This is a genomic window from Sphingomonas sanguinis NBRC 13937, assembly GCF_001591005.1.
Taxonomy (GTDB): domain Bacteria; phylum Pseudomonadota; class Alphaproteobacteria; order Sphingomonadales; family Sphingomonadaceae; genus Sphingomonas; species Sphingomonas sanguinis.
Genome location: NZ_BCTY01000021.1, coordinates 1 through 55,932, shown reverse-complemented (window position 1 = coordinate 55,932; position 55,932 = coordinate 1). Strand labels below are relative to the sequence as shown.

57 protein-coding genes and 4 pseudogenes (1 of these 61 only partly in view) are annotated in these 55,932 nt (G+C 63.8%); 31 read left to right on the top strand and 30 right to left on the bottom strand.

Annotated elements, in window-relative coordinates:
• From tnpC to tnpA, 3 genes and pseudogenes are all read right to left on the bottom strand, one after another.
• A pseudogene (gene tnpC / locus SSA01S_RS10540) lies at positions 1-181 on the bottom strand (IS66 family transposase); it reaches 1,253 nt to the left of the window's first position.
• Positions 182-291: 110 nt separating this feature from the next.
• Positions 292-639, bottom strand: a complete 348-nt coding sequence (tnpB, locus tag SSA01S_RS10535; protein WP_076711207.1) for an IS66 family insertion sequence element accessory protein TnpB — start codon at positions 637-639, stop codon at positions 292-294.
• Complete coding sequence (gene tnpA / locus SSA01S_RS10530; protein ID WP_167348908.1) at positions 636-1,013, bottom strand: IS66-like element accessory protein TnpA; 378 nt, start codon at positions 1,011-1,013, stop codon at positions 636-638. Before tnpA ends, tnpB begins: the two co-directional genes overlap by 4 nt.
• Before the next feature lie 299 nt (positions 1,014-1,312).
• Here tnpA and SSA01S_RS10525 point away from each other — a divergent pair, with 299 nt between their 5' ends.
• The 9 genes and pseudogenes from SSA01S_RS10525 to SSA01S_RS10485 all read left to right on the top strand — a co-directional run bounded on the left by SSA01S_RS10525 (position 1,313) and on the right by SSA01S_RS10485 (position 10,968).
• On the top strand, positions 1,313-3,433 hold the full coding sequence (locus SSA01S_RS10525) for a ParB/RepB/Spo0J family partition protein (protein ID WP_043061550.1): 2,121 nt from the start codon (positions 1,313-1,315) through the stop codon (positions 3,431-3,433).
• Between the two features lie 139 nt (positions 3,434-3,572).
• Positions 3,573-3,968, top strand: a pseudogene (locus SSA01S_RS10520) (ArdC-like ssDNA-binding domain-containing protein); the annotation flags it as partial.
• A 616-nt stretch (positions 3,969-4,584) separates the two neighbouring features.
• On the top strand, positions 4,585-6,432 hold the full coding sequence (ltrA, locus tag SSA01S_RS10515) for a group II intron reverse transcriptase/maturase (protein WP_061780321.1): 1,848 nt from the start codon (positions 4,585-4,587) through the stop codon (positions 6,430-6,432).
• A 133-nt stretch (positions 6,433-6,565) separates the two neighbouring features.
• A complete protein-coding gene (locus SSA01S_RS10510; RefSeq protein WP_243403482.1) occupies positions 6,566-7,057 on the top strand; it encodes a zincin-like metallopeptidase domain-containing protein in 492 nt (163 codons plus the stop codon).
• Positions 7,054-8,022, top strand: a complete 969-nt coding sequence (locus SSA01S_RS10505) for a phosphoadenosine phosphosulfate reductase domain-containing protein (protein WP_043061329.1) — start codon at positions 7,054-7,056, stop codon at positions 8,020-8,022. Before SSA01S_RS10510 ends, SSA01S_RS10505 begins: the two co-directional genes overlap by 4 nt.
• A 96-nt stretch (positions 8,023-8,118) precedes the next feature.
• Entirely contained in the window at positions 8,119-8,559 is a 441-nt protein-coding gene (locus SSA01S_RS10500) for a hypothetical protein (RefSeq protein WP_043061328.1), read from the top strand.
• A 69-nt stretch (positions 8,560-8,628) separates the two neighbouring features.
• Positions 8,629-9,261 carry a hypothetical protein gene (locus tag SSA01S_RS10495; protein ID WP_061780320.1) on the top strand — a complete coding sequence of 211 codons (633 nt, stop codon included), beginning with the start codon at positions 8,629-8,631 and terminating at the stop codon, positions 9,259-9,261.
• 49 nt (positions 9,262-9,310) lie between these two features.
• A complete protein-coding gene (locus tag SSA01S_RS10490; protein ID WP_061780319.1) occupies positions 9,311-9,955 on the top strand; it encodes a DUF8835 domain-containing pootine in 645 nt (214 codons plus the stop codon).
• Between the two features lie 50 nt (positions 9,956-10,005).
• Positions 10,006-10,968 (top strand): hypothetical protein, encoded by a 963-nt coding sequence (locus SSA01S_RS10485; protein ID WP_244305054.1) that lies wholly within the window; start codon positions 10,006-10,008, stop codon positions 10,966-10,968.
• A gap of 46 nt (positions 10,969-11,014) precedes the next feature.
• Here SSA01S_RS10485 and SSA01S_RS10480 read toward each other — a convergent pair whose 3' ends face one another.
• The gene (locus SSA01S_RS10480; protein WP_061780318.1) at positions 11,015-11,446 is read right to left on the bottom strand and encodes a hypothetical protein; all 432 of its coding nucleotides are present in this window, start codon (positions 11,444-11,446) and stop codon (positions 11,015-11,017) included.
• Positions 11,447-12,590: 1,144 nt separating this feature from the next.
• Between SSA01S_RS10480 and SSA01S_RS10475 the strand changes: the two genes are divergently transcribed.
• From SSA01S_RS10475 to SSA01S_RS10450, 8 genes are all read left to right on the top strand, one after another.
• Positions 12,591-13,550 carry a DUF2493 domain-containing protein gene (locus SSA01S_RS10475; RefSeq protein WP_061780317.1) on the top strand — a complete coding sequence of 320 codons (960 nt, stop codon included), beginning with the start codon at positions 12,591-12,593 and terminating at the stop codon, positions 13,548-13,550.
• Between the two features lie 237 nt (positions 13,551-13,787).
• A complete protein-coding gene (locus SSA01S_RS10470) occupies positions 13,788-14,285 on the top strand; it encodes a Ros/MucR family transcriptional regulator (protein WP_043061324.1) in 498 nt (165 codons plus the stop codon).
• Positions 14,286-15,172: 887 nt separating this feature from the next.
• A complete protein-coding gene (locus tag SSA01S_RS10465) occupies positions 15,173-15,580 on the top strand; it encodes a single-stranded DNA-binding protein (protein ID WP_043061323.1) in 408 nt (135 codons plus the stop codon).
• Positions 15,581-15,800: 220 nt separating this feature from the next.
• Positions 15,801-15,977, top strand: coding sequence for a hypothetical protein (locus tag SSA01S_RS19515; RefSeq protein WP_156477747.1), 177 nt, complete (start codon positions 15,801-15,803; stop codon positions 15,975-15,977).
• 10 nt (positions 15,978-15,987) lie between these two features.
• Positions 15,988-16,920, top strand: coding sequence for a hypothetical protein (locus SSA01S_RS10460; RefSeq protein WP_061780316.1), 933 nt, complete (start codon positions 15,988-15,990; stop codon positions 16,918-16,920).
• Complete coding sequence (locus SSA01S_RS10455; RefSeq protein ID WP_061780315.1) at positions 16,920-17,384, top strand: hypothetical protein; 465 nt, start codon at positions 16,920-16,922, stop codon at positions 17,382-17,384. Before SSA01S_RS10460 ends, SSA01S_RS10455 begins: the two co-directional genes overlap by 1 nt.
• Positions 17,385-18,022: 638 nt before the next feature.
• On the top strand, positions 18,023-18,187 hold the full coding sequence (locus tag SSA01S_RS19810; protein WP_165800937.1) for a hypothetical protein: 165 nt from the start codon (positions 18,023-18,025) through the stop codon (positions 18,185-18,187).
• A 133-nt stretch (positions 18,188-18,320) separates the two neighbouring features.
• Positions 18,321-18,512 (top strand): hypothetical protein, encoded by a 192-nt coding sequence (locus tag SSA01S_RS10450; RefSeq protein WP_061780314.1) that lies wholly within the window; start codon positions 18,321-18,323, stop codon positions 18,510-18,512.
• 13 nt (positions 18,513-18,525) lie between these two features.
• Here SSA01S_RS10450 and SSA01S_RS10445 read toward each other — a convergent pair whose 3' ends face one another.
• Positions 18,526-19,179 carry an SOS response-associated peptidase gene (locus SSA01S_RS10445; protein ID WP_052814254.1) on the bottom strand — a complete coding sequence of 218 codons (654 nt, stop codon included), beginning with the start codon at positions 19,177-19,179 and terminating at the stop codon, positions 18,526-18,528.
• Positions 19,180-19,191: 12 nt separating this feature from the next.
• A complete protein-coding gene (locus SSA01S_RS10440; protein ID WP_043061319.1) occupies positions 19,192-19,518 on the bottom strand; it encodes a hypothetical protein in 327 nt (108 codons plus the stop codon).
• 265 nt (positions 19,519-19,783) lie between these two features.
• Between SSA01S_RS10440 and SSA01S_RS10435 the strand changes: the two genes are divergently transcribed.
• The 3 genes from SSA01S_RS10435 (at position 19,784) to SSA01S_RS10425 (ending at position 23,744) form a co-directional block, all read left to right on the top strand.
• Entirely contained in the window at positions 19,784-20,176 is a 393-nt protein-coding gene (locus SSA01S_RS10435; RefSeq protein WP_061780325.1) for a DUF3768 domain-containing protein, read from the top strand.
• A gap of 2,555 nt (positions 20,177-22,731) precedes the next feature.
• Positions 22,732-23,406, top strand: a complete 675-nt coding sequence (locus tag SSA01S_RS10430) for an AAA family ATPase (protein WP_244885654.1) — start codon at positions 22,732-22,734, stop codon at positions 23,404-23,406.
• A complete protein-coding gene (locus SSA01S_RS10425) occupies positions 23,403-23,744 on the top strand; it encodes a hypothetical protein (protein WP_043061317.1) in 342 nt (113 codons plus the stop codon). The genes SSA01S_RS10430 and SSA01S_RS10425 overlap by 4 nt, the downstream gene beginning before the upstream one ends.
• A gap of 725 nt (positions 23,745-24,469) precedes the next feature.
• Here the strand turns inward: SSA01S_RS10425 and SSA01S_RS10420 are convergent.
• The gene (locus SSA01S_RS10420; RefSeq protein WP_043061316.1) at positions 24,470-24,736 is read right to left on the bottom strand and encodes a hypothetical protein; all 267 of its coding nucleotides are present in this window, start codon (positions 24,734-24,736) and stop codon (positions 24,470-24,472) included.
• A 314-nt stretch (positions 24,737-25,050) separates the two neighbouring features.
• Between SSA01S_RS10420 and SSA01S_RS10415 the strand changes: the two genes are divergently transcribed.
• Complete coding sequence (locus SSA01S_RS10415) at positions 25,051-25,671, top strand: ribbon-helix-helix domain-containing protein (protein ID WP_217498064.1); 621 nt, start codon at positions 25,051-25,053, stop codon at positions 25,669-25,671.
• Positions 25,668-27,095, top strand: coding sequence for a relaxase/mobilization nuclease domain-containing protein (locus SSA01S_RS10410; RefSeq protein WP_241769347.1), 1,428 nt, complete (start codon positions 25,668-25,670; stop codon positions 27,093-27,095). Before SSA01S_RS10415 ends, SSA01S_RS10410 begins: the two co-directional genes overlap by 4 nt.
• A 243-nt stretch (positions 27,096-27,338) precedes the next feature.
• Here SSA01S_RS10410 and SSA01S_RS10405 read toward each other — a convergent pair whose 3' ends face one another.
• From SSA01S_RS10405 to SSA01S_RS10395, 3 genes are all read right to left on the bottom strand, one after another.
• Positions 27,339-27,593 carry a hypothetical protein gene (locus tag SSA01S_RS10405; protein WP_156477746.1) on the bottom strand — a complete coding sequence of 85 codons (255 nt, stop codon included), beginning with the start codon at positions 27,591-27,593 and terminating at the stop codon, positions 27,339-27,341.
• Positions 27,594-27,662: 69 nt separating this feature from the next.
• On the bottom strand, positions 27,663-27,899 hold the full coding sequence (locus tag SSA01S_RS10400) for a hypothetical protein (protein WP_061780311.1): 237 nt from the start codon (positions 27,897-27,899) through the stop codon (positions 27,663-27,665).
• Positions 27,899-28,591 (bottom strand): hypothetical protein, encoded by a 693-nt coding sequence (locus SSA01S_RS10395; protein WP_061780310.1) that lies wholly within the window; start codon positions 28,589-28,591, stop codon positions 27,899-27,901. Before SSA01S_RS10395 ends, SSA01S_RS10400 begins: the two co-directional genes overlap by 1 nt.
• Before the next feature lie 165 nt (positions 28,592-28,756).
• Between SSA01S_RS10395 and SSA01S_RS10390 the strand changes: the two genes are divergently transcribed.
• The 4 genes from SSA01S_RS10390 (at position 28,757) to SSA01S_RS10375 (ending at position 32,999) form a co-directional block, all read left to right on the top strand.
• Positions 28,757-29,353 (top strand): recombinase family protein, encoded by a 597-nt coding sequence (locus SSA01S_RS10390; protein WP_061780309.1) that lies wholly within the window; start codon positions 28,757-28,759, stop codon positions 29,351-29,353.
• Positions 29,346-30,998 (top strand): IS481 family transposase, encoded by a 1,653-nt coding sequence (locus SSA01S_RS10385; protein ID WP_061780308.1) that lies wholly within the window; start codon positions 29,346-29,348, stop codon positions 30,996-30,998. The genes SSA01S_RS10390 and SSA01S_RS10385 overlap by 8 nt, the downstream gene beginning before the upstream one ends.
• Positions 30,998-31,975, top strand: a complete 978-nt coding sequence (locus tag SSA01S_RS10380; protein WP_061780307.1) for an ExeA family protein — start codon at positions 30,998-31,000, stop codon at positions 31,973-31,975. The genes SSA01S_RS10385 and SSA01S_RS10380 overlap by 1 nt, the downstream gene beginning before the upstream one ends.
• A 214-nt stretch (positions 31,976-32,189) precedes the next feature.
• Positions 32,190-32,999: a hypothetical protein gene (locus SSA01S_RS10375; RefSeq protein ID WP_061780306.1), complete on the top strand. Its 810-nt coding sequence runs from the start codon at positions 32,190-32,192 to the stop codon at positions 32,997-32,999.
• Between the two features lie 64 nt (positions 33,000-33,063).
• Here SSA01S_RS10375 and SSA01S_RS10370 read toward each other — a convergent pair whose 3' ends face one another.
• Positions 33,064-34,482, bottom strand: coding sequence for an argonaute/piwi family protein (locus SSA01S_RS10370; RefSeq protein ID WP_043061314.1), 1,419 nt, complete (start codon positions 34,480-34,482; stop codon positions 33,064-33,066).
• Positions 34,479-36,080, bottom strand: coding sequence for an SIR2 family protein (locus SSA01S_RS10365; RefSeq protein ID WP_206362708.1), 1,602 nt, complete (start codon positions 36,078-36,080; stop codon positions 34,479-34,481). The genes SSA01S_RS10370 and SSA01S_RS10365 overlap by 4 nt, the downstream gene beginning before the upstream one ends.
• A gap of 303 nt (positions 36,081-36,383) precedes the next feature.
• Between SSA01S_RS10365 and SSA01S_RS10360 the strand changes: the two genes are divergently transcribed.
• The 4 genes from SSA01S_RS10360 to SSA01S_RS19510 all read left to right on the top strand — a co-directional run bounded on the left by SSA01S_RS10360 (position 36,384) and on the right by SSA01S_RS19510 (position 39,071).
• The gene (locus SSA01S_RS10360; RefSeq protein WP_043061313.1) at positions 36,384-37,010 is read left to right on the top strand and encodes a DUF2026 family protein; all 627 of its coding nucleotides are present in this window, start codon (positions 36,384-36,386) and stop codon (positions 37,008-37,010) included.
• Positions 37,011-37,063: 53 nt separating this feature from the next.
• Positions 37,064-37,711 (top strand): abortive infection system antitoxin AbiGi family protein, encoded by a 648-nt coding sequence (locus SSA01S_RS10355; protein ID WP_043061332.1) that lies wholly within the window; start codon positions 37,064-37,066, stop codon positions 37,709-37,711.
• Between the two features lie 119 nt (positions 37,712-37,830).
• Positions 37,831-38,310, top strand: coding sequence for a hypothetical protein (locus tag SSA01S_RS10350; RefSeq protein WP_043061312.1), 480 nt, complete (start codon positions 37,831-37,833; stop codon positions 38,308-38,310).
• Positions 38,295-39,071, top strand: coding sequence for a hypothetical protein (locus SSA01S_RS19510; protein ID WP_043061311.1), 777 nt, complete (start codon positions 38,295-38,297; stop codon positions 39,069-39,071). Before SSA01S_RS10350 ends, SSA01S_RS19510 begins: the two co-directional genes overlap by 16 nt.
• Here SSA01S_RS19510 and SSA01S_RS19120 read toward each other — a convergent pair.
• The 16 genes and pseudogenes from SSA01S_RS19120 to SSA01S_RS10270 form a co-directional block, all read right to left on the bottom strand.
• Positions 39,043-39,406 (bottom strand): annotated as a pseudogene (locus SSA01S_RS19120) (transposase); the annotation flags it as partial. The gene SSA01S_RS19510 and the pseudogene SSA01S_RS19120 sit on opposite strands and share 29 nt — an antisense overlap.
• A gap of 102 nt (positions 39,407-39,508) precedes the next feature.
• A complete protein-coding gene (locus tag SSA01S_RS10340) occupies positions 39,509-41,422 on the bottom strand; it encodes a type IV secretory system conjugative DNA transfer family protein (RefSeq protein ID WP_061780304.1) in 1,914 nt (637 codons plus the stop codon).
• A 12-nt stretch (positions 41,423-41,434) separates the two neighbouring features.
• The gene (virB11, locus tag SSA01S_RS10335) at positions 41,435-42,457 is read right to left on the bottom strand and encodes a P-type DNA transfer ATPase VirB11 (RefSeq protein WP_043061310.1); all 1,023 of its coding nucleotides are present in this window, start codon (positions 42,455-42,457) and stop codon (positions 41,435-41,437) included.
• A gap of 1 nt (position 42,458) precedes the next feature.
• A complete protein-coding gene (gene virB10, locus SSA01S_RS10330; protein WP_061780303.1) occupies positions 42,459-43,769 on the bottom strand; it encodes a type IV secretion system protein VirB10 in 1,311 nt (436 codons plus the stop codon).
• Position 43,770: 1 nt separating this feature from the next.
• Positions 43,771-44,778: a TrbG/VirB9 family P-type conjugative transfer protein gene (locus tag SSA01S_RS10325; RefSeq protein ID WP_052814292.1), complete on the bottom strand. Its 1,008-nt coding sequence runs from the start codon at positions 44,776-44,778 to the stop codon at positions 43,771-43,773.
• Position 44,779: 1 nt separating this feature from the next.
• Entirely contained in the window at positions 44,780-45,457 is a 678-nt protein-coding gene (locus SSA01S_RS10320; RefSeq protein ID WP_043061486.1) for a VirB8 family type IV secretion system protein, read from the bottom strand.
• A 440-nt stretch (positions 45,458-45,897) separates the two neighbouring features.
• Entirely contained in the window at positions 45,898-46,950 is a 1,053-nt protein-coding gene (locus tag SSA01S_RS10315; protein ID WP_241769379.1) for a TrbL/VirB6 family protein, read from the bottom strand.
• A gap of 42 nt (positions 46,951-46,992) precedes the next feature.
• The gene (locus tag SSA01S_RS10310; RefSeq protein WP_043061485.1) at positions 46,993-47,262 is read right to left on the bottom strand and encodes a hypothetical protein; all 270 of its coding nucleotides are present in this window, start codon (positions 47,260-47,262) and stop codon (positions 46,993-46,995) included.
• A 1-nt stretch (position 47,263) separates the two neighbouring features.
• Positions 47,264-47,989 (bottom strand): TrbJ/VirB5 family protein, encoded by a 726-nt coding sequence (locus tag SSA01S_RS10305; RefSeq protein WP_043061484.1) that lies wholly within the window; start codon positions 47,987-47,989, stop codon positions 47,264-47,266.
• 1 nt (position 47,990) lies between these two features.
• Positions 47,991-50,357: a VirB4 family type IV secretion/conjugal transfer ATPase gene (locus SSA01S_RS10300; protein WP_043061483.1), complete on the bottom strand. Its 2,367-nt coding sequence runs from the start codon at positions 50,355-50,357 to the stop codon at positions 47,991-47,993.
• Positions 50,350-50,691, bottom strand: coding sequence for a VirB3 family type IV secretion system protein (locus tag SSA01S_RS10295; protein WP_082049400.1), 342 nt, complete (start codon positions 50,689-50,691; stop codon positions 50,350-50,352). The genes SSA01S_RS10300 and SSA01S_RS10295 overlap by 8 nt, the downstream gene beginning before the upstream one ends.
• Complete coding sequence (locus SSA01S_RS10290) at positions 50,684-51,010, bottom strand: TrbC/VirB2 family protein (protein ID WP_052814291.1); 327 nt, start codon at positions 51,008-51,010, stop codon at positions 50,684-50,686. Before SSA01S_RS10290 ends, SSA01S_RS10295 begins: the two co-directional genes overlap by 8 nt.
• A gap of 20 nt (positions 51,011-51,030) precedes the next feature.
• Complete coding sequence (locus SSA01S_RS10285; protein WP_061780302.1) at positions 51,031-52,332, bottom strand: LPD7 domain-containing protein; 1,302 nt, start codon at positions 52,330-52,332, stop codon at positions 51,031-51,033.
• On the bottom strand, positions 52,329-52,934 hold the full coding sequence (locus tag SSA01S_RS10280) for a lytic transglycosylase domain-containing protein (RefSeq protein WP_043061480.1): 606 nt from the start codon (positions 52,932-52,934) through the stop codon (positions 52,329-52,331). Before SSA01S_RS10280 ends, SSA01S_RS10285 begins: the two co-directional genes overlap by 4 nt.
• A complete protein-coding gene (locus SSA01S_RS10275) occupies positions 52,931-53,284 on the bottom strand; it encodes a hypothetical protein (protein ID WP_043061496.1) in 354 nt (117 codons plus the stop codon). Before SSA01S_RS10275 ends, SSA01S_RS10280 begins: the two co-directional genes overlap by 4 nt.
• Positions 53,284-53,979 carry a muramidase gene (locus SSA01S_RS10270; RefSeq protein ID WP_052814290.1) on the bottom strand — a complete coding sequence of 232 codons (696 nt, stop codon included), beginning with the start codon at positions 53,977-53,979 and terminating at the stop codon, positions 53,284-53,286. The genes SSA01S_RS10275 and SSA01S_RS10270 overlap by 1 nt, the downstream gene beginning before the upstream one ends.
• A gap of 252 nt (positions 53,980-54,231) precedes the next feature.
• On the opposite strand from SSA01S_RS10270, the gene SSA01S_RS10265 reads away from it, so the two are divergent.
• Positions 54,232-54,906, top strand: coding sequence for a Hin recombinase (locus tag SSA01S_RS10265; RefSeq protein WP_240456340.1), 675 nt, complete (start codon positions 54,232-54,234; stop codon positions 54,904-54,906).
• A 304-nt stretch (positions 54,907-55,210) separates the two neighbouring features.
• Here the strand turns inward: SSA01S_RS10265 and SSA01S_RS10260 are convergent, their stop codons facing one another.
• Together SSA01S_RS10260 and SSA01S_RS19115 are read right to left on the bottom strand one after the other, a co-directional pair.
• On the bottom strand, positions 55,211-55,459 hold the full coding sequence (locus SSA01S_RS10260; RefSeq protein ID WP_043061479.1) for a helix-turn-helix domain-containing protein: 249 nt from the start codon (positions 55,457-55,459) through the stop codon (positions 55,211-55,213).
• A 183-nt stretch (positions 55,460-55,642) separates the two neighbouring features.
• A pseudogene (locus SSA01S_RS19115) lies at positions 55,643-55,780 on the bottom strand (recombinase family protein); the annotation flags it as partial.
• Positions 55,781-55,932: the final 152 nt, after the last annotated feature.

The window sequence follows — 55,932 nt, the reverse complement described above, 5'->3', positions numbered from 1 at the left end:
GTGTCCGGGTGACCACCGGCATCGCCGCAGTGGCGGCTTCCGCCTCGCGCTCTTCCAGCCCGAGCTCCAGCTGGTCAGCCTGGTGCGTCAGCTTCTCCGACGAACGGCCGAAGGCCATGCGCCGCAGCCGCGCGACCTGCATCCGCAACTACTCCAGCTCGGCGCCGGCAGCAATGAGCATGGCCTTCAGAAGGGCGATATCGTCGGGCAGCGAGGCGGCATCGGGCGACACGCCCGCTTATACCAGAACCCCCTTGCCGATACACGCGAAAGCCGCAGGAAACCTACTTTTTACCAGGCCAAGGTCGGCTGCGAGGACCGGATCGGATGCCGCCAGTCCACCCCTTCGAGCAGCATCGACAGCTGCGCCGGGGTCAGCACCGCGACGCCGTCCGCGGTCGCCGGCCAGGTGAACCGGCCCCGCTCCAGACGCTTGGCATGGAGCACGAGACCCTGACCATCCCACCACAGCAGCTTGACCAGATCGCCACGCTTGCCCCGGAAGGCGTACACCGCACCGCCAAACGGATCCTGGCGCAGCCGCTGCTGTACCAGCGCGGCCAGCCCGTCGAAGCCCTTGCGCATGTCCGTGACCCCGGCCGCCAGATACACCCGGACACCGCCCGGCGGCCCGATCAAGCAAACCCCGCCAGCACGGTCTTGAGCACCCGCGCGTCGATGGGAGGTGCCAGGCGGATGCGTTGCCCGGCCGGGCCGACCACTTCCACCGCACCCGGTCCGAGCGGCTCCGAATGCGGCACGATGGGCGCGCCCGCCACCTCGACCGGAATGAATGCCGGCCCCGGCAACGGCAATGCTTCGCTCGCCACCCCATCGCGCAGCAGCGTGCGTCGCCAGCGATACACCAGCGACGTGCACACCCGGTGTCGCCGCGCCACCTCCAACACGCTGGCACCCGGCATCATCGCCTCCGACACGATCCGTGCCTTGTCATCTTCGCTGAACCGCCGGCGCGGCTCAGTCCCGACCATCTCGATAATTCGCGTCGCCATGATGCCGCACCGGTGTCTGCCACAGTGCCGCACCTGTGGCTTGCGCATCACCTCGTCAGCAAGGTGGAGAAGACCGGACGCTTACGCCGTCCGCTGGCTGGCTGATTTCTGACAGGAACCTTCCCGGGCAGGTCTCGAACGCACGAGCGGGATGCCGTCACGTCGCATCTACTGTGTGCGTCATCTCGGTCGTCCTGTTCCATCGAAGTGGAGGAGAGGGAGCCTTCGGCTTGGTGGGCCTGAGGTTCAGGCTCGCGCGACGTCGTCGACGGCGCGCCAACTCCGGATGGAGACGACCGATGATCAAGTCCGTGAAGGTCAAAAACCTTTCGCTCTCGAACGACAATGTGCGCAAGCGTGGCCGGGAGGTCGGCCTGGAGGAGCTCGCCGCCAGCATCGCTGCCAACGGCCTCCTCCAAAATCTGGTGGTGACGCCGCTCAAGAAGGCCGGCACCTTCACCGTCAAGGCCGGCGGTCGACGGCTGCGCGCCATTCAGCTGCTCATCGGGCGCGGCGCACTTGCGGCTGATCACGAGGTTCCCGTGCTCGTCCTGTCGGTTGATGATGCCGCTTCGGTCGGCGCCAGCTTGGCGGAAAACCGGCAGCGCGTACCGATGAACCCGGCTGACGACTGTCTCGCGTTCAAGCATCTCATCGATCAGCTTGGCATGACCGTCGAACAGGTCGCGATCCAGCAGGCCGTCACCGTTCGTTTCGTCGAGCAGCGCATGCGGCTCGCCGACCTCGCGCCGGCCATCTTCGAGGCCCTTGGATCGGACGAAATCGATCTCGGCGTGGCGCAGGCGTACGCCGTGACCGCCGACGTCGATCGCCAGGCGCGGGTCTTCGAGCAGATGAAGCATTCCTATTACGGCAAGCAGCCCGACAACATTCGCCGCGCGATCCTCAACGGTACCGTGCGGCCAAACGATGCCAAGGCGCGCTTCGTTGGGCGGGAAGCCTATGTCGCCGCGGGCGGCCGTATCGACGGCGATCTATTCGCGCTCGACACCGACGACGAGAACTGGACCGACGTCGACCTCCTCGAGGACTTGGCGACCAAGAAGCTCGAGGCAGCCGCGGCGGAACTCGCAGCCGCGCAGGGTCTGGCGTTCGTGACCCCGATCGCTGCCACCCACGTCCCCTATGATGTCGAGCGGCAGCTCCACGAATTCCACCCGGTTGCTCGGCCCCTCACCGACGAAGAGCAAGCCCGGATCGAGGCGCTGGGCCTCGAGAACGATGCGCTGATCGAGGCGCTGGAAACCGATCTGGCCGAGGGCACTCCCGAGGCGAACGCGGCGAACGACCGCGTTGAGACGATCGAGCGCGAAATCGCGGAGATCGACACCGCCCGCAAGACGATCGATCCGGGCGTGAAAGCGAATTTGGGCACCTTCGTCTATATCGGCGGTGACGGCGAGGCCCGCGTTCACACGCGTCTGTTCAGCGAAAAGCCGCTGGCTGACCCCCGGGCGGGTGGCGCTGCGAGCGGCAATGGCGCTGGACCAGGCGAAACCGGCAGCGGTGACGACGCCGTGGCGGACCCGTCCCCGCGGCTCAGCGCCACGCTGATCGAGGAGCTAGCCACCCAGCGTCGCCAGATCCTCGTTGCGCACGTCGCGAGCGATCCGATGATCGCGCTCGATCTGACCATCTTCCTCATGGCCCAGAGCCTCGTCTTCACGACCAGCTATGTGCGCGATCACTCGACCCTGCGTGCCGATCCCGCGCAATTTCCGATCTTCGCCTTTCGTGACGAAGCATCGATGGCCTCACAGACGATCGAGGATCAGCGTCAGCATCTCGACACGACCTGGGTCGGGCACACCACGATGTCGGAGAGGTTCGATGCTTTTCGAACGCTGCCGGACGATGCTCGTGGCGCGTGGGTGGCGTTTGCCGTGGCGCAGACCCTCGAGGCGACGCTCAACGTTGCCGATGGCGCACGCGCGAACGGTTTCCACGATCATCTTGGCCGTCTGCTCGATATCCAGGTCGCGTGCTTGTGGCGTCCCACGGCCGAGAATTACTTCGGCCGGGTGAAGAAGGACGTCATGCTCGACGCGCTGGAGGAGATCGGCGGCCCGATCCTGCGCGGGCGCTACAAGGATGCCAAGAAGGGCGAATTGGCGGCCACCTGCGCGGCACTCTGCAACGGACAGGGGATCGTCGAGGCGGAGATCCGCGAGAAGGCGACGGTCTGGCTTCCGGAGGCGATGCGCTTCGACAACGTCGAACGGCCGGAACGCGTACCCGCGCGCTCGACCTTCGTTGACGACGGTGACGCCGTCGGATCGGACGGTGACGAGCTGGACGGTGACGATCTGGATGGAAGCGAGCTGGACAGCGGTGCGAACCCGCTTGGTGACGCGCCGACACAGGAACCGGTCGACGACGATTATCCCCAGGCCGCCTGACGCCTGACAGCATGTTCGAGGAGCCTCAGGGCGGTGCTCTCTCGGGAGTACCGCCCTCCTTTTCGTGCCTCTGCGTCGTGCCGGATGCGAACCCCCGCCGACGCTCGAGCGCCCCTTTTCCAAGCCAAGGAGCCCACCCGTGGCCAAGACCACCGATGCCCCCTCCCCCGCCGAGATCATCACGGCGGCCATCATCGATCGCCTGGACGCTGGCGTGAGACCTTGGGTGAAGCCCTGGCGCCCAGGCCTTGGCGGTCGTCCTCTCCGGGTCACCGGCGAGCCTTACCGCGGGATCAATTGCTTCTGGCTGTGGCTTGTCGCGGAAGGTGCCGGATACCATTCGCGCACGTGGATGACCTTCAAACAGGCCGATGCTCTCGGCGGTAAGGTTCGGCAGGGCGAGCGATCCGAAATCGCGATCTTCTACAAGTCCTACAGCAAAGCGGTGGCCTCGAGCGTGACGGGTGTCACGACGGACGAGTTGCGACGTGTCCTTCGCAGCTATGCTGTCTTCAACGCCGATCAGATCGAAGGTGCGCTGTGAAAGCGTGAGTAATGGAGTATCTCGAATGAGATTAGGATAGCTGGAAATGTCCTATGCCTACCAGTCTTACTCTGGCCTGCAAGGGCTTGATCCTCGAAAGGGGCAGGGAAACATAGCATGGCTGGAAAAGGCCGGAAGTCGCGAAACCATTGTAGCGGCGGACGGTCAAGGCAAGACTTGTATGGTCAAAGCTACACTGCCTGAACCCAAATCCCGAGCGGTATATCTGGTGCCAGCCACGCAGCAATGGTTGAGGCGTGGTTCCGAGTGCTTAAAGGCGCTGGTCTTTCCTTCGAGGACCGGCGCATCCAGCCTACTCGGCGCAGCCCTGTATGGGGACAAAGGGATGAACTGGGGGCCTAACCAAGTCGGAACTCCCTACACACGTCATCACAGGATGGCCTGTAGCAGGCGGACTTTGGTCCGTCCTGTATGGCCACGGAGCCGGAGTAGTACTCAAACGCCCGGGGTAACGCCCGGGACAGGCGCACCTTCGGGAGCGCACGACCGGCGGTATAAGGGTCGAGGTGACTCGCCCGAAAGCCCAACCGGCCGGGGGAAGTCCGGCAGCTTACGTCGCTCCACCAACGAAGGAAGGGACTAGCTGATGCTGTCACATACCGTCCTGAAGCGGATGGAGCAGTTGCCAAAGTTGTCTATCGCGGGGAAGCGGGTCAACGGGCTGTTCAACCTCATGAAGTGCGATCTCCTTTGGGAGCAAGCATATGAGCGGATCGCCCGTAATCAGGGTTCGCTGACGTCCGGCGTCGATGGTGAGACTTTCGACGGCTTTTCGCCTGAGAGACTTCACCGGCTGATGTCGCAAGTGTTTAGCGGCTCCTACCGCCCGTTACCCGTGCGCCGGGTCTATATTCCCAAGGTCAACGGTAAATTGCGTCCTCTTGGTATCCCAACGGTCAACGACCGGTTGGTGCAGGAGGTGGTCAGAAGCATCCTTGAAAGGATTTATGAGCCTGTGTTTTCCGAACACAGCCATGGATTTAGACCGGGGCGTTCCTGTCACACCGCACTGGACGCCGTTCGCGGCGTCTGGACCGGCGTCAAATGGTTGGTTGAGGTCGATGTGGTCGGGTTCTTCGACAATATCGACCATGACGTGCTGCTCAAGCTGCTCGCAAAACGGATCGATGATGAAAGATTCATCGGCCTCGTTCGTGGCATGCTAAAGGCGGGCTATCTCGAAGACTGGCAGGTGCGTGAATCTTTCAGTGGCACGCCACAGGGCGGTATCGTCTCTCCCTTGCTGGCCAATGTCTATCTTCACGAACTCGATGAGTTCATGGAGGAATATAGGCAACGGTTCGACAAGGGCGGTCAACGGTCCGTCCCGGCGGAATACTGGCGGCTCAGCGCGAACATGCAGTACCGTTGGAAGAAAATTCGTCGGCTGCGCGCTGAAGGCAAGGCTGATGATCCCGCTGTTGATCAAGCACTCCGCGAGATCGAGCAGATCGGGGAGAGGCGAGCATCGCTTCGTGCGCGTGATCCGTTCGACTTGAATTTTCGCAGGCTGCGTTTCGTCCGCTACGCTGATGATTTTCTTATTGGGGTCATCGGTTCAAAGGACGAAGCGCGTGAGGTCATGGCGACGGTCAGGGCTTTCCTGTCCAATAAACTGTGTCTCGAAGCCTCGGAGGAAAAGAGTCGGATTGCGAAAGCGTCGGATGGGGTGAGGTTTCTCGGCTACGACGTTCATACACATACCCAGCGTCGAACCGGGAAAGTTGTGAGGGATGGCCGTGTATTCAGGCCGCGTATGCCCTCCGATATCATGCAATTAAGCGTACCTTGGGACAAGGTCGCACAGTTTTGCGCCACGAAGGAGTATGGCAACTGGTCGGCTTTTGTCAGCCAGCACCGCCCACGGCTTCTTCATTGCAGTGACGTCGAAATCGTGATGGCCTATAATGCGGAGCTACGAGGATTTGCTAATTACTACGCACTAGCATGGGACGTCAAGAAGAAGCTCAACAAGCTGACCCACATATGGCGGGCTAGTTTGGGGCGGACGCTAGCCAACAAGCATAAGTGTTCGGTGATGCAGGTCTTCAATAGGCTTCGGTGTGGAACCGATTATCAGGTCAGCTACATGGTCAGGGGAGAGACCAAGACGGCCAAATTGTGGAAGTCGACCGAGTTGACGGTTGGAGAAATCCGCTACGGAACGATCGACATCGTTCCCGCCACAGCAATGTGGAGCCTCAACCGTACCGAGTTTGTCGAACGTCTCAACGCCAATCAGTGCGAGCTGTGCGGTGCCGAGGATAAGGCATGTGAGGTGCATCACGTCCACAAGATGGCTGATATGAAGGTCGCGCCTTTGGGTCGGAAAATGATCTCGGCACGGACGCGCAAGCGTATCGTGCTGTGCAAACCCTGCCACGTGGACCTCCATGCGGGCAGGCTACCAGATAGGCGACAATTGCAACTCTGACGTAGGTGGAGAGCCGGATGCGCTGAAAGGTGCAAGTCCGGTTCGGAGGGGGGCCGAGGGACGTTCTCAACGAGACGCCACCCGGCCTACCCTACGCCTTCCCGAGCGGTTTCACCCCACGCCGCTTTCTATCGTGCCGCCGGCCGATGCCTTGCCATCCCGCGCCCAGACCTTCGTCGAACGCCTGCCAGCCACGGTTCACATCCGCGGCGACCGCGCATTCTACGATCCGACGGCCGACAGCATCACCATGCCGCCGCCCGAGCAATTCTCCACCCGGGCTTATTGGGCATCGACCTTGGCCCATGAAGCCGGGCACTGGACCGGTCATCCCAGTCGCCTCGACCGTGCCTTCGGCAAGAAGTTCGGCGACGACGCCTACGCCTTTGAGGAACTGTGCGCCGAGATGACATCGGCGCTGCTGGGCGCCGATCTCGAGCTTCCGACCGCCCACCTCGACGATCACGCCAGCTATGTCGATGCATGGCTGCGCGTGCTGCGACGCGAGCCCCGGGCGATCATGACCGCGGCGGCGAAGGCCGAAGCCGCAGCAGGATTTCTGCTACGTGCAACCGGGCTCGGACGCCTCGACCATGCCGACGAGCCTTATCGTGAAGCGGCGTGATCGTGCCCGACAGTCCGGACCTCCGCGCCTACCGGCGCATCGTCGTGGCGTTCAGCGGTGGCAAGGACAGCCTTGCCGCCCTTCTCCATCTCCTTCACCTCGGCGTGCCGGCGGACGCGATCGAGCTCCATCATCATGACGTCGATGGTGGCGGCGCGAGCTTTATGGATTGGCCCTGCACCGCCGGATATGTCCGCGCGATCGCCGAGCATCTTGGGCTTCGCGTCTATTTCTCGTGGCGTGAGGGTGGCTTTGCACGCGAACTCGAGCGGTCGGGCGCACCCACCGCACCGGTCGTGTTCGAGACCCCGGACGGTATCGGCCGCGCCGGGGGCAATGGCCCGATCGGCACGCGCGGTCTGTTCCCGCAGACCAGCGCTGACCTTCGTGTTCGCTGGTGCAGCCCATCGCTGAAGATCGATGTCCTGGCGGCCGCCATCCGGAACCAGGACCGGTTCCTCGATGGAGCCACGCTGGTCGTGACGGGCGAGCGCGCCGCCGAAAGCCCCTGCCGCGCGCATTACCTGGCTTTTGAACCGCATCGCACGTCGAGCAGGCGACGCACAGTCGATCATTGGCGCCCCGTCCACGGCTGGACCGAGGCACGGGTCTGGGAGGCAATTGCGGATTCGTCGATCCGTCCGCACCCTGCGTACACGCTTGGCTGGGGACGTCTGTCGTGTCGAACGTGCATCTTCGGCTCGCCCGATCAATGGGCGACCGTGCGTCACGTCTTCCCTCGCGCGTTCCAGCGCGTGAAGGTGCGCGAGGCGGCCAGCGGCAAGACCATCCACCGCGCGGCTGACGTCGAAACACGTGCGGATCGTGGCTCCCCCTATTCTGCCGCGCTCGTTCATCCCGACGAGCTTTCCCAGGCCGAGGACGAGCACTGGCGCCTTCCGATCGTGATGAATCCCTGGCGGTTGCCCGCCGGTGCCTTCGGCGACCCGGCCGGCCCACCATAGCATGAATGCCTCGTATCGAACTCTGCGCCGGTCGACCGCCCCCTTTCCCAGGCCGGACGGCATGACGCCCATCTCTCCCACAAGAAAGGATGTCCCATGACTGACCGCGTTTCTGCCTCCATCACGATCGGCGGTGTCCTCGATCGCAGCACCCTGCCCGAACTCGAGTCCATCGTTCGGCACGAGGGCCTTTCGACCGATTGGGACGGCGCGCCCTTCCATCTCGCCGAGCTCGTCGACGGCAAGTCCCTCACCCTCAAGGCCCATGAAGTCGCCCGCGGCGCGTTCGAGGCGCTCGAGGCATTCTGCGTTCGGGAGACGCTGCCCTTCGTCCGGTGGTCAGGCGCCTGCCCCGGACAATGGGGTGCTGAGCGCCTCGTCTTCACCGGGAGCGGCGAGCCAACACGCTTTCCATGCGACGAGGACGATTATGTCGTCATCGGTGAAGACCATCTTCAGCGCCTCGCCACGTTCGAGGCCGCGCTGGCGTATTTCGAGGGTGCGAACTTCGTCGTGCCGCCCATCCGGCTGCGTTGAACCCGCCGGCACAAGAGGAGAGGACGCCTTCGGCCTTTGCGAGCGCATCCGCGCTCAGGAGGCTGAACCATGTTCTACGACACGACCTATCGTCATCATCAAGCCCTTCATCCTTCGGGCCTGGAAACCTTCCCCGCAGCGCTGCACGCCCTCATCACCGCCGCTGACGACTGTCGCCGCGCCGGCAAGCCGATCGCGCAGGACGCCGCAATCCTGCTTCTCAGCCGCAACCTGGCCAGCGTGATCCGGCCGATGGCGGGTCCTGATGAAGCGCTACGCCTGCGATGCGTCATCGATCGGGCGTCGATCGAGGCGTCGCCAGCGCTTCTCGAGATCGCGGGACACCATGTGGGCGGGGATCCCGCCGCCAAACGCGCCTTCCATGCGCAAGCGCGTCGCGCCGTGGCACAGCTTGCTGCCGAAATCGGGCTCGGCGCCGGCGAGGCCCGGGTCCAGACGATCGACGGCGACGATGACGACGACGGTGTCACCGAGTTGCGTCATCCCGACATCGGCATCCGCGTCGTTCCGCGCAGCTTCCTGCCCGACAGCGAGATCACCTTCCATCGCTGCCGTGGCGGCGAGCCGTCGAGCAGGGTTTTTCGCGCACCCATCGCCGAATTGCTCGACGCCCCCGCGTTTGCGCGCCGTCTCGCGCTGTCGATCGGGGCGCTTCCGCCATCGTTGGAGGCTGCCGCCTGACCCTCTTGCCGATGCAATCGCCGGTCGCATCCGGCGTCAGGAGAACGATATGCCTGAACTGGTCATCACCCGGGTCTTCCGACCGGCGGAACTTGAGCCGCCAGCCCGCGACACCGCGCGTGCCTGGGCGCGCCATCACCTGGTTCCCGACGATTGGCATGAGAGCGTCTTCGAAGACTTCGAGAACGTGTGCGCCATCGTCGGCGTCGAGATCGCGACCCGCCCGGTCCGGCTCTACGGAGGAGGAACCCGGGCGGCGCCGCGCATCCTTTTTTCCGGCTTCGCCAGTCAGGGCGACGGCGCGAGTTTCGAAGGCGAGTATCGGTACGCGCGCGGGTCGAGCGCCGCCATTCGCTCCTATGCGCCTGCCGACCCTGAACTTCACCGCATCGTCGACGCGCTCGCCGCCATCCAGCGCCGCAACCTGTATCAGTTGCAAGGCACCATCCGGCAGACGGGTCGCTACTGTCACGAATATTCGATGACGATCAGCGTCGAACGTGACGGCCCGAACGGACAAGATGGGACCCCGACTGCTGAGGACGATGTCACGGAGGCGCTTCTTGACCTTGCGCGCTGGCTTTATCGCCGGCTCGAAGCCGAATACGACTTCCAGACCGCCGATCATCAGGTCGACGCGGCGCTCGAGGCGAACGACGTCACCTTCACCGCAGCTGGAGCAAAGTTCCCATGACCCGGCCACCTGTCGTCGTGGCATGGGGTGCCGGTGTCGACTCGACCGCGATGATCATCGAACTCGCCGGGCGAGAGGAGCCGATCGACATGGTCCTGTTCGCCGATCCGGGCTCGGAGAAGCGCGGCACCTATGCCTTCATTCCGCTCTTTCGTGCCTGGATGGCCGAGCGTGGCATCGCATCGGAGATCGTTCGCTATCAGCCGCGCAACTTCAAGCATTGGCCGCCCTATGCAACGATCGCCGAGAACATGCTGACCAACGCAACGCTCCCGTCGGTGGTCTTCAATCGGGGATCCTGTTCACAGAAGTGGAAGGCAAGCGCCCAGGATGCTTGGACTGCGGACTGGGAGCCGGCACGGCGATGTTGGGACGCTGGCGAACGCGTGGTCAAGATGATCGGATACGACGCGTCGCCGCGTGACCCGCAGCGCTACGCACACGCCGTGGAGTGCGAGGATCCGCGCTATGCCTATCGCTATCCACTGCGCGAATGGGGATGGGATCGTTCGGCATGCGAGCGACGGATCGCTGCCGCCGGTTTGCCATTGCCACCGAAGTCGAGCTGCTTCTTCTGCGGCAGCATCAAGGCCGACGAGGTGATGGAACTCGCCATCCCGGAACTGCGGATCATCGTTCTCATGGAAGCGCGGGCGAAGCCCCGGCTGCGCAATGTCGACGGGCTCTGGCGGCGTCCCGTGCTCGGTCGTCGTGGAGCAACGCCGCGCCCCGGCAGCATCACCGAGTTCATTCGTGAGCGCGGCTTGCTGCCGCCCGACGAGATCGACCGGATCATTGGCGAAGCACCGACGGACCTCATCGCCTTTCAAGAAGCGCAGGCCGCCCTCCCCGTCGACGAGCGTGTCCCGATCGGCAATTGGCTTGAGGACTTCAATCGTGCCGCCGACGCGCTCCGCGAGCGCTCGCCTCAAGGCGGTTGTCCTGTCCCTAGGAGAGCAACTGGTGCGATCGGGGACGCATCGTGTCTCACTCATGCCGTCGGCCAAGGGTGAGCACTCCCATCAGCCAGGTCACTTGCGCCGCGCCCTGCGCTGACCGTTACGCATTCATCGGGCGCTCGACCTCGCCTGCGGCATGGCGGATCGTCGCGCTCCAGCCATCGATGATGGACCCCATTGCCGGGTCCTCTACCGCTGACACATCGCCGAACAGCGCGAGCAACCGGCCGAATTCGTCGAGCGCGACGATATCGTTGCGTGCCAATAGGGTGCCGACAATCGTCAAGGCACCGCCCATCGCACGGCGCAGCGCGGATTCACCCGGCATGATCGCTGCGGCAACGGCGATCTGCGTGGGGTCATCCGCTACGTCGACATCGATGCACGCCATCGCGCGCTCAAGATAGACGCTTGCGGATCTCGCTCCGGCTTCGATCAGAAGCGACTGTGCTTCTTGAAGCAGGTGCTGCACCCTGGCGCGCCGCAGCGCTGTATCGTCCTGTCCGGCCTCGTGACCGTTGGTGTCGTCCAACACACTCTCCGCGTCCCAGCGTTGAGCGCGAGATCGGCGTGTCCGTGAAGCGCGCCAATTCGGCCCAAATACCAGGGTCGGGGAAATATCGCGTGCCTGGCAGGCAGACGCACGGCGAGGTCGACGCTCACGCGCCGCCCTGCATGGTCAGCAGACCCTCACTCACGAGGTTTCCACGCCCCGACCTGCGTCTCCACAAGTTACATCAGGCTAAGGGAGATCGTCCGGTAATGCCAGCAGCCGCTACTTGAGCCGCGAGACGTCGGTCGCCGTGCCTCTATCGCACGATCTGCAGTGAGGCAGCATCGTTGCGCCCCTGCGACGTTCAGGTAAGCCTTGTGCCCGCCATCGGCTCCGTGGTTCACCGCCGTACCTGCGAGCCGACTTGCAGTGACGGCTCGATCGACGCGCCCAAGTCTTTTCGCTCATTCGCCTCCGCGTTCCAGCGTTCGAACAGACCTCCCTTGGTGCCGGCCGGTTCGAGGTTGCGCGCGGTCGCGTAGCGGCACGATTTGGGAGAGATCACGAGGTCCGCGTAAGCACGAACGGCGCGGGCAACAGGGCTGATCGTCGGCGCACTAGCGGGGCTGTGCCGCGCGCGCCGGCATGCGTCTGCTCTTTTGTCGCGGCTCGCCCTTACGGTCGAAGGGATCTCCCACCGTCGCCACTCGCTGTCGGGTCGGGAGCACGCCGACCGAGGATCTGGCGGGGCGGACCCCGCAGTGATGCGTAGTTCTATCCGCAGCCACTCTCGCTGACGCAGCAGGAGCAAGAGGGCCCAGGCGGCCAGTCACCTCGCTAGGTCGCGACGATGCCGGGGAGATGCTCCTACCGGACGCGACATGGCGCGGCATCGCTGGCCAGTCGTGGCGATGACGTCGAAGGGGATCGTGACGAGCATCCTTTCGCGGACCTTCCGCGTGCGCCCTTTTCGCCGGAGGGATGCGGCACATGGGCCCCCGCGATCCCCCCGCAACCCGCGAAAGCCGGGCCGTGTTGCCGCGTACCACGGCTGCCCGCGCCACCCCGACTTTCGCAGGTTCCCCGCCGCGAAGCGGCGGTGCGTGGGGCTCTAGTGCGGCGTCCCAGGAGGTGCGCATCCGGCGGAAAAGGCCGCCGGCCTCTGCAATGAAAGGCTGTCGCCATGACTACCTCCCTCGCCGCGGCGCTCGCCGCTCTCGAACTGGGCCACCTCGAGCCGCGCTCCGACGAACTGCCCGGGATGGCACCGCCCCCGAGCGAGGCCCTCGATCAGACCACGACAGCGATCTGGAGCGACCTCTTCGCGACCCTCTTCAACACGTCCCTGGAGCGCGACATCGAGGAATTGGGCTGGGGCCTGGTGAACCTGTTCCACCGCGCGGCCGCGAAGAAGCACGCCACCATCGATCGTCTTACCGACGAGATCAGACTGCTGATCGCCGAGCAGGACGGCTCCGAGATCAACAGCACGAACCTTGAGGAGAAGGTCGAGCTCGCGAAGAAGATCGAGGAGGCGGCCGGCTGCTACGAGCAGATGCGCGACACTGCCGCGGCGCATTACATGCGCGAGACCGGTCGATCCTGGGTGCCCGCCACCGGCAATCGCATCTCACTGGGGGTTACCTCGGCAATCGTCGATGGTCAGGCGTTCTTGCGCGCGCGGCGTGAGCGCGTCCGCGATGCCAACACCGCGGTCGGAACCCCCGTCGTCTTCGCCGGCGGCCGGCTGACGTTCACCTGCGACGGGGACATGAAGACGTTCGGCGACAATCTCCTGCGCACGCTCAACGCCGTCCGCGAGCGGGTCGGGGACATGTACCTCGTCCATGGCGGCGACATGAAGGGGATCGAGCGCATCGCGGCGTCCTGGGCCGAGCAGCACGGCGTCCAGCAGGTTCGATTCGGTCTCGACCGCAAGCTCGGCGATCGCGCCGGTTTTCGTCGCAACGAGCAGATGCTGTCGCTCCGCCCGCGCTATCTCATCGCCTTTCAGGGCAATGGCGTGACCGAGCGCCTCGTCATCGATGCCAAGAAAGCGGGCGTCCGCGTCGTCGGCCGCCGGGGACCGCTCGGGACGCCCCCGGCCGCGCTCGATCAGAAGCGCGAGGTCAGTCGCGCCTGATCGACGACGGGACCGCCGGTGCGCCGGCGGTCCTCGCTATGAGGGGGCTGGTCCCCATTTCCTGGCGGTGTCCGGCAGCCTTGGCGTTTCGCTTTTCCGCGATCGACATCGCATCGCACGCAACAGCGGTTATCAGCGGTTATCAGTGGCACGTCGCTGCACCAATGCTATTATCTCTTCCGAGCGCGCTGCGTGATCGTCGCATCCACCCTGTGGTGGACGACGGAAAGGGACAGGATGACCGAGACTGTGAACACGATCGAACTCGCCACCGAAGTGACCGCAGCCTGGCTATCGAACCCGAACACGCGCGCCGATCCGGAGGCCGTGCCCGCCTTTCTGACAGCGATTTACGCGTCGATCACGCAATTGGTCAGCGGCGAAGCCTCAGAGGACGCCGTCGAAGTCACTGCGGTCGATCACGCTCCTGCCGTCACCGTGCGCAAATCCCTGGCCTCACCCGATCGCATCATCTCGATGATCGACGGAAAGCCCTATCGGACCTTGCGCCGGCACCTCTCCACGCACGGCCTGACCCCGGATGAGTATCGCGCACGCTACAAGCTGAAGCCCGACTATCCGATGGTCGCGCCCGCCTACAGCGAGGCGCGGCGTGCCATGGCGAAGAAGATCGGCCTCGGTCGCAAGCCCAAGACACCGGCCGAGACGACCGCGGCGTCGGCCGTGCCGGCGCGCAAGCCCCGCCGCGCGAAGGGCGCCGTCACGCCGGCCTGATTGCGGACGGCGGGCGCGAGCGCGCCATCGGCCGGTTGGTTGTCGCCCCTCGACACGCGCCGACCGGTTCGGCCGCGCGATCGAGCCGTTCATCGGATCAGGGGATCGTCGAGCGGAGGTCGCCTGCCCGACCGCTCGGCGAACCCGGGTCCGGGTATTGAGGTCTGCTCGCAACTGATCGGCGGGGCTCATAGGAGAGACCGGGCTGCCGCCGACGTCGGAGAAGCCGGCGTCGCGTGGGGTCGGCACCAGGCTTCCCACCCCCTGTCGAGAGGAGGTATCAGACGTCCGCGTTCGTTGCTCGATCGCCCCAGGCTGCGCGGAGCGTCGTTGTATAGGGAACATTCTCGACTTCGGGCGCGGTTCGGCCAAGGCGCGTATGCCTGTGGCGTTGGGAGGGTCGGTGTCGCAGCCGCGCCCCCCTGCTCGCCCCTGACGTCCCCTGTCGGCAACGTGCCTCGACATGCATTGGTATGAAGGATGATGGTGCTGCTCCGGTTCGGCCCGCAACCGTTCGATCGCTCCAGCCCTCGATGCGATTGCAGCGCAGGTCAGTGGGGGAACGACGATCGAAGGTGCCGCCCGAATCCGGGGCGGGGGTGGCAGCGAGGTCGCAGGCCGGATGCGGTTTCACGAATATCGTGGTTCCGCTCGACTGCCTGAAGAGGGTCCATCCCCTCTCCTCACTGAACGACCTAAGCCGGCCGTCCATCGGCTCCAACCCGCATGGCTTCGGACCGAGTTGCCGCTTCGCGGCTGCCCGCACCACTCCTCGCCATGGGGTTTCCCTTCGCGTCTGCGCGCTCCGGTGGAGCCACCGGCCTGGCCGTCTTTGACGGTGTTCAGCCGAGGGAACGAACCCTCGAGCAGGACAAAGGAACCTCGACATGCAGAACCTCGTCATCCTCGCCGGCAACGTCGGCGCCGCCCCCGAGACCCGCACCACCCAGGGCGGCACCAAGATCACCAGCTTCAGCCTCGCGACCTCGCGGCCGAAGCGCGACAGTGAGGGCAAGGTCCTCAAGGAAAACGGCCGCCGACTCGAGGATACCGAATGGCACCGGATCACCTGCTTCAACGGTGTCGCCAAGACCGTCGCCGAATATGTCGAGAAGGGCCAGAAGGTGATGGTGCGCGGTCGGATCCACTACACCCGCTGGACCGACCAACAGGACATCGAGCGGTTCGGCGTCGAAATTATCGCCGACGAGGTCACCTTCCTCTCCTACGGCAAGTCCCGCCAGCAGCAGCAGGGCGCCGCGCAGGACAATGAGGACGACGACATCCCCTTCTGATCGGGGCGGGCGGCCCGGGAGCTTCGGCTCCCGGGCTCTTTCGTGCTGCCTCGCGCCAGGCATCCCTTCCTAACCTTTGTCGGTTGAGACACGATGCCCAAGTGGCAGGTCGAAGGACCGTGCTCGCGCCGATGACGTGATCCCGCACTCTACCTTTTTACCGTTTCGAGCGTTATGTTGACCACAAGCGGCCAAGACCCCTCGGCCGGGAGATGATGCAATGCTCGTCACGAACGTCAGGCAGCAGCGCGCGATCGGTCGCGCAGCCGCAGCTGCGGGTGGCTATTTCCAGCTCGCTCGGCGCCTGTCGCAGGCGCAGACCGAGCGCACCCGTCGCGAAGGCACCGCGGTCGACGCGCCCCAGGCGGTAACCAATAACGAGACCACGCGACGCTGAACGTCTCACATTGAGCCTCACTTTTTCCCTTCTTACCGCGCTGCTGTGGCTGCTCCCGGGCATCACCGGGCTTATCTTCTGGAACAATCTGGGCCGACGCCACGGCGTACGACGGCCCGATCAACCGCTTACCGCGCTCAACAGCCTCGCGCTGGCGGGTGGCATCAGCCTCGCGGCGCATCTGTTCGGTGCGATCGTGTGCGACGGGATCGTCGCAATTCTCAGCGGGCCCGAACGACCTGGGCTGGTCTCGCCTTATCGCGTCGTCGCCGGTTTGATGATCCGCCCGACCTCAGGTCCCAATGCCCGCGAACTCGGCCCGGGCGAGCCGCTCGGCCTGATCGAGTTTGCCTTCATCCTCATCTTCCTGTCCTATCTCGTCGCCGTCATGATCCGGCACAGGGGATTGGCGCTGGTGCTCGACGGGCTCGACAGCCACACCCAGGGCTGGGCATTCCAGCACATCATCGATCCGACGAACCATGGCTATTTCCAGCTCGCCTATGTCCTCACCGACGCGGTCGAAGACGGTCGCGGCCTCGGCTACGCGGGAGGGATCGCCGATATCCGTCTGTCGGACGACGGCGAGATCAAGGCGCTGACCCTGTCGGAGCCCAATCGCTTCATCTACATGATCGGCGGCAAACCCAAGGAGAAGGGTCATCTCAGCTTGCCGCGCAGCTGGGGCTCGATGATGCGGCGTGACGATGCGGGCGCGTCGGTCGCTGCCGGACTGGTGGTGGAGGAGGCAAAGCCGGTTGGCGGCGCCATCTACCTCCCCGCCGCGCGTATCCGAAACATGCTGGTGCTGAACTATTCAGAGCAGGCGCTAACCTCCGTCCTTCCTGACGCAGATCCCGCTCCCGCACCGCCCCCCCCTGTCGGCAAGCGCGAACGTGCCCGCGCTGCCGTGGCACAGGGCTTGTCCTGGCTGCTGCGCTGATGCGTTTCGATCCTGCCTTCCTTGCAGCGCTTCCCGACGATGCGCGGCTCATCGCCATCGGCATCGGCGTGTTGCTGCTGCCCCACCTCATCGCCGGACTATTCTGGTCGGCGATCCTGCGTCTCAAGCTGATGGTGCCGGCGGGGATTGTCGGCCTTCTCGCCGCGCAGGGCCTCGCGGTCACGATGACGAGCGGCCTGGGTTGGTTCGGAGGCGCAACCGGCATGGGCCGGACAGCACTCTGCAGCCTGCTCTGGCTGCTGCTGACGCTCATCATCCTGAACGTGCTCGCCGCTGTCGCCACCCGCTACGCGACGCCGCTTGAGTTCGATGGCCGCGTCATCGCGCCGGCCCGCTTCTGGCCTACCGGTCCGCTCGACTGGGTTTTGCGTCACGAGGAGACGGTCAAGAATGCCACCTACGTCCCGCCGAGCGCGCAGCCGCCGCGCGAGGGCTTCGACTGATCGATGCTTTGCAGGCGGGTGGGGCACCCATGCCGGCGGTACCCCCTCCCCTTGCCCGGTGCGAAGGATCAGTATCCGACCTCGACCGGCAACGCACCGCAGGTATGACGCTGCTGTTCCAGTCCCCGTAGCAGAACACATCGTCGACGTCTCCCGGCTGTCGCCGGGACCGCCGCTCTATTCCGCTTGACGCTCCACCGAGCCCCTGACGGGTCTCGGCCCATCCGGGTGACGATCAGCTGACGAAGGCAGTGGCGCACAACGGGGCCGATCGCAGGCAACCGGCGCGCTGTGCCTGTCGAGCGCAATAGGATCGCTGGCGCATAGCACTGGTCTTGCCATCGCGGCACGCGGAGTGGGCGCGCGAGGAAAGGGAGCGACCGGATCGCCGACGTGGTGGACGTCGAGGGCGGCCCAGTGCTTCAGCCACGACGCTCCCGGCCGACGAGGTTCACCCCGCTCTTGGAGGCGCAATCCTTGGGCCGGTGCGGGTCCTTGTACGATCAACCCGTGAAGGGTCCGGGCGCTTCGCTACGGCTTTTTGCCGTGCCGGCAAAAAGTGATCGCGGCCCCTCCCCGTCCTGTCGGGCGCCTGTCGAGCGGGGATGAACCCCGTCGGCTTCACAGGAGCCTCGGACATGTTCAACGACATCTGGATCGCCCGCAAATCCGCCCTCAGCCTCGCCCGCAGCCTCATGGTCGCCACCATGGTCATCGCCATCGGCACCCAATACGCCGTCATCACCGCCGAAGATCACGACAGCTCGCACATCATCGTCAACGAATACGACCCTTTTGCCTGACATCCCGGGGGCTGAAAGGCCCCCCTCCCCTCCCCGTCTCGACCAAGGGCCCGGGCGGGCATCGAACCCGCCCGGGCCCGGTGGAGCGGTTCACCGGCTCACCAGATCCGCTGATCCCGGCTATCGTCGCGCGATGGCGCACGAGCTCGATGACATCGCCGCGCAAACCGAATGCCCGGCGTGCGGTCGGACACTCAACATCGCGTTCAAGACGCTTCGCCTCGCGCGGACGATCGATTGTCCGGGATGCGACGAGACGATCCGACCGATCGACGATAACCCCATCGCCCGCGTGCAGAAGCTGATCGACGAGGCCGACGGCTGACTACCTGACGGCCTCAGAGCAGGCCGCCGGTGACCTCGTGAAACGGCCGGATGCTATAGAGATCGGCGGGCTCGGTCGTCAGCAGGTCATCGACCGGCGCCTCCAGATCGAGCCAACGCGCCCAATCCTCCTGCCGCAACACAACCGGCGCGCGGTCATGGAGATCACTCAGCGCGCCCGGCGGCTGCGTCACCATCGTGAAGCTCTCGATCTCGCCCGCGTCCTGCGTCCTCGCCCGATCCCACAGGCCGGCGAAGCAGATCGGTGCGCCGTCCCGCGGAGCGACGTAGAATTTGGGTTTCGGCTTGCCCTCCCCCTTCCACTCGACCCACCCTTCGGCAGCGATGAGGCAGCGGCGTCGCTTGAAGGCATCGCGAAACGACGGCGCCGTCTTCACGCCCTCGGCACGGGCATTGAACGTCGCAGCCTTCCAGCCGCTGACCGGCCCCTTATGGAAGAAGGGGATCAATCCCCAGCGCATCCAGGTCAGCGCAACCCCGTCCTCCTGCGCGCGCAAGACGACCGCGCGATTGGTGGGACGAACCTCGGGCTGCGGCTCCAGATTGGGTGCCTGATGACGCTCGGGAAAGCGTACGGGGATGCGCGTCTCGTAGAACTCCTCGCAGACTTGATCGAAGCCCTTGGTGCGGCGGTAGTTGGTGCACATCGCTGTGGGCCGTCAACCGAGCGCGGTACGGACCGGTGGCAACGTCGCGAAGCTCCCGAGCAACGCCGGATCGCGCAGCAGCGCCGTCCAGGCCTGCCCGTAGGTCCGCGATGCGAGATAGAAGGTCGAGCCCGCACAGCCGACCATTCGGCAGCGCTCCAGCTTGTCGACCAGCGAATAGCCCACGCCATGGCGGGCAACGATGTCGTCGAGGTCGACGCGCAGTATCGTCCCGCAGACCGCGCAGCGTACGCGAACGAGCGCGTTCATCCGACGCATCTCGCCGACGTTTTCCAGCCAGCGGGGCCACAGGGCGATGATGTCGGCGCCGGTCTCCATCGATGAAGGATAGCGGGTCGGCTCCGCTTTCGTCCAGCATGGTGGGGCGGCTTGGCAGGGCGGCCCCCTACTCTCTTCCGGCGATCATCCGGGACTTTCCTGGCGCGCACGTCCTCGCCGAGGCGCAGCCCGGCGCAAGCCCGCTGGCGCGGGCTTCTCCACTGCCGTTTCGACCCTTCGGGTGCGCCGGGCGGCTATGCCCCGGCGGTCCTGCCGCGTGTCGAAAGGCCCCGATCACCGGGGCTCGAGCGTCAAGGAGACCGTCATGTCCGATGCCACCCCCCGGCCTGCAAGTACCGCCGATGCCGCCAGCGCGATCGCGCGCCTCAACGACCGGCTGCGCGATCACATCACCCAGCCCGGCACCGACCGGGTCATGATGACCAGCGGGATCGCCGAACTGATCGGCGACGTTGGCATCTTCCGCAACTTCCGCAAGCGCGCCGAACTCCTCCGAGCGATCCGGGGCTATGACGCCTTCACGCGCGCGAACGACCCTTATGGCGAACACGACCTCGGCACGTTCGACTTTGAAGGCGCAGCCTGCATGTGGAAGATCGACTATTACAACGCCGACCTGTCCGCCGGCTCGGAAGACCCCTCAGACCCATCCGTGACGGTACGCGTCCTGACGATCATGCGCGCCGACGAGCGCTGATCGGTCGGGCTCCGGCGGTCCTGCCGCCGGGGTCCGGTGCTGGCAGCGCGCCCAGTGCGTCCGATCCGGCGAGAGGCGCCAGGCCGAGGATCGCGATGGTCAGGGGAGCTGTCGCCATCGATCATGGTGACCCACGCAGCGATGCCGTGACCGCGCTCGGTCAACCCGGCGAAGCTGCACCTGCACGGCCGCGTCATATCGGGGCCGTCTTGGGCTCGTTACCTCGTTGGGGCATGTCGCTTGCTCGCGGATCGCCGCGTCCAACGGGAAAAAAAGAAGAGGCTGTCGTCGACGTCTCCCCAGTGTGACGGCCGGCCGGGGTCGGCGTCAAGGATGCGCGGTTCCCCCAATTCTCCCGGCCCGTTCCGCTGGCGCTCCAGGGCCGAGACAATCGGCTCCCCCACGCCCCGCTCGCGCGGCTGCTGGCGCAGTCCTGGAACCCGGCCCCAACCGACCGTCCAGCGGCACCTCGTCTTCACTCGAACAGACGGAGGCTTTCCATGCATGACCAATCGGCTCGTATCCAGGCGTGGCGTTCGGACCTGGCGGCAATCAATCGGGAGCTCGATGCGGCATCCCCCCTCCCCCGGCCATCAAAGGCCAAGCGTCGCCGCAATCCCAAGCCGCTCTGGGAGGAGTGAGCCGTCAGACCTTGAGGGGGGATCCTCGCGATTTTCTCTCCCTGTCGTCGGTCTCTAGGCGATCGCGGCGGGCGCTGGCCCAAGGGAGAAGGCTTCTTCGAGAGATACCACAGAATAGCGGGACAATGGCGGGTTGCGCCGCGGTGCAGCCGTTCGGTAAGGATGAGGCGCCTGCGGAGACGCGGGCCGGGGCGTGGAAACCCCGAAGAGTGAGAGCCGGTTCGATTGACCGGGTGGCGGACGCGTATGTCCAGGCCGCCCGGCTAAAGGCGTTCGCGCCAAGCTCACTCTTGGTTTCCAACACCCGGTTCCGAAGCGACGGCGTGCCCCGCGGGGCACGCCGCCGGCTTCCTGGCCGCCGGCTGCACGGAGCAGAGGTGTAGTGGCAAAGCGGCCGCGCGACATCGAGGTCGAAATTGTGCGGCGGCACCTGCCGAGCGTTCGTCAGCTTCTTTCGGCGCATCTTTGGCTCGCAAAGTCGGCGCGCATGACGCGGCATCGCATTTGGGCGACCTCCCCTTGTCAACCCTGCCGAGCTTGGATGGCCTCTGGATCCGGCGCGGCCAAAGCTATCGGCCGTCGTTTCCGGCCGACGCAACGCTGCTGGTGGGCGACGCCATTCTGCGATCGGCGTCGTATGTCTGGCTGGTGTGCGGCTAGATGGTCAGGGCGACCGTTGGTTATTGCCTGGGCGCAGCGACCATTCCGGCCGGCGACGTGGCCGCCACCGAGGCAAGCCGGTGCACCATGCCTCCGACGACCATGTGCGCAAAGTGTACAATGTGCACCGAGTGAGCACATGGCTAACGTTCACGGTGTGAGCATTTTGAAGGTTGGGACGTGTGCACGGCGTGAACATGTCAGCGCGGTGAATGTATAAACCTCGCGACCAAGTAGCCGCGAGCCGGTAGGAATTCGGTCCAGCTTGCTCTCTGCCGCAGGGTCTTCTCGCGGGGCGGTGATACGCACAACGGCGCGCGCAAACGTTCACAGCGTGAACATGGGCGCATTGTCGACAGGTTCAAGGAGGATCGTCGCGGCTGAAGCGCGGTTGCGCCTCTCGCCAGTACAGGAGCCTATTCGTCCCAGGTAGCTGCACTCACCAGCAGAGCGCCGACGACCTGCTCCCCCTCCCCGCGGCAGCGCCGCGCGGTTCGGGTGCGGGCGGTGACAGGATGGCCAATGATGTGGCGAGGCCGTTCCACGGGTATCGAGGTGAACATATTCAGGCGGTGAGCATGTCGCCAAGGTGAACGTCCTAGCTATGTGAACGTGTGACCAGGGTGAATATCAGAGCGATGTGTACATGAGTGCGGTGTGAACATGTCGCCGCGGTGAGCTTACGACCACACCAAGGCTGCACTGGGATCGCTGACGTCGCCGGTCGCGAAAGGCGATCGGACAACGCCTCGGCGGTTTGGTTGCGCTGATTGCTCGGTCGGCGAAACTCGGTCAACTCCCATCGCTGGCTGAACGCGGTTGCGTGGAATAGACGCTGGTCGTCCTAAGCAGGCGTGAGGGCAGGGGAGGGCGAGTGCCTCTGCGAGTTTCCTCGTGAGCATGTGCTCAATGTGAGCATGCTCACACGTGGCGCTTGAACGTGCCGTCCGATCGCCGAGCGAAGGCGGTCCCCTGGCGCACGGGGCGATGCTGTCGGGAACGCGGCACTGTGGTCGCTTGTCGGACGCGAGTGCAAGCCGCGTCCGGTGCCTGACCCATTGCCAGCCATCCAACGCCCGCAATGCTCACGCGGTGCCCATGTTCACACGGCTTACATGTCAATAAAGTGCGCAAGCGACCATCGCGCACTTGTCACCAATGGGGGCTTGTGCAACTTTGGTCACACGTTCGCGGCGTGGTTGGTGCGTCACATGTGCACATCCGCCGATCAACCTGAGGAGACATCTGTTGCCGGTGATATCGATGCTGTCCCCGAAGGGCGGGGTGGGGAAGACCACTACCTCGCTCATTCTCGCGACGGTTCTCGCTTCGAAAGGGTCGAGCGTCGTGATGATCGACGCCGACCCGAATTTCCCGCTGTCACGCTGGGCGGCGAAGGACGGGAAGCCTGACAATATCGAGGTGGTACCCGAGATCGATGAGGACGAGATCATCAGTACGATCGACGCGGCGCGTAAACGCGCCGACTATGTTATCGTCGACCTGGAAGGGAAGGCCAGCGCGCGGGCGACCAACGCACTGATGATGTCGCATCTCGCCCTTGTCCCGATCCAGGGCTCCGAACTCGACGCCATGGAAGCTGCGCGCGCGTTCAAGGCGATTCGCAATGCCGGTACCGCGCGCCAGCGCCCCTTGCCCTTTGCCGCGGTTCTGACGCGGACGCCTGCTTCGACGAGGCTGTGGCCGCGTGACCTGAAAGCCGTCGTCGGCAATCTGGAAGATGCAGACGTCCCGATGATCTCGACCGCTATCGCCGAGCGCGGTGCATTCCGCGGCCTGTTCAGTATGGGCGGTACGCTGGACGACATGACTGCGGCGGATGTCGGTTCACTCGACAGCGCGAAGGCGAACGCTAACGCCTTCGCGTTCGACGTAGTGACGCTGCTCAAGGAAGGACTGGGCGCATGAGCGAGAAGCCTGCGGCATCGCGTCGATCGATCACCAGCTTCGCCGCTGATGATGACATTCCGGTCCCCACCGCTGAACAGCTGGCCGCAGCCAAATCAGCAGGGGAGGGGCTGGGCTTTCGCTCCGAAAAGCCGGCTCCCGCACCGGCGCAGCGGCCGGCGCCCAAGGTCCGGCAGCCGACCTTTACCGACGCGGTGCACGTCCGGTGCCGTCCCGAGGATCGTGCTCGCTTCGAGGACTTCGTCTGGCGCAACCGCGTTTCAAAGGGTGAGGCAATGACGCTTCTCCTTGACTTGGCCCTGACCGAAGAGGCGCGGAAGGCAAAAGCCGGGAAGTGACGACAAGCTGACCGGGGAGGGGAGGGGGTAAGTCTCCCGGCCATGATCGCGACCGCCCCGTCGATGGCACTCCGCCAGCACAGCCGGCGTCATACACCGGCCGGAAGGGGAGGGGGGCTGACCGCCAGGGACCATCCCCGTCGCTCCTCATGCCGAGCGACGAATCGGTGTGATTGATCGGCCGCAGGGTGACCGTTCCTGTGTCAGGTAGCGTCGCGTTGGGGCTTGCGCGTGCACGCCAAACGCGGGTCAGCGGCCGTTGGGAAGCGGACCAGCGGCAACGGAGCTCGCTATCTGCCGATAGCCTCGATCGGATCGCCTGGTCGTCATGATCTAGGCAACGTCAGCGACTCCGCACGATCGCCCATGTCCCGCCATCGTACCCGTTGCGACCGCGATGGGGCTGGTGAAAGGCGCGAGGCTAGCGGCCGAGGAGCCTTGGTTGCCGGGAGCCGGTGCCGTCCTCGCTGCGACGGACTGGTGCGATCGCGGGAACGGCATCCGCTACGACGGGTGTGCTACCGACGATCCGTCGAGCGACCGTTCACGACAGCTATCCGAGCTCCGGGGACTGGTCGCCGGCAAGCGGAGAGGGGGAGGGGGTCGCGGGAACGCCGCTCTGATGCCCTGTTCCCTTCGCGCGATCGGATCCGCGAACGGCTGCCGCTGACACGCCGTTGGTCGGACATGCGATCCTCCAGAATACGCTCGCCCCGGCCGACCGATCAGCCCGAGAGCGCGGCCAGTCGTTCAGCCACTGCCTTGCCGCCATGGGAGGCGAGCGCCGCTGCGATCGTGCGGGCGTCGGACTTCTCGATGGCAGCGATCTTGACCCGCTCGAGCGCGGCCAGAAGGACAGGACGACCGGCGTCACGGGCCGCTTCCGTCGCTTGCTTCGCCTGCTCGTCGACGCGCGCCAGTTCGGCAAGCAGCGCCTCGCGTCTCGCCGCGATGGCCGCCAGATCACCGGTGTTGGATTTCGCACGAGGCATGTGGCGTTCTCTCTTGTGCTGCAATTCGTGGACAGCACAAACATGGCCGACCCTCTCCAAGATTACTAGGTATCAGGGTATTGATCTTGTCCAGATCGACGGTGTCGATACCGGACCGGCATCAATGACGACTGCCAAGGCCGTTCGACTGTCGAACGTATCAGGCGTCCATGTGCTTGCAATAACCTCGGCAATACAGCCCACTCCGCGTCTGGAGTGATTTCACTCCATCTAATTGGTTTTTGTACGAGGGTGGATCAATTATGAGGGATGGCAGGATATGCCATCTGGCACCAATGTAATACATTGGCTCGATGGCACCGCTGCACGGGGCTTTGAAAGTGGTGATCAGTCTTCGGCTCAAGGACGATCTGATCGCGGAGATCGACCGCGTCGCGGCCGCCCATGGCCAGACCCGGAGCGCCTGGATCGCGCAGATCCTCACGCGCACGGTGCTTGCGTCGGAACATGATGACCTGCCCATCGCGGGGGCGGCAGGTAGGCTCGATCACGAGGGTCATTCAGACGAGCAGGTCCGGGTGACGGTCCGCCTCAACCGGCGCGAGATCGAGGCGATCGATATTGTTGGCGCGCCGCTCGGCCTGTCCCGCAACGAGTGGATCAAACGCGCCCTGCGCTGGCAGCTCTGGGACAAGGCCGCGCAGCTCCGGCTATGCCCGGCCATGAAGGAGGAGGTCGGAAAAGTCCGCAAGCAGATCCTTCTGATCGGCCGCAACATCAACCAGGCGGTCCATGCCATGAATGCCGCCAACCAGCCCGAGAGCAGCCTCGACATCGCGCGGATTGCGGAACCCTTTCTGGAGACGTGCGCCGACCTGAAGATCGTTCTGCACGCCACTCGGCGCAGCCTGTCCGCCTATGTCGGGGGCGAAGTCGCGTATTGGACCGGCGCGTTCGGAGCACCGCGCGCGTGAGCCTCAACCTGTCGCCGGGCACGCTCGACACGATGGCGGGGATCTTCGCGCCAGCGAAGAAGCAGAGGCTCGGCAGCGGGGGCGGGTCGCCTCCACCAGCAAAGCAGGGCGGAACAATGCTGAGGCTCGCGGTCGCCTCCATGTTCCCGAAGGCCACGAGCCGACCGGGTGGCGGTCGCCAACCTTATGCGACGAAGCAGGCATTCGGTGCGGGCGCCCAAGGCGCCGTCAGTCGTCGCGCTATCGCGACGATGGACCGAACCGCACGCCGGGTCCCCGAGGTCCTCGTTCGCATCACGGGACGTCAGCATGGCAGCGGGCACGTGCTCGCCAATTTCGCCTACATCAGTCGCCTTGGTCACGGCACCGACAAGCAATTGGCGCTGTATACGAGCGACGAGGAGGTGCTCCGTGACGGACGCGCCATGCAGGAGCTCGCGCAGGATTGGCAGGAATGGGAGATGGGCGACGATGCCCGCCGCAAGGGCGCGACGTCGCTATCGATGATCCTTTCGATGCCATCGGGTACCGATCCCGAACGCCTCAAGGCGGCCGCGCTGGATTTCGCGCGGGAGGAATTCGCGAACCGGTCCTGGGTCGCGTCGCTCCACATTGACCGGGATCATCCGCACGTTCACCTGACCTTCGCACGGCGCGACCATGATGGTCGACGTTTTCACCCCACCCGTGACGACCTCTTCCGCTACCGCCAGCGCTTCGCCCAGAAGCTGCGCGACCGCGGCATAGAGGCGAATGCGACGCCGGCGAAGGCGAGGGGGGTAGACCCCAAGCATGAGCCGATCGCTGCCAGGAAAGTGCGAGCAAACGGCCAGGTACCGCGGCTCGACACGAACCGCCTCGCGCGCGCACAACGCTTCGCGAACGCGACCACAGCCGATCCGGTTCGGGCTATCCTTACCGAGCAACAGGCCGTCGTCAGGGACGCCTATCTGCAGTCGATCGCCGAGCTCAGTGCCACCCCGTCGGTCGTCAACCAGACGGTCGCGAAAAGCCTGCAACGGTTCGTCGAGGTTCTGCCCGACCCCGAACCGAACTCCATCCAGGCCGCCCATACGCTCCGCGTGCTGCGGGCGTTGGACACCCGACTTGGTGGACTCGAAGCGGAGGCAAGCGATGCGCCAGCGGACCCGATCGCCGCCGCGATCGCCCGGTCCAGCGCGATGAGGGACCGGATCGAGGCACGTCGTCTTCGCGATCAGACGGATGCGGTCCGCTCGCCCGAACCCGTCGACCCCGAGCGGCAGAAGGAGGAAACTCGGACACCAATCACCCGCCACGATCCGGCAACCGCACCGACCGATATCGACGAGGTAATGCGTCAGGTTCAGGAGCGAGAACGCGCGCGGATGGCCCGCGAGCGGGAGCGGGATCGAAGCCCTGGTAGGGGAGGGCCGACGCGATGAGCGATGTCAGTCAGACTGCCGCCCTAGCTGTAGGCGCTTGCAAACGGAACTGCCTCTGCTCGCAAACAGCGTGGATTTCTGCTCAAATTAGCTGACAGCGGGCGAGCCGTGCTGCTCACGCTGAATGACAATGTGCTCGCTATCGTCCGTGCCTGCTTGCAAACGGCGGTGGCCTGCTCACGCTTTCCGCCAATGGCGATCGATGTCGATGAGTGATCGGTGTTCGTATGGTCCTCGGTGAGTTTACCCATCTCTGTCAGATCGCCGCAGTCGAATCACGACGAAACGGACGCCGAAGAACAGCCCAAAGCCAATGGTCGCGCTGGGTGCCAGAACAAACGGAATGAAGCCTTTCTTACATTCAACATCTGGCACGCAGTCGCCAAGGGCGTCAGCGACCATCAAGATGAAGAATATAGGCAGTGTCACGATCGCCGCGACGCCGCATCCCCATTTGCTGCCTGCGCTGGTTCCGCCACGGTATCGGTTATCGTTCATGCCGAAAGCCGAACAGTCGAAGGGCCTGAAGCAGGCCATCTACACTGCCCGACACCCGTGATTGAGCCTTCATCGCCATACGGCTCTGCCTTTTCCGTAACCCGGATGGCGAGCGTCGAACTCATCCATGAAGGTCAGTCGCGCTCTGGCTAGCAGTTCGCACGCCTCCTGCGAGTAGCCGTAGTCGCCAGCGTCGGCGAGCAAGTCATGCAAGCCCAGCATGAAGACCTGATACCGTTCGGCGGGATCCTTGATATGGCCCCACTCATCTGTTTCGCGACCGAAGTCGTCATGCGTGACAGCCATTATGCGGCTCGGGCTTTGGCTCGGAAGAAGGTCGTTTCCGGCCCGATCAGATCGGGGTCGATCCCGCTCTCCTGGGCAGCCAGTTGCTGAATGATCCGCCAAATCTCGGGGGCGGTGAGACGCGCGCCGTCGCGGGCCAGCCTGCCGCGATTTTGCTCCGTCACCAGTCGGGCAAGATCACCGATCGTTTCACATCCCCGAGGCAGTCGGCGACGGTCGATGTGCCGCAACCACAGCCCGGCGTAGGCGCTCGCTCCAGCGGCGAAGATGCGAAGAGGCGGTGCCAGCGTCGTGAACGCGATGATCGCAACCGCGACGGCAAAGCAGAAACCACCGGCGATCCCCGGCCAACCGGCCCGCGTCGCCGGCATCTTCAGGTCGGTATCGGCTTCCAGGTCGGTGAACGACTGACGCAGCTTGTCACCGATCAGCGGCGCCAGCGGCTTATCCGGCCCGACGTGCCGGCCGAGACCAAGCGCGCGTCGAAGCCTGTAGAACGTCATCTGCGTGGCACATGTGATGCCGCCACCACCATGAGCCGCGACATGCGCGACGACATGGTCGCGCACCTCGCCGAACGTCCTCCACGGCAGGTCCGAGCGCAGGCGGAGATTAAAGATGCGCTCTATCGCGAAGAAGAAATCGGTGTCGTCTCCATCGCCCGCCCAGCCAACCGTATCGAGCACCTGCATGAACCCTGCTCCTCAGAGGTTCTGCAAAACGACCGTTTCTGATGAGCCGGTCGCCTTGCTTGCCTGGCAACGTAAATCTGCGGGCCGGGCTTTGTCAAAACTGTTCTGGAAACCGGCTTCGCAAAACGGTATGCTCCGCACGGGTTTGGAGAAGATCGGACGCCCATGCGGGTCGGTTATGCGAGGGTCAGCACCAGCGACCAGAACCCTGAGCTTCAGCTCGACGCGCTGCGCCGCGCCGGCTGCGAGCGGGTGTTCACCGAGAAGGCGTCGGGTGCGCGCGACGATCGGCCTGAACTGGCGCGCATCCTGAAAGACGTGCTGCGTGCAGGCGACACGCTGGTCGTCTGGAAGCTCGACCGTCTCGCCCGTTCGCTCAAGAAGCTGATCACCACAGCCGAGGAACTCGAGCACGAAAAGATCGGGCTGGTGTCGCTGACCGAGAGCATCGACACGACCACGCCGGGCGGGATGCTCACTTTTCATGTGTTCGGCGCAATCGCGCAGTTCGAGCGCGCCCTGATCCGCGAGCGGACCACCGCCGGTCTGGTGGAAGCGCGCCGGCAGGGCCGCAAGGGCGGCCGCCCATCGATAATGCGCCCGAGCGACGTCACCGCAGCCCGCGCCATGATGAAAGAGGGCACGCTCCCGGTGCGCGACATCGCCAAGCGCATGGGCGTGTCGGTCGCGACCCTCTACCGCTATGCCGGCAAGCGCGGTAGCGGCGTACCGGCCAAGGAGCCTGTCGCAGCCCATGGCTGACCGGGCGAAGCGGCCGCCCGGAGAGGCGCTGGTCGACCTTCGCCGACGATTGTCGCTGTTGCCGCCACGCGATCCCGGTCGCACCGAGATCGTCGCGCGTGCGGCCGAGGCTTACGGCATCTCGATCTCGACGCTGTACCGGGCGCTGCGCGAGCTGAACCGGCCTCGGTCGGTGCGCAGATCCGATCACGGCGCGACGCGGATCGCGCCGCAGGCGGAGATGGAGCGCTATGCCGAGATCGTCGCCGCGCTGAAGATCAGAACGACCAACAAGAAGGGCCGGCACGTCTCCACCGCCCGCGCCATCGAGTTTCTGGAAACCGATGGCGTCGAGACGCCGGAGGGCCTGGTCAAGGTCGCGCCCGGTCTATTGAAGCGGGCAACCATCGACCGGCTGCTCCGCGCGTCGGGGCTGGATTATGCCCGTGTCACCCGCCCGCATGCGGCCGTGCGCTTCCAGGCGCGGCGATCCAACGAGCTGTGGCACTTCGACATGAGCCCGTCCGACCTCAAGCAGGTCGAGGCGCCGCTGTGGATCGAACAGGGTCGCGGCAAACCGACGCTCATGCTGTTCTCGGTCGTCGATGACTGCTCGGGCGTGGTCTATCAGGAATATCGCAGCGTCTATGGCGAGGACGCCGAGTCCGCGCTGCGCTTCCTGTTCAACGCCTTCGCCGCCAAGCCCGAACCCGAGCTGCCGTTCCAGGGCCTGCCGGTCACGATCTACATGGACAACGGCCCGGTCAGCCGGTCGCGCGTGTTCCAGTCGGTAATGGGCAGTCTGGGTATTCGCGTCCTCACCCATCTGCCGCCCAAACAGGACGACCGGCACACCGCGGCCCGCGCCAAGGGCAAGGTCGAGCGGCCGTTCCGCACGGTAAAGGAAGTGCATGAGACCCTCTACCACTTCCACAAGCCGAAGGACGAGGCGGAAGCCAATCTGTGGATGCGGCGCGCGCTCGTCACCTACAACAATGGCGGCCATCGGTCCGAGCCGCACGCCCGGATCGAGCATTGGCTGCGCCACCTGCCGGGCGAGGGCGTGCGCGCCATGTGCTCGTGGGAACGGTTCTGCGCCTTCGCGCGCGAGCCCGAGCGGCGCACCGTCGCGGGCGACGCGACCGTTTCGGTCGAGGGTGCCTCCTACGAGGTCGAACCCGAGCTTGCCGGCGAGACGGTGACGCTGCTCTGGGGCTTGTTCGACCAGCAGTTGTTCGTGGAGCATGGCGGCAAGCGATACGGACCCTACGAGCCGTCGCGCGGCGCGGTGCCGCTCTACCGCTACCGCAAGTACCAGAAGAGCCGCGCCGAGGAGCGGCTCGACAAAGTGGTCCGGCTCGCCGACCAGCTCGGGCTTCCCCGTGCGACCGTGACGGGCGGCGATCGACCGCTGCCGTCACTGCCACCCTCCACCACAGGGCTTGTGGTCCGGCAGACCTCTTTCCCCGAGCCGGCGATCGAGACGGCGTACCCGACCGGGCTCGCGGCACGTCACGCCATCGTCGACCAGCTACAGCGACCGCTCGGTTCACTGCCCGAGGCGGACCGTGCCTTCATCGACGCGCTGCTGGGCGAAACGCTCGACAAGACCATCATCGCCGGCCGCATCCGCGAGCGGTTTCAGGCAAGACGGGGGATAAGCTGATGCTCGCCGACGTTCAATCCAGCTACGGGCTGGCCCGCCCGTTTCATGGTGCCGGCAACTTCGAGACCGAGCATCAGCGCAACCTCGTGCGCGAGGTCTGCGCAGCGGTGCAGACCGGCCGGCTGATCGTCGTGTCCGGGCTGGTCGGATCGGGCAAGACGCATCTCCTGCGCCGCATCGAGGACGAGCTGGTCAGGGCCGGCAAGGTCGCCGTCGCCAAGTCGCTCGCGGTCGACAAGCGTCGGACCTCGCTGCCGTCGTTGATCGAGGCGTTGTTCTACGACCTCTCGCCCGGCGACCGCGCCCAGGTGAAGATCCCCAAGCAGGCCGAGCGGCGCGAGCGCGACCTGCGCGACATCATGCGCAAGGGCAAGCGCCCGGTCGTGCTGGTGGTCGACGAGGCGCACGACCTCCACCACAAGACGCTGACCGGCCTCAAGCGGCTGATGGAGGTGGTGGCCGATGCCGGCGTGCTGCTGTCGGTCCTGCTCGTCGGCCATCCCCGGCTGCGCAACGACCTGCGTCGTCCGCAGATGGAGGAGATCGGCTATCGCACCACGACCTTCGATTATGAAGGCATCGGTGCCGAGCGACGCGACTATGTCGCCTGGCTGCTCGGTGCCTGCGCGGCGGAGGGCGTCAAGGTCGCCGACCTGATGGACGAGGACGCGATCGACCTCATCGCCGAGCGCCTGCGCACCCCGCTCCAGATCGAGATGCACCTGACCCTCGCTTTCGAGCAGGGCTTCCGGCTTGCCGCCAAGCCCGTCACGGTCGAGATCGTCGAGCAGGTGCTGTCGCGCGCGATCGACGACCTCGAACCCACGCTGACGCGCAACGGTTACGACGCCGGCGCGCTCGCCAGCCAGCTCAACACCCGGCCGTCCGACGTACGCGCGTTTCTCACCGGAACGCTGGACGCCGAGCACACCCGCGAACTGACCGAGCGGCTCCGCGAGGCGGGGGTGCCGATATGACGCCAGTCACGAACTTCACTGGCATATATCGTGAGCAGGCCAGTCCCGTTTGCAAGCAGGCACGGATGATGGCGAGCATGTTGTCATTTAGCGTGAGCAGCGCGGCTCGCCTGCTGTCATTCAATCTGAGCAGAAATCCGCGCTGTTTGCGAGCACGAGGCGCTATGATTGCAAGCGCCTACACCTAGCCGCCATTCTTGACGCGCTGACACTGATGCAGGACCAGGTCGAAGAGATCGGCGAACGCAGCAAGCGCCTCGAAGCAAATCAGGCCGACATCCTTGCAAGGCTCGAGACCATCGATGCTGCGCAGGCCATCGCGACGGACCTCCAGCCTAATCTCGAGCATCTCGCGTCCGAAGTCTCCGAGACCCGGGGCGAGATGGGGGAGGGGTTCGCCCGTGTTGCGCAGGTCGCGGGCTGGGCGCATGCCGCGGCCGCTGGCAACGCCGCTCCATTGCCGGCCGATGTCCTCGACGATCCGCTGCTCGAGCTCTTCGTCATCAGCCAACCCGCAGACCGCACTTCAACCCGCCGCGCCATCGTGGATTGGCGGGAGAAGGCGCGGACGGTCGATACTGCGGCGCTGACCGCTCTTCTGATTAGCCAGTACCGCCCGTCACCGACAGACGATCGCGCAGGCCGCCGTCTGCGATACAAGTTGGCTGCGATCACCCGCGACGAACTGGAGCGTCGAGGTGCTGTGATGCCGCCATTGCCGCGCTCGACAATAGCGGCGGACCGATCGGCCGAGGCGCAGCGCGCGCGGTCCGAGGCGCTGGTCGAGGTGTGGCAAGCGGGGGAGGGCGCAATGCTCTACGCTGAGCCGGAGCTCGCTGGTGCGATGGACATCATGGCGGCGGCAAGGCGGGAGGGTGTTGCGCTGCCTGAGCAGAGCCTAGCAAGCGGATTGGCTGCGTTGCATCAGACGATTTCAGATCGCCTGAGTGTCGGCGACAGACCTGAGTTGGCATCTGATCCGAAGAACGTCGGCGCGAGGGAAGAAATACTCCGTGATCGATAGCTTTGAATCACGTACAATCTGAGGAAGAGACGCTGAAGCCGTGCGCCACATGTCAATGAGCGCGTCACATGAAGAAGCGGAACTGAAACGGGGTACTCCCCAAGCGGGGCATTCGTTTAAGAACCCGCGCTAGGACCTTGGCGTAGCTCATGGTCACGGGTAGGGGATCGTAGAGTCCGTCGTTGTTCCAATTCATCTTGGAAAGCGCCAATGCCGCCATAGCCGTGTCATCCCACGAGCCATGTCCGGCGTGGCGCACAAGCCGGATCGGCTTGGGAGTTCCCCGCCCGCCCTGAAGGTGCGGCCGCTTGCCCAAGCCGTCTACCGCGCCGTGTATCCAAAGCAGCGCGTCTCGTGGGCCGAGCTGTACCAGCGTTCCCCGTTTGACCGGATATGCGGCGGCCTGATTGCGGCGTGGATTGTTGGGGTCCTGCTCCCACCAGACACCACGCCACCCGACCTCATCAACGACTTGGATGAGATCGACCGCTTCGCAGACCGGTAGCGCTTCGAAGCAACCAGCGATCTCGTCGCTTTTGAATTCGGTGGTCTTGTGGATCATCACGCGTCGAGGTGAGCGTCCCCCGTGTCGTCGCCTGTAGAGTTCGAGCGACCGCGTGATCACTCGGAACATCTCGGCACGAGACAAAAACGGGTTCTCCCGTTGTACCTGAATTTCATTGGTATCAAACGCGATAAATTCTAATCCGGCGCCGTCCTCATCGAAAACCTGACTGCAGCAGGTTACGAAACGTGGACTACCGCTGTCGTCATTACGAACGGCATAGGAAATGCCGATGAAGGCCGTTTCCGCCTTGGTGTCAGCCAACTTCCAAGGAATGCCGCCAGCCTTGGCATAGATTGCGAGGCCGATACGCCACATCACGCTCGCTCGACATGAATAGGAGAGCGCGCGCCCTTCACGCACGATCTGGATCGGCATCCCGCGAATTGCTGCAAAGGCCTTCAGATAGTCGTGCAGGTCGAAGTCATCGTCGTGGCCGAAGAAGGCGGCCTCCCAGCGATCGGGCAGGTAGACGAACAGAACGTCGAACTCCGTGCGAAACGCCTCCAAGCAGCGAACTGCTTGGATAAGGCGGTCGGCCAGCAGAGTATGCGGCGCCGGGCTCGCGGCGAGATCGGCGTCCAGTGCCGGCTCAAGTTCGACACGGCACTTGGCCGGTGCCGCGGTTACCCGCGTGTTGAACACGGCCGAGAAGCCCGGCCACTCGGGAAGATAATCGGTTCGTTCACGTGGCGAAAACGTCCGGTGGAGCTCTTGCATGAAGCCGAACAGGCGGGTGGACTCTCCGGCCGGCGCAATGGTGGCAACCCGAATGGGACTGGGCACCTGCGAGGCGGAAAAGGGACCAAACCTCTTGAGGCCGCGTAGCGGATGAATATCTCGATCGCCGCTGCGCTCAGGATGGAAGAGGAGTTCCGGCTCCGGATACCAGACGTGGGGCGAAATTTCGCTGCTCATGGCGTCACCCTGAACGAGAACGCGGTTCGTCGCCCGACGGCGAACGAAGCGTCGATCCCATCTCCAATCCCCAGTGCCCGCACATTCTCTCCGGCAAACAGTCCCGTCCAGAAATCGATGAGCTTATCCGCATCCCGGTTGTAGCGGCGCGCTGTTCGCTCGCGCGCAAAGTCGGCCGCCTTGGCCCGGCTTGCGGTTGAGCCATCGTCGTCCGTATCGATCCGGGGCTCAACCAAGAGCCACAAGCGGTCGTCCGCCCAATCCAAGCGGACCGCTACTCCCTCCCGCCATCGTACCTTGCCGCCGTCGATCCGACCTTGGAGCGGTCCCACCAAGCTGCGCAGCGACCCCCAATGCTCATCTGCCGGGTCGTGCGGTGCCAGGATATGGACGTTGCGCCGCCGCTGGGCATCAAGCCCATGTACACTGCACAGCCCACGAACCAGCGCCTCTCGCAGCAGGCCTCGTTCACCGGAATCGTAACGCAGTCGCCGATCCTCAAAGACGGACAGATCAAAGTCCGTGATATCGTAGGGGGCGAAGACGCGGCGAAACTCCTGGTCCGAGCCGAACCCAATGACTCCCCCGCTGGTGCGGGTAGCAATCAGATCAGCCTTCGCCGCGAGTATTGCATCCCGGACGTCTGCCGCCCCACCAATTCCACAAACGACGCGGCGGGCGTTTGTCGGTATGGATTCGACCTCGATCCCATTTAGTCGGACGAGAGGCCAGTTATGTTTGCCGGTCAGCGCCGGGGCGGCTGTCCACCAGCGTTGCTTCTGACCCAGGCTGTCGAGCGCTGTCGAGTCGAGGTCAGGCAACAGACGCACGAGATCGCGAAGCGCTTCGTCCAAATTCTCGATACGGACCAGCCCGCTGTCGACGCCAACCGCCTGGGCGCGTTCGAGCAGCTGGTTGACGCGTTCGAAGGGTGGCTCCTCGCCGCGATGCAGCCAAAACAAGCCTCCCGGGAAGGCGCCGGGGCGTTCGAGTGCTGCCTCGAGCGCATCCATAATGGACGCATCGCGTCCGCTATACCCCCCGACGACCAGACCGGATCGGCGGCAGGAATCGACGAGCACCTCTCTGAGCTGTGCATCCTGCTGCCTGAGCTCGTCGGGTGTGTTCTTGAGCCGGCGGGACCGGAAATCGCCGTGCAGCTTGACCTCGATAGGCCATTGCTGCGCTGCAATCTGCTCGGCTGCCAGATCAGGCGCATCAAGGGCCACGACGCTGAGCGACTTGGTGGTGCCATAGGTTTGTGCGCAGGCATCCGCGACGAGGTGATCGAAGTTGGTGGTCCAGATCAGGTGAGCATGCCCCGCCTTTAGCAGGGCAGCGAGCGCTAGGTGGCCATAAGCAGGCTTTGCGCCGCCGATCATGCCATCGATGAACGTTCGACGGTCCTTCTCGGCGGGATAAGCTGCTTCGAATAGCGCCGCATATTCGTCCGGAGCACCGGGGACTGGTAAGCTGCCCGATCCGCTGACATGGGCGTCGAGCAACGCACGCACACTCGGATTGCCGGTGTCGGCGATGGTCGAAAGCGGCACCCGCCGCTGCGCCGCATAGAGGATCTGCTTGAACTGCCAGATCATGTCCCATGCGGTGGGCACGCCCGCAGAGACAGACGCACCCGCGCCCAGAAACCACATGAGCTGACCAGGTCGCAGCGCGAAGCGCCGTGCGAAGTCATCACTATCTATCTCAGGTGCCAAGCCATTCCCCTCCCGGGCCACGCTAGCCAACTCAGGCCGCCTGTAAAGTAGAGGCAGCCAGCGTTGTGAGATCGGTCGGACTGAACCAAAACACCCGCTTCTCGAAATCTGCCGGTTCTCGTCAGTGCCGCAGGAAGCCGTCAGCTCTAGGCACTGGCCTGGGGCGATCACATATAAGACTGTATGAGCACTTTTCTGCTTCCGTTATCCGAGTTCAACCGCATCCATCAGGTGATCCACGGCACGATCAAGGACGAGGGCAATCCCGGCAAGGCGTGCACGCTCTTTGCCTGCATCGGCGCCTTAATCTTGAACAAGCATTACAAGATACCGGCCAGGGCGGTAGCCGGAGGTTTTGCGCTATGCGTCGAACCCGAGAAGGTCATGTTCTTCGGGCGGGATGGGGGAGGTACCGTAGAGTTCGACGAAGACGGCTTCCACATGTGGGTCCAAACCGAGACCCACGTGATCGACTTCATGTCTCCCTTGTACCAAGAAGCGTTCCAGGACGTGCAGCAGGAAGTGGCCATTCCACGCCGAATGTTGCAGAAGCGGCTATCCGATGAAGCACCCGACCTCAACCAGCTAAAGAAGGCCGGCGACTACTTTACGATGCCCGATCCGGAGCTGAGCGAGCGCTTGATCGATCACGTCCTAGACCGGCCTATCAACACCGATATTATCCACATCGCTGAAACATGGTTCGGCACGCGTCGAGGTAAGCAGAAGCCATCGCTGACGATCGGCAGCAATGACGGGCTGGTTCGTGACCTGCGGCTGCCGGCGACCGTCGCGCGAGGAGCTTGGTAAGCCATGGCAGTTGCACGATGCCGCTCCGGTTCGCCTAGCCCATGGCCCCTGCGATGCCGCTGATCGGCACAATTGATCCTGCATGGAAGGACATGTCCAAATACGTAGTCCACTTCGCCAAGGAGTCTAAGTTCAAATCGGCCTATGATAACGCAATTGCGATCCTGTACGAGCGGCGCATTGTCGCGATGAAGGCGTTCGGTGCCGGACGCCATCTTCCGCACGCCAAGCGCTCGGTCTGTTTTAGTGAGGTGCCGCTTCATCACTTCAAGCGCCTGGCTGACGCGCGAGGTCAGCACGGGATCGGCTTTCGCAAGGAGTTTCTGGTCGAGCGAGGCGGCGGGCCGATCCTCTATGCCTATAAGGATACGCCGCAGGCGCAGGCGATCAATGCCCTGGTCCATAGCGCAGCCGGCGATCCGGCCGCTCCGGTCTGGAATTTGGCGCCCTTTGTGGACTTGCCCGGCACCTATGGTGTCTCGACCTACCTTTTCGAGTGGGAGCGCGAGTGGCGACACGTCGGCGACCTACCGTTTGCAGAGACGGAACCGGCGTTCCTAATTATTCCCGAAACGCTCCACGATGCCGCCAGAGGCTTCTTCGCCTCCGCTAAGCTCGATCATGTCGGCCCGAGCTACGAGTGTCCGTTCATCGATCCCTACTGGAGCGAAGACAGGATCGAGATGGCGTTGTCGGGCTGAGCGCTTGGGTGTTGAAACGGATCTCAATCGGTTGCGCTGTCTGGATGTAAGCGTTGTCGGCACGGCAGGCGAGACTGCACGGAACGACCGACAAGCTTTGCTCACCACGGAGATCAAGCGTGACCTGCATCTACTGTCCTTCCGACGGCCCTTATACTGAAGAGCACGTCGTCCCGGCGGGCATGGGCGGTGACGACGGCAAGTGGTTGCTGAAGGATGTCGTCTGCGGGGTCTGCAATACTGACGTTTTCTCTCCCATGGAAACGAAGGTAATGCGCGCCTCTCCTCTGGCGATCGCCCGCTTGTTCAAGCAGACCCGGTCACGAAAGCGGGGCAAAAGGACTGCCGCGCCCTCTATTTACGCGCCGGTCAGTTACTTTGATGATCCACAGTCCGGTCTGCTTCTTGAACAGGAGCTTGGCAGCGGAGGCCAGTCAATGGTTTGGCCGCAAGTGAACTACGTACCGCCCGAACGGATGACTGTCAGCGCGACCGACGCGGCGTCGGCGAACGAGTTGATTCGCGATCTGGGGCACTCGCCGACCTGCTTACGCTTTGTGAAAAGCTGCGGGACGGTGTCGAGGTGCGTTACCGTCTGACTTTCTTGCGCTGGGACGGCGTCGCTTACCAGCCGGGCGAGGTCGACAGCGCCGCAGCAGCGCCGCGCGGGGCCGTCTGGCTCGAGCCGCTCGAGTACCCAAATACCGAAACAACCGGAACTCTTACCGCGCGTGTCTTTCGTAGGGGCAGGGGGGCGATGACTTGCCGGGCGGAAGATGTCGAGGCTGTCGCCAGCCTGCTAACCCTAATCCGTCAAAACCACCCGAAGCTCGTCGTCCCCGCTGACGCCACCTCAATCAGTACCGACACGCCCGGAATCCATCTTCGCCAGACCATGGATCCCGTTGCCTATGACAGAGTGCTGGTCAAAATAGGCGTAAACGTCTGTGCTCATCTGTTTGGAGACGCAGCTGTTCGGACGCCAGCATTTGCCAGCGCCCGAGACTATGCGCGCTACGGAACTGGCAGCGTCGTTCAGCTTTCGATCGAGGAAGCCAAGAAATTTACCGAAGCTTTCCCGGTGCTCGCACACCATCATCTGCTCCTGGTCGCCACCAAGACACCGGAGGGCGAAAAACCTGGCTGTGTCATGATCACCATGCAGTTCTACGGGGGGCTGACGCATTCCTATTTGCTTGCCGTGGGCGACGTGGTCCCGAACGCCGCAGACCCAATCTTCGTTGTAGTCGACTATGAAGCCAACGTGATCGAGCGTCACACTCCGGAAAGCTTTTCACGGTTCGCGAAGCGAAACGGTGCGACTTGGCGTCCTATCGACCTAGCTGGGGGGAGTAGCTAGGGTCTGGACTCGTTGATCGCAGCCAGGAGATGATGGTGGCCGCGAGGCGACGTCGGAGAAAAAGGCGTTTGGGCACCGATCGTAGCGGGAGCCGACACGGCGCCAGTCCTTCAGACGGCCGAACATGATCTCGATGCGGCTTAGTCGTATCTGAGCGACTCTTTACCCGACCTTCGACGCGGGATGCCGGGTTTAATGCCCTTGGCGTTAAGAGCATTCCTGACCCGACGGCGTCATAGCCGCGATCACTGAGCAGCCACTGCGCCCTTGTGCGGGTCGTCGAGCAGCGCCGCCGCACCGGTGTAATCGCTGACCTGGCCCGCGGTCATGAAGAAGCTCGGGCCGAAGAAAAGTCGTGAATGACCGCGTGTGGGATCGCGTCGCCCATGCTGATCTTTGAGGGTCTAATTATCTGGCCATCGGCGATTGCCGAGAAACTAAGCGACCCGAATGTTGAGTGCGATCAGATGATCGAACAGCTCCTTTGTTCGTGCGCTTGGAGGCACAGCCAAGGCTGCGTCCACGGCGGTACGACTGAGCAAGGTACGCCGTTGATCAGAGCTCCCATGGGTTGAATTCGGCGACGCGAGGCCGGAAGCGGCAATCGCAGCAGCGTCCTCCGCGCCGGACTCGCTTGCCTGAATGACCCTCAAGCTATTGCGGGCCACCGCGGGATCGAGCCGGATCATCGGCATGGCAGGTGGCGCGATCCGTGTGCGTGCCGCGAGCTTCTTCTCGGCATAGTATCGAACCTTCTTGCCATAGGTCGCATACATGCCACGCCGAAAGACAATGAGATCGTCCTCTGGCAACATTTCAACCTCCTGGGGAAGCATCAACGGGCGGCGCTGATCGGACAGCGACGTGGAGCCACCCCCGCCTCCCCAGGTCCCTATCGAGCGCGATCGTGATTTGAACGTGTACGTGCCAAGCTGCTCGGAGATATTCTTCGCATCGGACAGCCCTGCCGGGCGGAGGATGAGCCGCACGGCACAATTGCGTTCGATGTCGGCCGCCACCTTGTCGCCGTAGACGCCTTGGATCTGCTCGATCGATTGGAAGGCCGGAAGCAGCCGGAGACCATAGCCGGCGACGTAGCTGAAGGCGTTCGCCAGGACGGAGCACTTGCCGAGGCTGGCGAATTCGTCGAGCGCGAGAAGCACCTTCACCCGGTGCCGATCTCCCTTTGGCAGTTCGCGCACATTCAGGTCGACGAGCTGCTGGAACAGCAAGCCGTAGATCGGCGCGGCGCGATCGAGGTCGTCGGGCGAGACACCGAGATACAGCGAGATACGCTCATCTCGGAAGTCGCGCAGATCGAAGTCGCTTTCCGAAGTGGCGGCATCGACATAGGGGTTCAGCCACGCATTGACCTTGGCCGTCACCGACTGACGAAGCCCCGTGAACGTGTTCGCCGACGACGACGTGTAATCACGGATGGCAGATTCGCAGCCCCCAGACAGCGGCTTCCCGGTCGCTTTGCGCTGCTCGATGATCTTCGGGAACCGTCGCTGCGCGTCGCCAGCTGCGAACTGCCGGTAGACTTCACCGAACGTGAAGGGGAGCGCGTCTTCGCCATCGTCGGCCGTCGCAGCGATATAGGCCGTGACGCCAAGAAACGCCGTACGTGCCCCCTCGGCCCAGAACTTGTCGCCGGTCAGCGGATCGGGGAACAGCATGACCGCGATTTTCTGCAGTTCGTTGATCACCTCGACCGGATTGCGACGATCGATATAACTGAGCGGATTGTAGCGAGCCGTCCGTCCGGATGGATCAAGCGGGTTGAACAGGACGACACGCTGGCCCAGCTCCTTCAGGCGATAGCCGGCCGTGTTGTCCCAATTCTCCTGCTTAATATCGAGAACTACTAGGGAGTCGGGCCAGTCGAGCAGGTTGGGAATGATGACGCCAACGCCCTTGCCAGCCCTGGTCGGAGCCTCGAGCAGCACGTGCTCGGATCCGTCGAAGCGCATCACCTTTCCGCCGAACTTGCCCAGGACGATGCCTGCCTTGCCGAGCAGCTTGCCCTTGCGAACCTCGCCCGGCCGCGCCCAGCGCGCCTCGCCATGGAGGGTCTGCCGCCGGAAGAGCGAAGACGCGATCAGAAATCCGGTGAGCACCAGTCCGATCCCGAAACCGACGATGAACGGCTTGTAGATGATCGGATAGGCACGCATCGACCACAGGGCCGCCGGGACCTTCAGCCACGGTGTCTTGGCACTGAGAAGATGCGCGCGGCAGAGGACTGCGACGGCTCCGATCGCCGCGCTGAACGCAAGGCCGATCACCGTTAGAAAGATGATTGCGCCGGGTTGCGACCCTTCGCTGCTCCGGACCCACTTGCCGCTCACGCGCGACCCTCCTCAGTCTCGCGGCTTACCCGCCGGATCGAACCACACCTCCGTCATGCGATAGCGCGCAGGCTGCCCGTCTCGCGGGGGCAGCCGGTCCATTTGCACGACGATGTCCACCAGCGACCGCAGCAATGCTCTGATGTCATGGCGGTCGAGGTCGCTTCCGCCGTCCGACTCCTTCACCAGGAGCGTGAGCTGCTCGAGCGCGCCCTCGGCCGTATTGGCGTGGACGGTGGTGATCGATCCGGGATGACCGCTGTTGACGTTCCTTAGGTAGAAGAACGCCGTTCCATCGCGCAGCTCCTGGAGGAGGATGCGATCAGGGCGCATGCGAAGGGCAGACTCCAGCAACTCTTTTGCCCCGACCTTCTGCAGCCCCTTGCCGTCCTTGGCGTACATCATGTGGACGCGGTTGCGCTGCGGCACGACCAGCTCGCGCGTATCCTCGATCGTCAGGATCCGCTCATGGTCGGGGATCAGCTTGATGAGCCCCTTCGAAAAGCTGGTCTTGCCCGATCCTGTGGCGCCGGAAATCAGAATGTTCTTCTTCGCTTCCACGGCCAGTCGGAAGAACGCCTTCCAATCACCGGCCGCGCGCCGCGCGAGCAACGCCGCATCGATCTCCTCGTGAAGCCCTTTGGCACGCACCTCACTGAAAAGACCGGCCCGATCGAAATCGTCGAGGTCCATCGAGACACCGGATGCTTTGCGTACCGTGATCGAGATGAAGCCTTGCTCGACTGCGGGTGGAACGACGACCTGCGCTCGTTCACCGCCTGGAAGGACCGATGATACGATCGGATACTCAGCGCTGACATCCTGTTTGGTGCAGCCGGCGATGAGCCGCGAGAGCGTCATCAAAGACGAACTGTCGAGCGAAGGCTCCTCGTGCCACTCCCAACCCGCGCGAGTTTCCAGTCCAATCAGGCCGGGCTCGTTGATGACGAGTTCTGTGACGTCGGCGCGCTCCAGATGGCGAATGATCGGCGCCGCGTTATGAGCGTAGAGCAGCGAGGCTGAACCCGACGCCATATCAGCGCCTCAGGCGCACTTCGTAGACCGACCGAAAGTCAAAATCCTTCGCGACGAAAATAGCCGCCGTATCGCCTTGGTTCTTCTTCAAGACGGGCCTGATCTGCATCGTCTGTTGAAGAACGGTATTGGCGGTGTTGCCCGGAACCTGCGTCGAATAGGTTCCTTCCCCTTGAACCGCCCGGCTCGCGATGTTGGAGGCGTCCTCCAAGACCGAAATAACGAGGCCAAGGCCGAAGCGGGACCAGAATTGTGTATCAACCCCGCCCGGCAATCCCGCGCGCCCAAGACTGTCAGACGCCGGCGAACCAAGGTTGATCGCGACGCCGCGAGGGGTGAGTGCCCGGGTCCAGAGAACGAAAAGGCGCGCCTGACCTTGCGTGATCCCGCCTGCATACTGGCCGAGCACCTTCGTGCCTTTGTCGAGCAGCACGATGCGGCCGTTTTCCGAGAAGACGTCGTGATTGATGACGCATGACACAAAGCCCGCCTGCGTCGAGTTTATCGCCGTCTGCAGCGTGCAAGGGATGACGGTTCCGGCGCTGAGGAGGAGACTGCGGTCGCCCACCATCGTCGCGCGCACCGTCTGAATGCCGGAATGGCTCAGCTGGTCGCCGAGGTCCGTAGCGCCCTTTGCCGTTGCAGTGCCTTCGCCTTGGTCATTGAAGCCGCTCGCGCCGACATCACGACGAGCGACCATCGACCGCCCGGTCTGGAGGTCGCTGCCATCTTGGACCCCACCGGGATCCTGCGAAGCTCTCGTCGCGTCATTTGCCGATCCGGATGTTTCGGGGGTCGGACCCGTCGCACCGAACGCCATGATCGGCGATCGGCGCGCTGCATCCGCCATGATCCTTGCCTGTTCCGCGCGGCGCTGAGCGGGCGTCTGTTGGCCACTTGCGGTCGGACCCTGGTTCGCCACGACACCCGCCGCAGGATTCGCATTGCCGCTCGCGTCGACCGTCGGTGTCGCCGGCGTGATGGGACGACCGAAGATATCGGTTGCGGGAGCGCCAGGTTGGCCGAGCTGATTGGCGAGCGCGGCGCGCTGGACATTTGGATTGGCCATCACCTCGTCAACGCTGCGATCGCTAGCTTTCGCAGGCGCGGCAGCGTTGGTCGCGTTCACCGGTCGATGAAAGGCACCGTACCCGATGGCTATGCCGCTAATTGCGCCGACAAGCCCTATCCCAGCGCTCAGAAGGGCAATATTCCCCCAGCCGCCGCTACGCGCCACCATGGTGTCCGGCTGTTGCGATGCGATCGGCTCGGGGCCGATCGACCCGCCACGATCGATGATGGTCTCGGCCATGCTATTGGTCCTTCACCTTGCGCTCGACGACGTTGGACACGGTGCCGGTCCGGTCACCCCGGACGTTGCGGGGAGGGGCCTCGTTGAAGATGCACAGTACGGCGGTGCCGCGACGGAGCCGCAACTCCCGATACACCGCATGGATCACGACGAAATCCTCGCGCACGTCGTAGGGAACGATGGTTTCGGTACCATCGACGTCGACCGCGAAGATCGACGGAACGTCGGCATGACCCGGATATCGCAGAACAGTGAACTCACCGTTGTCCGATACCTCGCTAGGCTGCAGTGCCACGTCGCCCTGCACCGTATAGTTCAGGTTCCGCTGACCCTCGATCACGGCATGGTCGAGCGCCGCTGTGGTAATACCAGACTCGATCGCCTTGGCGGCCTGCGCCTCTGCGACCTGAGCCTGCAAAGCGGCGACCGCGCGCTCCTCGCGCAGATAACGAAAGCGGACGCCGTACATCGTGCCGGCCGTCCCCAACGAGAGATTGAAGTGATAGGTGCGAGCCACGCCTGCCGCATTGGTGACGACAATCAAATTGGTGGGCCCGGCGCGTTCCCGGGGCTTCAGGAACACGATGTTGGCGACCGGCGCGATCTGCCACGATACCGTATCCCCGAGCGCCGCCTGCGTGATCGTCTCACCGGGTCCAAATCGGATCTCGATGGCATGGCGGAAACTGCCGACGATCGAGACAACCTGATCGGGATCGTAATTGACGTCTCGCAACCGGGTGTCCTTCGACCCCGGGCGAGGGACCTCAGAGGCGGTCGCGGGACGAGGGATCATCGTCGACGCGATGAGCCCGACCGCTGAGAAGGCGACTAGCCGATGCCATATCCTTCCAATCCCTCGCCAGAACCGGCTCGTCGCGCCCGCTTTCGTCACGGTCAGCTTGCTCATCGAAGGCGACAGCCGCTCCTCGACCCTCCGACGCAGCGCCGGAAGGAACGGGACGACGACACGATCCGGGTTCACCCGGGAGTTCGATGGCTCGTTCATGTCACGCCTCCGGATCAGAGCGATAGTTGACGACCTGGAAGCCGAGCGGATTGATGTTGCGATCTTTCTCATGCTCGGGGGCTGTCGTGAATTTGAAGGTCAGGATGGCGTTCCAATTCTGTGCGATGGGAGCGCTCTGTCCGTAGGTAATGATCTTGGAATAGCGGACCTGCGCGACGGTCTGGCTGAGGAAGCTGATCGACCGGATCGAAATCGATACGAAGCCTTTGTCACCATAAATATTGGACGGTGCATTCCTGTTGCTTGACTGGACGCTGTTCAGATAACGCTGTGCTTCGTTCTGATCGCTCATCAGCATGACGGCATAGGCATTTTCGCGTGCTGCATCGTTGAGCCAGCCCTCCCGTAGCCGGACGTATTGCGCGATGAAGTAGCGATTGACCGCCTCATCGTAGGTGCGGGGCTGCGGTCCCTTCAGGGCCGTGACGATCTGGGTTTCACCCGAGGATCGGTCGACGCGGATCACGAACGGATCAACCGTCTTGAGCGGGGTCAGCATCGCGACGGCGGCCACCGCGACAATCGCCAATACCACCGCGACTGCCGCGATGATCCAAGCGAGCTTCTCGCGTCCTGCGGCAGCGCGGAAGCGATCGTATTCCCAGGTCCGTGACGTCTGAAAATACTCGTCCTTCTTCTCGGCCTTCACCGCCGGCATGGCGTCGTCCCCCTGATCAGCATGGAAGGTAGGATCGAGCGACGATCCGGTTTGACAGGCGGGGCTTGGCCGCCGGACCTAGGATCTCGCGGCCCGACGATGAGGAAGGCGTGCCCGAGCCTCGTAGCGTCGGGATCTCGGGGGCAGACGCAGGCTGTTGCGGTGGCGCGGAGCCGGATGGCGGGGCGATCATTGATCGTGCCGCCGCTTGCGATACAGGCACGGGGATCGGCAGCGTCGGAAGAACGCTGCCGTAGGCGTTCGCTGGCCGTCGATGCTTGCCGTCGCAGACCGCCGGCTTCTTGAGTTGCGCGCCGGCACATCCGCTAAGCGCGATCGTGCCGATCGCCACCAGGGCTAAGCCTCTCATACGATCTCCAATGCTGGTGATGCTGGATCCAGCGGCCTGGATCCGATCTGGACGATGCTCATCGCTATGGTCATGCCGCGCGATTGATCGAACCGCCGCTCGCCGCCCGATTGGCTGGAGTGGCAGCCTGGGTCGCGCGCCGGAACATCAGGCGATTGGCCATCATGTTCGCACCCGTCATCAGAAAGCCATGGCCGCTGGACGAGGCGCCGCCGGCGATCCCCGAGGCGATGGCGGGGGACTGAAAAAAGAAGATCGAGCCGACGATATAGATCGCTGAGCAGGAGATCGTCGCCACGACCATGACCCCGGCGCTGAGTGTCAGATACGTATTCTCGGTGGTGACAAAGATGGTACCGTCGCCAATTGAACCCAGGATGCCGTCCATCGCGGCCTCCTGCAGGCCGGTGATGAATTTCGTCATGATCGCCATGATGACCATCAGGAGAACGAAGTTGGTGGTCTGCTTCAACCAGCCATCGAACAGCCACCGCGAGGAGTTGAACAGTAAGCAGGCAAGAGCAAGTGGCGCGAGCGCAACGCAGATCGAAACGGACAGCTTGGCGAAGATGACGATGCAGAAACCAATCGACGCCGACAGAAACGCAAAGACGTATAGGATTGCGATGCAGATATAGGTGACCAATGAACACGTCAGCTGAATGAGCGGCGTCCGGAAGTCAGTCAGGCCGCGCGAAGCCTGCGCCTGGACCTTTGTATTCGCGTCGACCATTCGCTGACCGAGTTTGCCGGTGTCGGCAACATAGGTATCGAACGTCGTGCCCGGATTGGTGACTGGCGTCCCCGACCCTGCCGCGATGATCTGGGCTGGCAGGTCGGTCGCGATGTTGACGACAAAGGTCGTATAGCCGACCGCGCTGGCCGCCGCGAGCGCGAAGCCGACCTTTCCAGCTTGGAACACGAGCTCCCGGAGTGGCGCCTGGATAGCACCCCGCAGGACAGCGAAGCCGAGCAACAGGAAGTAGATCGTGGCCGCAAGTGCAAGCGGCGCCGCGACGAAGCTCACAAGGCCCGAACCGAAGGTCGCGACGGCACCGGCAATGGCACTCTCCACGTACCCATACATGGTCGTGAACAACGTCATGATGTTGGGAGCGGCCATGCTAAACCCGTCCTGATATTGCGAACCGACACCGCACGAGCATCACTTCCTCAGCGTGTTCGCCTTGAAGAAATCCGAATCCTTCTTGCCCGCCTGCATCTGTGCGACGGAGATGGTGGCCTCCTGCGTGGTCGCGCAGAACTCGGCCTTTCGCGCCGGCGAAAGCTGGCTGTATTCGCCAGTGTCACATTTGCCCTGCCACTCGGTCAGCAGCGATCGATCGGCGATAAGTTGCTTGGCGGTGGGAATGGAGACTTGCTGTTGGCACGCGCAGACGGTCAGTAGCCCACATAATGAAATGAACCGACGCATGTTACCTCCGGATCGTGTTGGCCTCGAAGAACGCTGACTCGTTGCGGCCTGCGGATACCAGCGCAGCACTTGCGGCCAGATTTGCCGCACCGGCTTGGGCCATCTGGACCGCCTGCATCTTGAGCATATCGTTCTGGAGCTGCGCCTGTTCGACCGCGATGCGCGCCTGCAGGTCCATGACATCCTTCGGATCGCGGGCGCTCGCCAATTGCTGGCGGAGCTGATCGAGGCCCTGGGTCCGTGCTTGGGTCACGTTCAGGGTGTTTTCGCCGAGTGCCGCGGTCGTCGCTGCGGCCCCCGTGGCGTTTCGCAACGCCAGATCATAGGCTGCGTCCGCGTCGGACGATCCGGTTCCTGAAAGACGGTACCTTGCCTGGATATTCGAGGCGAGGTTGCCGAGCGGCCCCAGCCTCGAAAGGTTGCCGGATAGCAACGTTGCTGCGTCGGTATTGGCGTCGGGGAGGAGGTTGCGCACCTGAGGCAGGTTCAGGGTCGAGGCGATCTCGCTCATGTTGGTGAGCTTCTGCAGCGACTGTAACTGGTTGGCGGCCGTCTGGATCTGCTGCCTTCCTTGGTCGACGATGGTCAGGGTTTGACGGGCGGTCTGCAACGCTTGGAGATACGTCGTCGTGTCGAACACCGGGATGCCCTGCGCCGCGACGGGCGCGGCGAGTCCGATCACCCCGACCGATGCTGCGAGGCCGAGCAAGGTCCGTTTGATCCGCATGTCAGCTTTTCCTCTCGTTAACGTAGAATAGTGGCAGCCAGTCGTTTGGATGGTCGCCGGCGACGGCGATCGCTTCATCCATGGCGATCAGGGTCTCTGCCCGTCCGGACAGGACTTTCAGCTCATCTGGCATGCCGCCGAGGTCGAGCTTGGCAACGATGGAGGTGTGGCCCTGCTTGACGAGAAAGCAGCGGCTCTCCGGCGTCAGATCCTCGCGGATCAGCCGGAACTCCGCTTCCGTCAGTCCCAGCCCGTCGCAATAATCGGAACGCTTCGCATCCGAGTTGGGCAGGAGGATCTTGGTCGCCGTCTGCTCAATGATCGAATGGGCGATCGGAGAGCGCAGCGCGTCCGCGGGTGACTGCGTGCCGAAGACCATGAACGCGTTGCGCTTGCGGAAGGTCTTCAGTCCGTCCTGCGCGAACGATCGAAAGGCTTCGTCCTGCAGCGCTTTCCAAAACTCGTCGATATCGACGACGACCCGCTGTCCATCGAGCAGCTCGTTCACCCGGTGAAACAGGTAGAGCATAGTAGGCGTGCGGATCTCCGGGTTCTCGAGGAATTGCGTCATGTCGAAGCCGACGAACCGTGCCGACAACGATACCTCGTCGACCAGGCCGTCAAAGGCCCAGCCTAGCGATCCGCCTTGGCACCACCGCTCGAGCCTGGCGCCGATCCCCTCGGCGTCCGCGTAGCCGAGCATCTCGCGCAGCGCGCCCATTGAGCGAGCGGATGAGGGAAGCCGCATGACGGCGTCGATGCCGTCATCGATGAGACGGTCTTCGGCAACCGTGAGTGGCCGGTTCTCACGACGAACTAGCACGCGGACGAATTGACGGAGGAAGGCGATATTCTCCGCAGTAGGTGGCAACCCCTTTAGCGGCGCAAAGCCGGTTGGCTCGCCATTGCGCAACGTCAGGTAGGTGCCTCCACAGGCTCGGACAAAAATTTCGGCGCCGCGGTCCTTGTCGAAGAATATCTGCCGTGCGCCGGTCTTTTCGAGCTGCGCCTGAAGGAAGTTCTGCAGCACGGTCTTCCCCGCACCGGTCGGGCCGATAATCAGCGTGTGCCCGATGTCGGCGCGATGAAAGTTGAACCAGAAGGACGACCCGGCGCGCGTCTTAAGCAGCGTGACCGCCTCACCCCAATGGTTGCCCGATCGGCGTCCTGCAGGAAACGTGTAGAAAGGGCTCAACGCAGCAAAATTGCGACTGTTGATCACCGCTGGACGTGCCCGCATTCGAAAATTGCCCGGCAGCTGTGCCCAGAACGCCGCCTCGAGCGCGACATCTTCGCGCGCCATGACCATCCCGGTATCCGCCGCGGCCGAGCGCGCGATCGATAGCCGCTCGAGCAGCCGTTTCGGATCGTCGTCGATTACCGAGATCGACAGGTGATGCTCACCCATGACGAACCTGTTCGCCATGAGTTCGTCCTGGCCGTCCAGAAGCTCGATCGCTTGGCTGACGCCGGCATCATCCGACGACGTCATCTGCTTGTATTTCTTGGAAAAGCGCTCGCTAGCGGCCTGTTTTACCAGCGGGGCGAAGCTCTGCGTCAGCACAAAGGGGAAATCGAGCTTGAGCAGGCTGTTGAACTGCCCTGTTCGCGTGCTCGCGACATACTCGCGGACGCCGAACATCCCGAGATAATGCGACTTGTGCGGCAGCCGGATCTCGGCCGCTTCCCGGCCGAACACCACGCGGGATTGGTACAGCGCCTGTCCCAGACGGCCATCCAGCAGGGGCACGCGGATGCGGTCGCCCGTCAGAATGAAGTGCAGCACCTCCATGGGCTTCGAGAACAGGATGCCGTCATGTTCATAGAGTGACAGTGGCTCGGGGGCGGCGTCCGCCAGCAGCGTTTCAAAGTCGCGGCACTTGTCCGCCATGATCGCCAACGCGCGCGTGTCGAGTTCGTCGGGGCTACTCCGTCGTCCAAAGAAGCGCGCTACCTGGTCGCCGGCCATGCTCGATGGCCGCACGATGACCGCAACATAGAACTCGTTGTGGTAGAGGACCTTCTCCCTCAACGCCTCAGAGTAGCGATCTTGCAGCCGCCGGGCGAAATCCGAATGGAAGTCACCGCCGAGGACCGGATCGGTCGCTGTTCGAACGAGATGCGTCCACAATGCGACACGATCGTCACCGATCGATCGCCAGGTGATGTTGAGCTTGGTGTGCCAGGTGTTGAGGTCGGCGATATCGCTCGTCTCGAAGGGCCGTCCGTCGACGCGATATAGTCGCATCAGCGAGCCGTCTTCGAGGGCTACGACTGTGTCGTCGACGTGCCGGGTGTAGGGGATGAACTTGACGTCGTCCGTCTCGCGCACGGCAACGCGCTTGTGCTGCAGCCGGGTGTCAGTCATTGCCGAACTGCTTGCGTCTAACGGCCTTCCCGAGGCGGACGGGAGAATAGCTCCCGCCACCCCAGAACTTCCGGTTCTTCGACAGGAAAACCGTCTGGAACCAAAGGCCCCACAACCGAAAGGCATTGTAGTCGTAGTGGACGACCATCCGCGCCGGGAAGTAGAGCGCGCCGAACAATGCCAGGGGATAGAACGGGTTATGCATGATCCCCCACAGGACCATGCAGACCATGATGATCGGCATGATCGCCTCGAGCGGCAGTCCCATGAAGACCGACGGCCTGGTCAAGGCGAGGAAGACCTTATCTTCCGCCAATTTGTCGGCTTCAGCCACCCGAGCTCATCCAGCCGACGATCGTCGTCGCCGAGAAGATGATGCCAATGCCGATCAGCACGGTGACGGCGCGTCCCCAGTCCATGCGGCCCGTTAGTTTCGCATAACCGACTGCCATGACCGCGATCACACCGACGACGCCGGCAACCGTAACCATCCAGTCCTTGATGGTGTTGAGCCCGCCTTCGATTGCGGTTCCGCTACTCTGGGCAAGTGCCGGCTGCGCGATCGCGGCGAGAGCAATCATGCCGGCGACGCCGATCAGTTGCCGGGCACGACGATCGGACATCAGCCTGCCCATGTTCGACGTAAACTTCATAGGGGTCTCCATCGCTAGCTCTACCGCTCCATGTCGGATCGGATCTGGATCGGCTCGACCTGTCGAACCGGGGTCGGCTCACGCACTGAAACCTCGAACCCCCGCCGCAGCACGTCCGAAATCATCTGTCGGCTTTCGAGGTTAGCGGTTGCCATGCGGCCCGCATCACCGCCGAAGACCTCGCCGATATGGAGCTCCATCGCGGCCTGTGCCTCGCGCGCGCCGGCGAGCCGTGGATCGGCCGAGACGCGATCGATGGTCCCGTTCAGAAAGATCTCCGCCAGTTCTTCGCTCTCGCGCTGTCTCGCACTCGCGTCGCGGTCCTGACGTTCCCCGACAGTCGGCTCTCGGTCGATCAGCGTTCCGCTGCCGGCGGCCGAATGCTTCGTGCGGGCGGCGTCTTCTAGTTCATCGGCAATGGCGCTGGTGGCGCGCTGTGGCTCGCTTGCCTCTAGATGAGGGGTTTCGCGGTGCATCCCCGATCGCACGCGAGCGATCGCGTCGGCGATTTCGCCATGGCTTTCGTCGACCATGTCCAGTGAGCGCAACCGGTCCGGCCCGTATCCCACCTGCTCGAACGCCGCAGCCAGCGTTGGGCTCTCGAGGGCGCGCTCCAGAGACGTGTTTACTGCCTCGCGATTATGATCGAGGCGCTCCGATCGAACGTCGCGATCGAAAGCATCCATGCCTGGACGCAGGGGCGCATCGAGACTTTTGCGGTCCTCGATATGCCGGCTGACCGTGAGGAGGAGCTTTCGGTCGCCGCTCGATAACGCGTTTCCGTCATCGTCGCGCAGCGCGCCGCGGCCATCCGCCTCCGGCGGAGTCATCGCTGCCTTGGGATGTGTTTCGCCGACAATGTCAATGCGCGGCGGGGCAGCGGCTCCCTGCTGAGCGTCGCGCTCGCGGCGCTCCTTCGATGCGCGTCTGGCCTGCTCCACGCGCTCTTGCTCGTTGAAGCTGGGATCGTAGCCACTGACCCTAAGTCCTTCGCGGGTCGCGGCCTCCCAAACGGCCTGCCGAAACTCCGGCGACCCGTCGACCGCGATGCGATCCCAGCCGCTATGCTGCGCGATTGTCACGAGGGCGGCCACCGTCTCGGCGTCCTCACTTCGCGCAACGATGCGATCGTTCGTGATCTCGATCGAGGGTCCATCGCGATCAGTGGGCCGGAAGAGACCGATCCGCTGCTCGCCATCGGCACCGTCAACGACACGAACGTCGTATCGCCCGGCCAGGGCCGGTGGTAGCTCGAAGCCGGCCGGCTCGGCTGGAACCACAGGCATTCGGTCGTCCCGGACGATGCTGTTGGCGCCGCTCATTTGAACACCGTGACTGTGGTCGGCGAAAGCGGGCCGACGACCCATTGGTCTTGGGCTGTCAGCGTTGGGTGTGCCGCCGAAGCCGCGCGTGTCGCCGCAGCAGTGTCAACTCCTGGCAGGGCTGGAGCGGTTTCAATGGACCCCAGGTTCACCGCGGCTGACCAGACGCGGCCTGCATAGCCGTTGCGTAGACCACGGGTGAGGGACCCGGTGTTGTACATCGAGTACGTCGCAGAGATCGCGTCCAACCCCGAATAATGCCGGGCGGCGGTGTCGTAGCTGCGCTGCAGGATCACCGAGGCAAGACGAAGATTATTGCATGGCTCAAACACGCTCTCGATCGTCACGCCGAGACGGGTGAAATTTGCTGAGTTGATCTGGGCGAGGCCGACGTCGACCGTGTAGCCCGCCGCGATATAGCGGCGTACCAGCGCCGCTCCCTCCGGAACTGTTCTTGCGCGAACACGGGGACCCTTGTTCACGTTTATCTGCAACGGCTCGCCGCCGCTCTCGGTGAGGACGAGCGGCACGATCGCTTCGGTCGCGATCTCGGGAGCGCAGGCTTTCGCCAAGGCGATGATGGCCGGTACGTCGTAGCTCATTGGGACGTCACCGTCTGGTAGCGCGTGTCGAGCTGGTAGCGTGCCGTCGTTCCATCTGACTTAGAGACGGTGAGGCTGTAGCCATGTTTCGTTTGACGCGTCCGGATGCCGACGCCGATGCAGCTGGGGAACACGCCACCGATCGCGAGATGCTGCCAGAGCTTCGTAATTGGTGGCACACAGGCGGGATAGGTCGTCGGCGAGCCCGGTGTCGCGAGACACAGAACGACCTGACAACCCCAGTCGGACGCGCGTGCCGGCTGTGGCACCGCGATCGCCAACACGCCGGCAAGGGGGATCACGACGCCCGCTGCGCTCTGCGAGATCGTCTTGAGAGTCCGTGCCAGCATCATCCACCTCCTTGAAGCGAACGAGGACCGGTCGTCGCGAAGACGTCCCACGCCGCAGGTCTCGGCTCGGCAACCGACCCCTCGGGGACCGCGTCCAGCTGCCTGGTTCCGGCGGGTTGCTGCCCGCTACCGTTCCGCGCGACGTCCAAGAACCAGTCTTCGCCGTCCTCGATGTGCTGCGTCCGGTCTATGGTCTGTCCCGGGCGGGCGAACGCGACGTGCCAGTGATTGGAATGCCCTTGATCGCCTGGGCCAAGGAGCTCGATGATCCGGATGCCGTGCTGGGCCATCAGTGCCCGGATCCGGCAACGATCGATCGTCCCGACGCCGCCAGCCGGCACGAAGTCGACGGCTTGTCCGACTTTGTGCCAGCTGTAGCGGGCCCCATATGTCGCATTCGCCGGTCGGATCGTATCGGTGACGCGGGCGCCGAACGCCTTGCGAAGCAGGCTGACCACATCTGATACGCTTTCGGTACCGGCGAGCGGCGATCCGCGGCCGCCATCGCCGACACGCGCGAGACTGCATGGATCAAACACCGTCGATGGAGTGACCCCGAAGGTCGTAAAATGGCGCCCCGCGATCTGGAGCGGACCCGCGGTGAAGTCGGCCCTGAGGGCGAGAAGGTCGCGTACCGTCGCTTCCGCATCCGCGAGGTTCTGCGGCTCTCGCAGCAAGGTAGCGCCGCTGATCACGGCAACCGGAAAGGACCCCGCCGAGATTGGCTGAGCGGGTCCAACCATGGCTGCGCAGAGCTGGATTGCCTTCGCTGTGAGTGCCGCTGGAAGCATGATGCTCCGTCCATCTGGTGCAGTCCAAATAAACTCTAAAACGAAAATGACGCAAGATGGAAATTCGGCAGAGTCGCTTTAACGGCCTTCCTGGGTGCCGGCGGTTGCGTGGTCAGGCCGGTCTTCGACGCGCACCGTGTTGCTCGGAGCCTATGGTTGACCTACAGAATTCGCGCCCGGCACACGGTGGCGCTGGCGCCGTTCATCGAGAGGAGGGCAGGGGTGGGAAAAGTCGTCGCGTTCCTCGCGGAATGCCAAGGATCGGCGACGATCGACGATCAGAAGGCCGCCATGAACTCCGAGGCGCTCATCGTCGTTGCGGGCCGTCAGAGCTTCAACAAGCTGGGCGATCTGCTCGCACGCAGCGGTCTCCAACTTGAGGCCGGCGACAGGGTCGTGGTTTATGATCTGTCGTGTATCACACTTTCCACCCCGACGTTGATCCGCCTTATCGACCGGATGCTCCGCCGCGGCATCGCGTTCGAGATCGTAGCGGCGGGCGTTGTCATCGAACCCGCACCTGACGACAAGCTTCACGCGCTGATCCGCGCCCTTGATGGGCACCATCGTTATTTGCACGGGTTAAAAACACATCCCGAGACAGCGTCGCGGGGGCGCAAACGGCTTCTCGACCCAGATGATCTGCCTGCGATCAAATCGAGGCTGGAGTCACCGGGGGCGACGGCAACCGATGTCGCCCAGGAGCTACGCGTGTCGCGCTCCACCTTGTTCAACTTTCTCGAACGGTACGATCCCGACCGGGTCAGAAGGAGCAAGAAGATCAGCGACGGGGGTGATGAGGATATTAGAAAGCAGCGTCATCTCGCGTAACGTCACGCAGTCTGACGTCGCGCCCATGATATCCTTGATGCGCTGCACGGAAAGTGTCGCCCGCGCCGCCAGGACTTCAACAGAGAGCCCGGATCGATCTGCCAGCGCCGCGATCCTCAGACCGAAGCGACGTCGCATCGCTTTACCATCGCTCACGCCGACACTCCATACGATAGACCAGATACCGCTTTGTCCGGTTGCTCGAAGCAGTCGATTGCTACCCAATTGGATTTAGGAGGCCAGCGTAAAAGGAACAACGCCGTGTTTGGATGCAAGAAGCGATTAATTCGGAGTGATTAGGTTCCTAGTCGTTGTTCGGACGAAGCAAATCCCACACATCGGTGTCGAGAACTTCGGCAATCTTCGCCATGAGATCGAGCGTCGGATTGGCCTGTGCGCGCTCGACCTGCGAAATGTAGGCGGCCGTGCTGCCGGTCCGCTCGGCGAGTTGGGCTTGCGTCATGTTGTGAGCAAGGCGACGCTGTTTGAGCCTTCCGCCGAAAAGCTCGGCGAGAGGCAGCCTGACGTTATCGGCGATGATTACCTTTGGCATGATGCAGCGCTACCAAGTTTTTCGTGTAAGTCCCACAGTCTGCATCGAGGCGCGGCGCTCAACGCAGGATCACGGCAAGGCTGGGCCACGCCCGCAGGACGCCACGCTTCGTCAATGCTCTTGCGGCGCACGTTGGGTCCAGTGGGCCGCTAGACCGATGTCGTTGTCCAGCCCGTCCGGTAGTCAAAAAAGCTCCGGTCGGGCTAGGCGAGTGCCGCTCTCGTGTTCGACATAGCGCGCTGCGATCCGGAGGCCATGTGAGGCGGCGAACGCATCCAGCGCGGCGCGAGCGCGGTTGGCGTCCTGTTCAGCGATCGATGCGCGGAGATAGGCCCGGACGAACGTACCTCAGTGCTTGATGAACGGTCTTGTTATGTCCAGTCCTTTTTGAACGTCGTTTGACGGAAACGAGACTGAGCGCGCTCCAGTCTTTCAGAGGTATGCCCAAAAGACTGGCTGGGTCGATTTGCTAA

Excerpts from the sequence above, each read along its gene's own strand:
- SSA01S_RS10455 (WP_061780315.1), top strand. The coding sequence starts at position 16,920 with ATGCGTTTCGATCCTGCCTTCCTTGCAGCGCTTCCCGACGATGCGCGG.
- SSA01S_RS10290 (WP_052814291.1), bottom strand. The coding sequence starts at position 51,010 with ATGAAGTTTACGTCGAACATGGGCAGGCTGATGTCCGATCGTCGTGCC.
- SSA01S_RS10475 (WP_061780317.1), top strand. The coding sequence starts at position 12,591 with ATGACTACCTCCCTCGCCGCGGCGCTCGCCGCTCTCGAACTGGGCCAC.
- SSA01S_RS10300 (WP_043061483.1), bottom strand. The coding sequence starts at position 50,357 with ATGACTGACACCCGGCTGCAGCACAAGCGCGTTGCCGTGCGCGAGACG.
- SSA01S_RS10445 (WP_052814254.1), bottom strand. The coding sequence starts at position 19,179 with ATGTGCACCAACTACCGCCGCACCAAGGGCTTCGATCAAGTCTGCGAG.
- SSA01S_RS10400 (WP_061780311.1), bottom strand. The coding sequence starts at position 27,899 with ATGGCTGTCACGCATGACGACTTCGGTCGCGAAACAGATGAGTGGGGC.
- SSA01S_RS10450 (WP_061780314.1), top strand. The coding sequence starts at position 18,321 with ATGGCGCACGAGCTCGATGACATCGCCGCGCAAACCGAATGCCCGGCG.
- SSA01S_RS10375 (WP_061780306.1), top strand. The coding sequence starts at position 32,190 with ATGCAGGACCAGGTCGAAGAGATCGGCGAACGCAGCAAGCGCCTCGAA.
- SSA01S_RS10325 (WP_052814292.1), bottom strand. The coding sequence starts at position 44,778 with ATGAACGAGCCATCGAACTCCCGGGTGAACCCGGATCGTGTCGTCGTC.
- SSA01S_RS10260 (WP_043061479.1), bottom strand. The coding sequence starts at position 55,459 with ATGCCAAAGGTAATCATCGCCGATAACGTCAGGCTGCCTCTCGCCGAG.
- SSA01S_RS10440 (WP_043061319.1), bottom strand. The coding sequence starts at position 19,518 with ATGGAGACCGGCGCCGACATCATCGCCCTGTGGCCCCGCTGGCTGGAA.
- SSA01S_RS10470 (WP_043061324.1), top strand. The coding sequence starts at position 13,788 with ATGACCGAGACTGTGAACACGATCGAACTCGCCACCGAAGTGACCGCA.
- SSA01S_RS10370 (WP_043061314.1), bottom strand. The coding sequence starts at position 34,482 with ATGAGCAGCGAAATTTCGCCCCACGTCTGGTATCCGGAGCCGGAACTC.
- virB11 (WP_043061310.1), bottom strand. The coding sequence starts at position 42,457 with ATGGCGTCGGGTTCAGCCTCGCTGCTCTACGCTCATAACGCGGCGCCG.
- SSA01S_RS10390 (WP_061780309.1), top strand. The coding sequence starts at position 28,757 with ATGCGGGTCGGTTATGCGAGGGTCAGCACCAGCGACCAGAACCCTGAG.
- SSA01S_RS10500 (WP_043061328.1), top strand. The coding sequence starts at position 8,119 with ATGACTGACCGCGTTTCTGCCTCCATCACGATCGGCGGTGTCCTCGAT.
- SSA01S_RS10355 (WP_043061332.1), top strand. The coding sequence starts at position 37,064 with ATGCCGCTGATCGGCACAATTGATCCTGCATGGAAGGACATGTCCAAA.
- SSA01S_RS10490 (WP_061780319.1), top strand. The coding sequence starts at position 9,311 with ATGCCTGAACTGGTCATCACCCGGGTCTTCCGACCGGCGGAACTTGAG.
- SSA01S_RS10495 (WP_061780320.1), top strand. The coding sequence starts at position 8,629 with ATGTTCTACGACACGACCTATCGTCATCATCAAGCCCTTCATCCTTCG.
- SSA01S_RS10465 (WP_043061323.1), top strand. The coding sequence starts at position 15,173 with ATGCAGAACCTCGTCATCCTCGCCGGCAACGTCGGCGCCGCCCCCGAG.
- tnpA (WP_167348908.1), bottom strand. The coding sequence starts at position 1,013 with ATGGCGACGCGAATTATCGAGATGGTCGGGACTGAGCCGCGCCGGCGG.
- SSA01S_RS10310 (WP_043061485.1), bottom strand. The coding sequence starts at position 47,262 with ATGCGTCGGTTCATTTCATTATGTGGGCTACTGACCGTCTGCGCGTGC.
- SSA01S_RS10305 (WP_043061484.1), bottom strand. The coding sequence starts at position 47,989 with ATGCGGATCAAACGGACCTTGCTCGGCCTCGCAGCATCGGTCGGGGTG.
- SSA01S_RS10415 (WP_217498064.1), top strand. The coding sequence starts at position 25,051 with ATGGCACCGCTGCACGGGGCTTTGAAAGTGGTGATCAGTCTTCGGCTC.
- virB10 (WP_061780303.1), bottom strand. The coding sequence starts at position 43,769 with ATGGCCGAGACCATCATCGATCGTGGCGGGTCGATCGGCCCCGAGCCG.
- SSA01S_RS10525 (WP_043061550.1), top strand. The coding sequence starts at position 1,313 with ATGATCAAGTCCGTGAAGGTCAAAAACCTTTCGCTCTCGAACGACAAT.
- SSA01S_RS19515 (WP_156477747.1), top strand. The coding sequence starts at position 15,801 with ATGCTCGTCACGAACGTCAGGCAGCAGCGCGCGATCGGTCGCGCAGCC.
- SSA01S_RS10365 (WP_206362708.1), bottom strand. The coding sequence starts at position 36,080 with ATGATCTGGCAGTTCAAGCAGATCCTCTATGCGGCGCAGCGGCGGGTG.
- SSA01S_RS10385 (WP_061780308.1), top strand. The coding sequence starts at position 29,346 with ATGGCTGACCGGGCGAAGCGGCCGCCCGGAGAGGCGCTGGTCGACCTT.
- SSA01S_RS10380 (WP_061780307.1), top strand. The coding sequence starts at position 30,998 with ATGCTCGCCGACGTTCAATCCAGCTACGGGCTGGCCCGCCCGTTTCAT.
- SSA01S_RS10420 (WP_043061316.1), bottom strand. The coding sequence starts at position 24,736 with ATGCCTCGTGCGAAATCCAACACCGGTGATCTGGCGGCCATCGCGGCG.
- SSA01S_RS10405 (WP_156477746.1), bottom strand. The coding sequence starts at position 27,593 with ATGAACGATAACCGATACCGTGGCGGAACCAGCGCAGGCAGCAAATGG.
- SSA01S_RS10275 (WP_043061496.1), bottom strand. The coding sequence starts at position 53,284 with ATGCTGGCACGGACTCTCAAGACGATCTCGCAGAGCGCAGCGGGCGTC.
- SSA01S_RS10485 (WP_244305054.1), top strand. The coding sequence starts at position 10,006 with ATGATCATCGAACTCGCCGGGCGAGAGGAGCCGATCGACATGGTCCTG.
- SSA01S_RS19810 (WP_165800937.1), top strand. The coding sequence starts at position 18,023 with ATGTTCAACGACATCTGGATCGCCCGCAAATCCGCCCTCAGCCTCGCC.
- SSA01S_RS10320 (WP_043061486.1), bottom strand. The coding sequence starts at position 45,457 with ATGCCGGCGGTGAAGGCCGAGAAGAAGGACGAGTATTTTCAGACGTCA.
- SSA01S_RS10425 (WP_043061317.1), top strand. The coding sequence starts at position 23,403 with ATGAGCGAGAAGCCTGCGGCATCGCGTCGATCGATCACCAGCTTCGCC.
- SSA01S_RS10360 (WP_043061313.1), top strand. The coding sequence starts at position 36,384 with ATGAGCACTTTTCTGCTTCCGTTATCCGAGTTCAACCGCATCCATCAG.
- SSA01S_RS10435 (WP_061780325.1), top strand. The coding sequence starts at position 19,784 with ATGTCCGATGCCACCCCCCGGCCTGCAAGTACCGCCGATGCCGCCAGC.
- SSA01S_RS10315 (WP_241769379.1), bottom strand. The coding sequence starts at position 46,950 with ATGGCCGCTCCCAACATCATGACGTTGTTCACGACCATGTATGGGTAC.
- SSA01S_RS10285 (WP_061780302.1), bottom strand. The coding sequence starts at position 52,332 with ATGAGCGGCGCCAACAGCATCGTCCGGGACGACCGAATGCCTGTGGTT.
- SSA01S_RS10395 (WP_061780310.1), bottom strand. The coding sequence starts at position 28,591 with ATGCAGGTGCTCGATACGGTTGGCTGGGCGGGCGATGGAGACGACACC.
- ltrA (WP_061780321.1), top strand. The coding sequence starts at position 4,585 with ATGCTGTCACATACCGTCCTGAAGCGGATGGAGCAGTTGCCAAAGTTG.
- SSA01S_RS10280 (WP_043061480.1), bottom strand. The coding sequence starts at position 52,934 with ATGAGCTACGACGTACCGGCCATCATCGCCTTGGCGAAAGCCTGCGCT.